This is a genomic window from Kitasatospora sp. GP82 (genome assembly GCF_029892105.1).
Classification (GTDB): domain Bacteria; phylum Actinomycetota; class Actinomycetes; order Streptomycetales; family Streptomycetaceae; genus Kitasatospora.
Window position 1 is genome coordinate 1 of sequence record NZ_JARZAJ010000012.1, and the last position, 54,088, is coordinate 54,088.

A 54,088-nucleotide genomic window follows, 5' to 3' on the forward strand; every position below is an offset into this window, starting at 1 on the left:
ATGACCACTCGCCTGACCGCCAGCCCCGACAAAGTCGGGCAATACCTCCGACCGAGACCCCTCGCGGCAGCCTAAATCGGTATCGAACACCCTCTAAGGGCGCAGGCCCCAGAAGGCATGCGAGTCGGCCGAGAGATGAGTATCCGGCTGGACGAGCGCAACCGCCCGGAGCCCGATCTGCTCGTGGCCACAGTCCCATTCGATCCCGACAGGACCTGGTTCGCCCCGTCCGAGGTGGCCTTGGTGGTCGAGGTGGTCTCCCCGGAGCCTGCGCACCGGGACCGGACGGTCAAGGTGCGGAAGTACGCCGAGGCCGGCATTCCGCATTACTGGCACATCGAAGAGGAGGACGGCCTTCCTGTCATTCATGTCTTCGAGCTTGAAGAGGTCGCTTCGGCGTACGCCCCCGCCGGAATCCTCCGAGGCTCGTTCGCGCGTCCCGTCCCCTTCCCGGTGAAGCTCGACCTCGACGGCATCGTCGGTATGCGCTGACGCACCGATTGAGGGCTCCGGTGTGAGCTCTGCGAGACTGCGAGCATGGTTGAACCTCATGTCGTGGTGATCGGTGGCGGCATCGCCGGGCTGACGGCGGCGTACCTGGCCGGTGCGGATGCGCGGGTCACACTGCTGGAGGCGTCGGGGCGCCTCGGCGGGAAGCTGCTGGCGGGTGAGGTCGGCGGCGTACGGGTGGACCTTGGGGCCGAGTCGATGCTCGCCAGGCGGCCGGAGGCGGTGGAGCTGGCCCGGCAGGTCGGTCTCGCAGGGGCGCTTGAGCCGCCGAGCACGGCCAAGGCGGCGATCTGGACCAGGAGTGCGCTGCGCCCGCTGCCCGGCGGACAGGTGATGGGCGTTCCCGGCGACCTCGATGCGCTGGCCGCCTCCGGGGTGCTCTCCGAGGCGGGGCTCGACCGGGTCCGGCACGAGATGGCCACCGCGCCGGTCGGGACGGACATCTCGATCGGCGAGTACGTCGCCGCCAGGCTCGGCCGCGAGGTGGTGGACCGGCTGGTGGAGCCGCTGCTCGGCGGCGTCTACGCCGGGCACGCCGACGAGATCTCGCTGCGCGCCGCCGTCCCCGCCCTGCTGCCGGTGGCCCAGGGCGGCGGTTCGCTGCTCGAAGGGGTGCACGAGCTGGCCGGGCGGGCCAAGAGCACCGGGCCGGTCTTCCAGGGGATCGAGGGCGGTATCGGCACTCTCCCCGAGGCGGTCGCGGACGCCTGCCGCAAGGCCGGCGCCGATCTGCGCACCGACAGTCCGGTGGAGGAGCTGCGCCGCACCCCCGAGGGCTGGCGGGTCGTCACCGGGGGCGAGACCCTGTACGCCGACGCGGTGGTGCTTGCCGTTCCCACCCCGCAGGCGGCCCGGCTGCTGGACACCGAGGCGCCCGGCGCGGCGGCAGAGCTGCGCGCGGTCGAGTACGCGGGCATGGCCCTGGTCACCCTGGCCTTCCGTCGCGCCGACCTGACCGAGCCGCTGAGTGGCAGCGGCTTTCTGGTCCCGCCGTCCGACGGCCGGGCGATCAAGGCGTCCACCTTCTCGTCCAACAAGTGGGGCTGGCTGGCCCGTTCCGCGCCCGACACCTTCGTGCTGCGGACCTCGCTGGGCCGCTACCGCGAGGAGAAGGTCCTCGACCTGCCCGACGAGGAGCTGGTCGCCCGTTCGCTGGCCGACCTCGGCGAGGCCGTCGGCCTGCGGGCCCGGCCGTACGACACGGCGGTAACCCGCTGGCGCAGCGGGCTGCCGCAGTATCCGGTGGGCCACCTGGAGCGGGTGCAGCGGATCCGCGAGCAGGTGGCGCGGGTCGGCTCGCTCGCGGTCTGCGGCGCCGCGTACGACGGGGTGGGGATTCCGGCCTGTATCGCCAGTGCCCGCCGGGCCGTCAACGAGGTGTTGACCCCGGCGCTCGGCGCACACGTCAGGGAAGGGACAATGGGCGCATGACTGAGTCCACTGAACAGCAGCCCGAGAAGAAGAAGGCCCGCGACCTGAACAAGGTCATCCGGTACACCATGTGGTCGGTGTTCAAGCTCAAGGGCGACCTGCCCGAGGACCGCGCCGCGCTGGCGGCCGAGGTCGAGGAGCTCTTCGAGCAGCTGGCCGCGAAGGACGTCACGGTGCGCGGCACCTATGACGTTTCCGGTCTGCGCGCCGACGCCGATGTGATGATCTGGTGGCACTCCGGGGACTCGGACAACCTGCAGGAGGCGTACAACCGCTTCCGCCGCACCGGCTTCGGCCGCGCCCTGGAGCCGGTCTGGTCCAACATGGCGCTGCACCGCCCGGCGGAGTTCAACAAGTCGCACATCCCGGCGTTCCTCGCCGACGAGCACGCCCGCGAGTACGTCTGCGTCTACCCGTTCGTGCGCTCCTACGAGTGGTACCTGCTGCCCGACGAGGAGCGTCGCGCGATGCTGGCCGAGCACGGCAGGATGGCCCGTGGCTACCCGGACGTGCGGGCCAACACGGTGGCCTCGTTCGCCCTCGGCGACTACGAGTGGCTGCTCGCCTTCGAGGCGGACGAGCTGCACCGGATCGTGGACCTGATGCGTGACCTGCGCCCCTCCCGCGCCCGGCTGCACGTCCGCGAGGAGGTCCCGTTCTACACGGGCCGCCGCAAGCCGGTCGCGGAGCTGCTCAACGGTCTGGTCTGAGCGACCGGTCTCTCCGTCGACGGTGACCATGCACCGTCCGGGGCTGCGGGGGCTCTGCTTGATCAACTGCGTGCGTGCGACCAGCGCTCTTCGGAGGCGCACGGTTGTTCGCGCACCTGGTTGGTCAAGGAGGGCCTCGCGCCCCTCAAGGGCGAATGGCTGACGCAGTACGCGGATGCGCCGCAGGCTAGTTGCGCAGGGCCGCGCGCAGCCGGGCGTCCGGCAGCGCGGCGGGTCCGACCATGGCGACGGCGGTCAGCAGCTCCTGCTCGGTGTCGCCCACCGGAGCGCCGTCCCCCGCCACCTGCACCGCACGCAGCACCTGCTGCCCGGCGGCCGTCGCCCAGCGGGTGTAGGGGTGCACATCCACCCGGGCCATCAGCAGGGTGCCGCTGGTGAGCACCAGCGGCAGCGCGAACCAGGCGATGGCCGCCCCCATGTCGCCGCTGCCCGGCGCGGTCAGGGTCAGGGTCGCAGCCAGCAGGACCACACTGAGCAGCAGCGCCTGCCGCACCTGGCGGACCGCCACCGAGGTGGCCTCCTGGATGATCGACGGGGTGGCAAGACCGGCCAGCGCGAGCCGTTCGCCGATCTCCAGCACGGTCGGGTGGTCGATCAGCTCCTCGCGCAGTTCGACGGTGCGGCACTGGCCCTCCGGGCCGATGCTCTCGATCACCGCCCGCTCCAGGCGGTCGCGGCCCTGCGGGTCCACCACGCTGGTCCAGCCGGTGTGTGCGAGGTGCAGCCGGCCCTGGGCGGCCATCAGCACCAGTGCCAGATCGACCACCCGTGCCGGGCCCCCGGCCAGGTGGGCTGTCTCGTACAGGCCGACGCCGGCGGCGGCGGTCGGCCGGACCGGCCCGGTGTCGGCCAGCGAGTCCGCGGTGGCTGCGACCCTGACCAGCCGGAGACAGGAGAGCGCGGCAGTCAGGCAGGCCGGGATCAGGAAGAGCAACCACATGGGCCTTGTTCTAGACCTGACTGCGCGTTCGGGCCAGTGATTTACCGATTCGTGATACCGAACCGTGACCGGCGAGCGGCTTACGAACCACCGCAGCCGGATCCGCAGCTGCTCCCCGAGGAGCAACTGCTGGACGAACAGCTGTGCCCCGAGCCTCCGCAGCTGTGGCCCGAGGACCCGCAACCGCTCGACGACCCACAGGACGACCCGCCGTGGGAGCCGCCGTGCGAACCACCCGACCCGCCGTCCGGCGAGGAGGACGAGCACCAGGCCACCGCCGCCGCGCCCGCATCGGAGCCGAACCCGGAGCCGTAGCCGTCCGAGGAGCCGCCGACCGCCGACCGGGTCCTGTCCGACAGTGCCTCCCGCAGGTCCTCGTCCTCCAGCGCCTCCACACCCTCCAGTGCCACCTCGCCCAGCACCAGCGCAGTGGCCGCGCCGACCCCGACGTACGGCAGCCACGCCGAGGAGCCCTGCTTCATCAGGCTGAGCTGCCGGACCCCGGCCGGGGTGACCCGGCTCCTGCCGGGTCGGGCCGACCTCGACCAAGCCGCCCCGACCAGCAGCAGTGCGAGGAAGGGGAAGAACGGCGGCGTACTGGTGTCCTGCTCCCACCACGGCCGGGACATCCAGGAGATGGACGCCACCACGCCCAGCGCCAGCGCGGCCAGCAGCGCCAGCTGGAGCAGCCGCCGCGCCCGCACGGCGCTGCGGTACAGCTCGGGCCGCCGCATCAGACCGCGCTCGGCCAGGTGGTCCCCGATCCGCTGGATCTCCGGGCTGCGCATCACCGCCGTGCGGAGCAGGGCCAGTTCGCACTGCCCGCCGGGCCCGGCGGCCTCGATCAGGACGGCCTCGGCCGGATCGCGCGGCTGCGGGTCGGTCACCGTGGCCGTCCCGTCCCGGGAGACGATCAACCGCCCCTCCTGCTGCATCCGTACGATCACCACCTCGGCCGCTCGGGCCGGGCCGCCCGCCAGGAAGGCGGTGTCGGGCAGCGGCAGGCCGTGCCCCGGCAGGCCCTGCAAGGACGGCACCCGGTGCATCCGCTGCCGTGAGACGGAAGTCCACAGGCCCGCGCCCAACACCAGGGCTGTGGCGATGCCTAGCTCGGTGTACCACATGTCAGTTCCCCCATAGGTGAGTTGAACCACCAGGCCGCTCGACGCTCGCACGGGGCGGGAGCGGTGTGCTGCCCGGCCGACTGCGGCGGGCCGTGAGTGGTGTTCCGACCTGGGCGGGTCGGGTGGTGCGCCGCTTGCGGCGCGCGCGCCCTGGACGGAGCCGGCCGCCCGGTCAGCCGTGGAAGCGGCGCCAGCGGCGGCGGGGCGGTTCGGCCGGCCGCAGCCAGCGGTCCAGGGCGATCCGCCAGGGTGCGTCCGGTGCGCCGACGGCGGCCCAGTCCACCGCCCACTCGGCGAAGGCCCGTGCGTCCGCGCGGTAGCCCCCGACGGCCGGGCCCTGCCGCGCGTACCTGCCGAACAGCAGGCCGTAGTCGGCGCCGAGGAGCCGGGGGATCTCGGGGGCCACCCGGGCCACCGTGTCGCGTCGCTTGGCGAGCAGGCCGCGGGCCTGGATCCGGACCTGCTCCTGGTCGAAGCCCTCGGGCACCGGGCCGCCTGCGACCAGCGCCGTCAGCAGCTCGGCCTGACGCCGGGCCAGCCCCGCGCGGGCCACCACCAGCTCCGGATCGCCTGCCCGGACGAGATATTCGAAGTGCTCAGACATGTTCCAGCGACCCTTCCACCACCGCGCGGATCGCATCCAGCTCACCCGCCAGCTCGGCGGGCGGCGGGTAGCGGTCGTCGCGTTCCAGTAGTACTCCGGGCGGTACGGCCCGCTCGCAGAGCTGGGCCAGGACGTCCAGCACGGGCTTGGTCACCGGGTGGGCGTGGGTGTCGTGCCAGACCCCGTCCACCTCGACTCCGCCGGCCACGTGCACATAGGCGATCGCCTCCAGCGGCAGCCGGTCGAGTTCGGCGGCGATGTCCAGGCCCAGGTTGACCCGGTTGGTATGAAGATTGGCGACGTCGACCAGGAGCCGGACACCGGTCCGCTCGACCAGCTCGGCCAGGAACTCTCCCTCCGTCAACTCGTCCTCGGGCCAGGCGAGATGGGCGGCTATGTTCTCCAGCGCCAGCGGTACGGGAAGCTCCTGCTGGGCGATCCGGACGTTCTCCGCGATCACCCGCAGCGAGTCCCGTGAGCGTGGCACCGGCAGCAGGTGACCGGCCTCCGTACCGCCGGCCCGGACGAAGGCCAGATGCTCGGTGACCAGCGGCGCGTCCAGGGCCCGGGCCGCCGTGGCCAGCCGCGACAGGCGCTCGGGATCCGGGAGTTCGGCCCCGCCGAGGCCGAGCGCCACCCCGTGCGGGACCACGGTCACCCCCCGCTCCCGCAGTACCCGCAGGGACTCGGGCAGCTCCCCGGCGCGCAGGTGGTCGGTGCACAGGTTCTCGGCGACCACCTCGACCCAGTCCAGGCCGGGAAGCCGCTCGACCACGGTGTCGATCTCGGACCGCCAGCCGATACCGACTCCCAGCCGGGGCAGGGAACTGGTAGGGGTGCCTGCAACAGACGTCATAGGGATCTGCCCCCTTCGGAGGGCTCGCCGAACAGCGTCGGGGGGAAGGAACGATGGGACTGCGTGCTGCCGGACCGGGGGAGAGGGCGTCGTCGCGCTCTCGCGTCTCGTAGCTGAGGGTCTATCCCGGTCGGCCCGCTGCCAACCCGTACCCGGCAAAGTCAGAGCTGAACTTGAGGTTTCCCAGGCCTGTCGAAGCCCGCCTGAGCCCGCCGGAAACCAGGGGCGCGGAGCCGCCTCGGCCGCTACTGTCGGCCCCATATGACTCTGACGATACGTGACTTCGGCCCCGCCGACGCCGAGGCGGCCTCCGCCGTGTACAGCGCCGGCCGCCCGCACCTGCTGATGACCCCCGAGGTCGTCCGCTGGCTCACCGCCAGGGCCGCGCCCGCCCAGCACTACCGGCTGCTCGTCGCCGAACTGGACGGCAGGGTGGTCGGTACCGCCCGCTGCACGGTCCACGCGGATGCCGGCACCAAGGGGCAGGGCGGCGCCAACCTCAGCGTGCTGCCCGAGTGCCGGGGCCGGGGCGCGGGCAGCGCTCTGCTCGCGGCCGCCGAGGAGCACCTCGCGGCGCACGGGGTGAGCCGGGTCCACTCCTGGGTCGACGACGAGCCCTCCGCCCGCGACTTCGCCGCCAACCGCGGCTACCAGGCGGGGCGCTCCGCGCACTTCGCCCATCTCGACCTCAGCGCCGAGCTGCCGTCCGTCCCCGAGCTGCCGGTGGGCGTCGGACTGCGCACGGCCGCCGACTACGAGGACGACCCGTACCCGATCTACCTGGTGGACATCGCGGGCACCCGCGACGAGCCGGGCGACCTGGACGCGGGTGACCAGGACTACCAGGACTGGCTCACCGAGGTCTGGGGCCGACCGGACCTCGACCGCGAACTCACCGCCGTCGCCGTGCTGGACGGCCGACCGGCCGCCTTCTCGGCGGTCCACTCCGACGGTGCCCACCGCTACTGGTCCGCCTTCACCACCACCAGCGCGGAGTACCGCGGCCGCGGCCTGGCCAAACTCGCCAAGACCCACTCCCTCCACCGCGCCCGCGCGGCGGGTTTCACGGACGCCTACACCAACAACGACGCCACCAACGCCCCGATGCTGGCCATCAACTCCTGGCTCGGCTACGAGCGTTGTGCGAGCGAGTGGAAGTACATCCGGGAGCTGTCGGCCTGACCGTCCTCCGGTTCGCGGCACGGCACGGTGGGGAACTGCCCGGTCGGCTCGGTGCCGACCGGGCGGAACGGCGGGCTGGGTCTCAGTTCGGCAGGATCGCCTCCACCGCGGTCTCCAGCGTCTGGACATTGGTCGCCAGTGTGGTCAGTGAGGCCACGCCGGGCCCCAGGTAGCGCAGCAACTGCCAGATCCGGCGCCACTTCGGTTCGGGGGCGGCGAGTTCGGTCTCGACCCGGTCGGCGGTCTCGACCGCGTCCTGCGGGTCCGCCAGCTGGCCGGCGGCGGCCCGGACCTGCTCGACGAGCTCCGCCAGCGAGGCGCGGAGCGCTGCCACGGTGTCCTCGGGCGCGGGTGCGGACCCGATCGAGGCGGAGGCTCCGTCGCCGAGCGCGACGGCGCTCTGCTTGATGGTCAGGTCGCCGCCACCGGTGTGGATGCTGTTCCCCATCTGCCGTCACCCTCCGTCGGTCTGCTTGAACACCCGGCCGACCGCGTTCCGGCCGATCGCCAGGGCGGAGTCGTTGACACTGACATTGGAGTTGTCCCCGACGAAGATGCCGTTGTTGTAGATGGCAGCCTGCCGGTCGCGCAGATCCGAACTGTCGATGTCGTGCGCCTCCAGGAACTCGATCAGCGAGTCCAGCACCCGGCGCTCGACCACCTTGGTGTACATCTCGCGGTCGATCCGCTGGAAGTACCGGTGGTATTTCGGGTCGGCCGCCGCCTCCCGGATGCTCGGCGGAGCACCGTAGTTGAACGAGCGCTGCCTGATCGCACGCAGCTGGGCGCGCTCCTTGCCGCTGCGCCGAAGCGGTCGACGAGCCGCTGTGAACAGCGCCGGGACGGACTTGACCAGCAGCCCGGGCAGCCTGGCGAGGCCCTGTGCGACGAGCGCGCGGTACTGGTCGGCGGTCGACAGGTCGGGCATGGTGTCCACGGCCCGGTAGCGTGCCAGGACCGGGGTCAGCAGGGTGGTGCTGCCCTCGACGAAGAGCACGTCGTGGCCGGGCATCAGGGCGAACCGCAGGAACAGGGTGGAGACCAGATCCCCGTTCCACCCCGACACCTGCACGGTGAGGTAGGGGCGGGCCCGTTCGGTGGCGTCCTCGCGGAGGTTCCTGATCAGAGCGGCTGAGGCTTCGGCGGTCGGCGGGCGGTCCGTGTGCGGAAGGATGACGGCGCGCGTCCGGTCGGCGAGCCCCAGGCGCAGATCGGTGCCGTTGACGAACAGCCGGTCCGCCACCCGGACGCCGGGCAGGTTCAGGCGCTTCACCGCCTCGCCGACGTGGGTGTAGAGGTCGTGGATGTCGAAGGGCAGGACCTCGTCGGCGCCCTCCTTGGCCTCGTCGGTCCGCAGGGCGAACGACCAGGCGTCCAGGTGACGGCCGTAGCCTGCGAACGGTGCGTAGTCCCGGAAGACCGTGAGGTTCCCGTGGTCCTGCTGCGCCGCGGCCTTCAGCCGATCCCGCTGCCAGGTGCTGTCGGGCCGCGGTGCCTCCTCGGGCCGGAACGATCCCCGCCTGAGCCGGGGCACGATCACCCGGTAGTGCGCGACGTACAGCTCGGCGGTGACCACGCCCCAGGCGAGCAGGATCCACAGCATCACCACGTCGAGCCCGTCGGCGAGGGTGAACAGGATCAGTACCGTCAGCACTGCCAGCACCAGGTCACGGGCCAGGTGCCGACGCTGGGCGTCGAGTGCGTACGCGAGGACGCAGGAGAGGTCGACGCCGGGTGACGAGGCGATCGCCCGCCTGGGCTCCTCGACGATCTCGTCGACGGCTTTCCGGGCCAGTGCGCTGTCCAGCTGCACGGCGCAGCACAGGTACCTGGTCACGTCGTACTCGGTGGCCAGCTGTGTGCCACAGCTGGCGCAGTTCATGTCGTCGGTCTGGTTGATTGCCCCGCAGGCAGGGCAGGCCAGGCGCTCCAATGTCGCTGACATGTAGTCAAGTTAGCAGCGCGCAGTGCGGTCGGCGAGGGGTTTGGCGACCCTGGACTTTACCTCAACTCCACCGTGATAAAAGCAAATTGAGTAACCGTGTCGATATTTCGACATTCGGTTCAGGAGACGTCCACGCCGTGGGCGCGGGCCAGGCCGGCGAGGCCGTCCGACCAGCCCTGGCCGACGGCGCGGAGCTTCCAGACCTCGTCGGACGTGCCCGCACGGTGGCGGTACAGCTCGGCCACCAGCATTGCGGAGACCGCGGGGTCGGCAGGCGGACGGAAGGACCAGGCCGCCCCGGCGGCGCCGCGTACCTCCAGTGCGGCCTTGCGCAGCTCGCCGCAGGTCGCACCCGAGTCGGTGTCCATGTTCACCGAGACGGCGATTCGATGGACCGCTGCCGGAAGGGCGAGCGGTCGGACGACGGCGCTCTCGGTGACACCGTCGTCGCCCGTACGCTGCTTGGGGTGCAGCGTCACGGCGCCGCCCCCGGCGCTGGGCTGGTGGTAGAAGACGAAGTCCTCGTCGCCGCGGACCACCCCGTCGGCGGTGAGCAGCAGCAGGGTGAGGTCGGCCTCGGCCCCGGCCGAGCCGAACCGTACGGACAGCTCGGCCAGTTCGGCGGCCGGAAGGACCGCGTTGGCGCCGGGCGAGAGCTCCACCGGCGTCGGCCGGACCGGCGCCCGCTGGGCGGGAACCGCCGCCGTCGGAGCGGTGGGGGCAGCCGGGGCGGCGGATTCAGTCGGCGCGGTGGGGACGGCGGCGCCCAGTCGCCCGGGGAGGCCCTGCGCCTTCAGCAGCTGCACCAGCATCGGACCGTCGATCAGCGTCAGCGGCTTGCCCTCCACCCACCGCCGGGAGCCGGGCCCGAAGCCCGAGGTGGTGACCAGGATGCCCTTGTTGGCGCCGAAGTGGGCCATGGTCGCGTCGAGGTCGCGGACGGCCGTCGGGCTCACCGTCTTGCGGTAGCGCTTGGCCTGGATCACGAACAGGCCGCCGGTGACCGGGTCCGGGTTCTCGGCGATGACGTCCACGCCGTCGTCCCCGCTGCGCTCGGTGGTGCGGGTCTGGTAGCCGAGCCGCCGGAACAGCTCGGCGATCAGCTTCTCGAAGTCCAGCGGGTCCATCTCGAAGAGGTCGGGGTCGTCGTCTCCGGCGGCGAGAGGGCCGCCGGTGCCGACCTCCTCGGCCAGCCGCTCGGTGCGTACCGGCTCCAGCTTCTCCGGCCGGGCCGAGAGACGTCCGTGCAGCCCGTCCAGCAGGCAGCTGACCGGCTCCACCCGGTCGAGCGCGACGGCGCCGAACACCGCCCGCTCGACCGCCACCGAGACCAGGTAGCGCTGTTCCTCCCGCCCGGTGGCCGGATCAACGGCCTCGACAAAGCCGTTGAACACGACCGAGTCGAGGTACCCCTCGGCGTCGGCGAGGAAGAGCTCGGCGAGTACCCGCAGCGCGCACTGGGCGAGCACCTCGCGGTAGATCGCCTTGCGGTCCGTGGCCGTCCTGGCCACCTCGGACTCCTGGTCGGTGGACTTCACGTAGCGGTAGCGCGAGACCTGCGGGACGATCTCGAAGCCGGGCAGCTGCCACTCCACCACCAACTGCCGTGCACCCTGGTCCCAGACGGTGACCGAGTCCTGCGGGAAGCCCTCCGGCCAGTCCTCGCGCCAGCCCAGCGCGGTGTCGAAGAACTCGGCGACCGCCGTCGCCGAGCCTGCGCGCAGCTCGGCCGCGAGCCTGCCGGCCTGCTCGGCGTGCCCGGCCGCGGCCCGGTGCCGTTCGGCGGCCCAGGCGTCGTACTGGGCCCGGTACTGGGCGAGTTGGTGCAGCCGCTGCCGGTCGGCGGCCTGCGCGGCGTGCCAGTCGTGCTCGAAGCGGGCGCGGGCCTGGGCGGCCTGCTCGTCGTACTGCCGCCGCAGGGCCGGATTCATCGCCTGCATGCCCGTCAGCGGGGGCACCAGGTACCAGGACTGGTCGGGCATCGCGACCGGGACGCCGAGCGGGCCCGGGTCGAACGGCGGCACCGGTGCCGGGCGCTGGAGATCGGCCAGCACGAAGGACGGCCCGCCGAGCCCCCGCGCCAGCACCCCGCGCAGCTCGGCCACCCGCTCCTCCAGCTCGACGGTACGCCGGGCGGCGTCGGCCTCCCGGCCCTGCTGGTACGCCCGCAGGGCCTCCTTCTGCCCCTGCGCGGCCGCCCGTTGAGCCTCGCGCTGCTCCCGCTCGTACTGCCGCTGCGCGGTCACCGCGGCCCGGCGCTGTGCTTCCTGCTGCCGGTGCTGCTCACGCTGCGCCTCGGCCAGCATGGCCAGTACTCCGGAGCTGCGTCGCCGTGCCACCTTGATCCCCTCTAGCCCGTCCTGAGTGATGATCAGTTTGGCACGACGGCACAGCCGGGCGGACACGTTGCACCCCCCCGGGGCCCGAGGGGAACCGCGCGCAATCGGAAGGCGACCACGTTCAGCCGGGCCCGGTGAGTGTGCCGCACACTCACCGGGCCCCTGGAGATGCCCCGCCTACTCCTTGGGCTTGAGCGTCAGCGAGATGCTGTTGATGCAGTAGCGCTGGTCGGTCGGCGTGCCGTAGCCCTCGCCCTCGAAGACGTGCCCGAGGTGACCGCCGCAGCGTGCGCAGCGGACCTCGACCCGGCGCATGCCGAACGAGTCGTCGGCCAGGTACTGCACCCGGTCCTCGGCCAGCGGCGCGTAGTACGAGGGCCAGCCGCAGTGGCTGTCGAACTTGGTCTCGCTGCTGAACAGCTCGGCGCCGCAGGCCCGGCAGCTGTACACGCCCACCGTCCTGGTGTCGGTGTACTCACCGACGAAGGCCGGTTCGGTGCCGCCCTGGCGGAGTACCTGGTACTCCTCGGGGCTGAGCTGCTCGCGCCACTCGGCGTCGGGCTTCTCGATCTCGTAGCTCATCGCGGCCTCCTTGTGGGTGTTCAGGCGACGGTTGCAACGCTCGTGAGGCACGAAAGGATTTCGGGGCCGAGGTTGGTGACGTCGCCCGCACCCATGGTGAGCAGCAGGTCGCCCGGCTGCGCCAGGGAGGCCAGCAGCGCGGGGGCGTCGCCGAAGACGTGCTCGGCGTGGACCTCGGCACCGGCACGGCGGGCCGCGTCGATGATCAGCTCGCTGGTGATGCCGGGGATCGGGTCCTCGCGGGCCGGGTAGATGTCGAGCACCACCGAGGCGTCGGCCAGCGCCAGGGCCTGGCCCATCTCCTCGGCGAGCTGCTGGGTCCGGCTGAACAGGTGCGGCTGGAAGACCACCAGTACCCGCCCGGTGGCGGCCTCGCGGATCGCCTCCAGGTCGGCGGTCATCTCGGTCGGGTGGTGGGCGTAGGAGTCGATCACCTGGACCCCGGACGCCTCGCCCTTGAGCTGGAGACGGCGCCGGACGCCGGTGTAGCTGCCGATGGCCTTGGCCAGGTCGGCGGCGGGGATGCCCAGCGCGCCGCCTGCGGCCAGCGCCGCGACGGCGTTGTGCGCGTAGTGGCGGCCGGGGACGGAGACGGTGAAGGTCAGCTCGGCGCCGTCCAGCTCCACGGTGACCTCGCTGGTCATCCCGCGCGGGGCCACCGAGAGCACCCGGACGTCGGCGTCCTCGGCGGAGCCGACGGTGACGATGTTCAGCCCGTCCCGGCCGCGGACCCGCTCGGTCAGCTCACGGGCGCCGGCGTGGTCGGCGGAGATCACCAGGGTGCCGCCGGGGACGATCCTGCCGACGAAGGTCTCGAAGGACTCGTAGATCTCGTCCATCGAGGCGTAGTTGGCGTGGTGGTCCAGCTCCACGTTGAGGATGATCGCGACCTCGGGCGCGTACTTGTGGAAGCTGCGGTCGCTCTCGTCCGCCTCGGCCACGAAGATGTCGCCGCTGCCGTGGTGGGCGTTGGAGCCGGGCGCGTCCAGGTCGCCGCCGATCGCGTACGAGGGTTCGAGACCCAGTTCGGCGAGGCTGACGGCGAGCATGCTGGTGGTGGTGGTCTTGCCGTGCGTACCGGCGACGGCGAGCGCCCGGCGGCCGCCCATCAGCGCGGCCAGCGCGTCGGAGCGGTGCACGACCGGGATGCCCCGCTCACGGGCGGCGGCGAGCTCCGGGTTGTCGGTGCGGATCGCGCTGGAGATCACCACGCTGCTGGTACCGGCCGGGACGTGCTCGGCGGCGTGGCCGACGTGGACCTGCGCGCCGAGTGCGCGCAGCGCCAGGACGGTCTCGGACTCCTTGGCGTCGCTGCCGGAGACCTGGGCGCCGCGGACCGCGAGGATCTTCGCCAGCCCGGACATCCCGGCGCCGCCGATGCCGATGAAGTGCGGGGCGTGCAGGTCGTGCGCGGCGTCGTTCAAGGCGTGCTCCGTACGGATCTGGGGTCGGCGGGCATAGCGGGAAAACGAATCGTCCTTGCGGTCGTTCCGCAAGGACGATTCTGCACTACCGGGACAGGGTGCTTCAGGAGTCGCTGGCGAACAGCTTGAGCACCGGGACGCCGACCTTGTGTCTGGCCTGGGAGGCCCAGTCGCGGTGGAAGAACTCCTCGACGAAGTGCGGGGAGGTCAGCACCAGCACCTCGTCGGCGCTGATCTGCTCGACCACCTCGCGCAGCCGCTCCAGCGGGTTGTGCTCGACCACCTCGCCGGTCGCCTCGGCTCCGGCGGCCTGCAGGTGGCGCAGGCTGTGCTCCAGGGACTCACCGGCGACGGTGGGGGTCTCCTCGGACTCGTCGTGCTCGTGCACCGCCTTGTCGAGGTGGCCGAGGGCCACGTCGTCGAGGGCGCGCAGCAGCTCGTCCTGCTTGCCGCGGGGCTGCATCAGGACGGTGAAGGAGACCTGCTCGTCGCCGTGGAGTGTGGTGACCAGCTCCACATCGGCGTCGGAGAGCGCCTTTTCGATCATCAGTACGGTCTTGAACACGTGAGTCCCTTCGCAGTTGCAGGGCCCCGGGGCCGGTGTCCCCTCCCATAGTGCCCGGAGGATGCTTTCCTCACGCTGCACACGCGCCACATGGGCCACGTGCCAGGGGTCACCGGGCTCGGCCGGGCAGAGCCTAGCCATGGACGGGCGGGGGCGTCGGGTCGGCCGGGCGCAGATAGCGGGTGAAGAGGAAACCTTTCTGCTCGATCAGTGACACCAACAGCATCCGCTGCACGTCAGGCATTTGCCCACCCTGGACGATCCTTGGCGCGTCGCCGCCGGTGATCAGGGGGGCCAGTGAGAGGCAGAGCTCGTCCAGCAGGCCGGCCACCGTGAGCTCACCGAGCAGCCGGGGGCCGCCCTCGGTCAACTGCCGGGTCCAGCCACGCTCGGCGAGCGCGGCGACCGCCCTGGTCACATCGACCGAGCCCTCGCCCGCGACGATCACGTCCGCGACCCTCGCCACCGCCCGGCGCGCCTCGGCGGGGGAGTCCTCGGTGGTGATCACCACCGTCCGCACCACGGGCTCGGTGAACAGCGGTGCCGCCAGGTCCAGCTTCAGACTCCGGGACACGATCGCGATCGCCGGGGCCGGGGCCTGGCCGGCCGCCCTGCGGGCCGCCGCGAACTCCGCCCGCGCCCGGGCCGGACGGTAGCCCTCGGCCCTGACCGTCTCGGCGCCGACCAGAACGACGTCCGAGAGCGCCCGCAGCACGCCGAAGATCCGCTTGTCGGCGTCCCCGGACAGGCCCTCGGACAGGCCTTCCAGTCGGGCGCCGCCGTCCAGCCCGGCCACCATGTTGGCGCGCAGCCAGGGGCGGCCGTGCCTCACTTGCTCGGGGTACGCGTACACGGCGGCCAGCGCCTCCAGTGAGTGGACGTCCTCCTGGAGCCGGCCGAGCGGGCTGATCAGTTGATGCATGTGACCGAGTCTTCCACGGGGGCGCGTACCCTTTACTGACGTGCCCGCTGCCTCGCATCCCGACACCGCAACCGCCCCGGCGACCGCCGACGCGATAGCCGCCCCCGGCCCGGTCGCCCTCACCGATCGCCGGCCGGTCGTGCCCGCCGAGCGGCTGGTCGCCGAGATGGTGCCGCCGCCGCGCTTCGCCGACGTCAGTTTCGGCAGCTATCTGCCGGACAGCTCCCAGCCCAGCCAGTACGAGGCCGTCCAGGTGCTGGAGCAGTTCGCCACTTCGCTCAACAGCGGCACCGCCGCGCCCAGGCGCGGCTGGTTCCGGCGCTCCGCCCCCCCGCCCAGCGGCCCTGCCGGGATCTACCTCGACGGCGGCTACGGCGTCGGCAAGACCCACCTGCTCGCCTCGCTCTGGCACGCCACTCCGGGCCCCAAGGCCTTCGGCACCTTCGTCGAGCTGACCAACCTGGTCGGCGCGCTCACCTTCAAGGGCGCCGTCGAGACCCTCTCCAGCCACCGGCTGCTGTGCATCGACGAGTTCGAGCTGGACGACCCGGGCGACACCGTGCTGGTCTCCACCCTGCTCAGCCGCCTGGTCGAGAACGGGGTCAAGCTCGCCGCGACCTCCAACACCCTGCCCGACAAGCTCGGCGAGGGCCGCTTCGCCGCCGCCGACTTCCTGCGCGAGATCCAGGGGCTGTCGGCGCACTTCCGCCCGCTGCGCATCGACGGCCAGGACTACCGCCACCGCGGCCTGCCCGAGGCCCCGCCGCCGTACAGCGACGCGCTGGTCACCGAGCGGGCCGAGCGCACCCGGGGCGCCTCGCTGGACGACTTCGACGCCCTGCTGGAGCACCTCAAGGCCGTCCACCCCAGCCGATACGGCGCCCTGCTGGACGACGTCCAGGCCGTCTTCCTGCGCGGCGTCCACCAGGTCGACGACCAGTCCACCGCGCTTCGCCTGGTCGTCCTCGCCGACCGCATGTACGACCGCGAACTCCCCATCACCGCCTCCGGCCTCCCCTTCGACCAGGTCTTCACCGGGGAGATGCTGCGCGGCGGCTACCGCAAGAAGTACCTGCGCGCCATCTCCCGCCTGGTCGCCCTGGCCCGCGACAGCGGCAAGGTGCCCGGCGCCCGGTGAGCAATCGTTTCAGCGCGGGCGCCCGGGAGCCGTATCTCTCCGACGGCGGCACCGAGGTGTTCGCCGAGGTGCTGATGCTCGCGGTGTCCGCGCCGGCCGAACGGGACCGGGAGTACGGCTTCGCCGCCGGCTCGGGGCGCCCGGAGGTGGGCCGACCCCGTTGAGCGGGTGGGGTCGGTCTTGATTGTCAGTGGCGGGTCGTACGGTGGACTCGTGCGACCCATCACGAGTATCGAGCGGACAGTGGCGCCCTTCGAGGTCGTCAGCCCCTACCAGCCAAGCGGCGACCAGCCGGCGGCCATCGCCGAGCTGGAGCGCCGCATCCGCGCGGGTGAGAAGGACGTCGTCCTGCTCGGTGCCACCGGCACGGGCAAGTCGGCGACCACCGCCTGGATGATCGAGAAGCTCCAGCGGCCCACCCTGGTGATGGCGCCGAACAAGACTCTGGCCGCCCAGCTGGCCAACGAGTTCCGTGAGCTGCTCCCCAACAACGCGGTCGAGTACTTCGTCTCGTACTACGACTACTACCAGCCCGAGGCGTACGTCCCGCAGACGGACACCTACATCGAGAAGGACTCCTCGATCAACGAGGAGGTCGAGCGGCTGCGCCACTCGGCCACCAACTCGCTGCTGACACGGCGCGATGTGATCGTGGTCGCCTCCGTCTCCTGCATCTACGGCCTCGGTACCCCGCAGGAGTACGTGGACCGGATGGTCCCCCTCAAGGTCGGCGAGGAGATCGACCGGGACGCGCTGCTGCGCCGCTTCGTGGACATCCAGTACACGCGCAACGACGTCGCCTTCACCCGGGGCACCTTCCGGGTCAGGGGAGACACCGTCGAGATCTTCCCGGTCTACGAGGAACTCGCCGTCCGGATCGAGATGTTCGGCGACGAGATCGAGGCGCTCTACACCCTGCACCCGCTCACCGGCGAGATCATCAGCCAGGACGACTCCGTCTACGTCTTCCCCGCCTCGCACTACGTGGCGGGCCCGGAGCGGATGGAGCGCGCGATCACCGGTATCGAGCAGGAGCTCGAGGAGCGCCTGGCCACCCTGGAGAAGCAGGGCAAGCTGCTGGAGGCCCAGCGCCTGCGCATGCGCACCACCTACGACATCGAGATGCTCCGCCAGATCGGCACCTGCTCGGGTGTGGAGAACTACTCGATGCACTTCGACGGCCGCGCGCCGGGCACCGCCCCCAACACGCTGCTCGACTACTTCCCGGAGGACTTCCTCCTGGTGATCGACGAGTCACATGTGACGGTCCCTCAGATCGGCGCGATGTACGAGGGCGATGCCTCCCGCAAGCGCACCCTGGTCGAGCACGGCTTCCGGCTGCCCTCGGCGATGGACAACCGCCCGCTGAAGTGGGAGGAGTTCCTGGGCCGCATCGGGCAGACGGTCTACCTCTCCGCCACCCCCGGCAAGTACGAACTCTCGCGCGGCGACGGTCAGGTGCAGCAGATCATCCGTCCGACCGGCCTGATCGACCCCGAGGTGATCGTCAAGCCGACGGAGGGGCAGATCGACGACCTGGTGCACGAGGTGCGCACCCGGGTCGAGAAGGACGAGCGCGTCCTGGTCACCACCCTCACCAAGAAGATGGCCGAGGACTTGACCGACTACATGCTCGGCCTCGACATCAGGGTCAGGTACCTGCACAGCGACGTCGACACCCTGCGCCGGGTGGAGTTGCTGCGCGAGCTGAGGGCGGGCAGGTACGACGTGCTGGTCGGCATCAACCTGCTCCGCGAGGGCCTCGACCTGCCCGAGGTCTCGCTGGTGGCGATCCTGGATGCGGACAAGGAGGGCTTCCTGCGCTCCGGCACATCGCTCATCCAGACCATCGGCCGCGCCGCCCGTAACGTCTCCGGCCAGGTGCACATGTACGCCGACCGGATCACCCCCTCGATGGAACTGGCGATCGAGGAGACCAACCGTCGCCGGGCCGTCCAGCAGGCGTACAACACCGCCAACGGCATTGATCCGCAGCCGCTGCGCAAGAAGATCGGCGACATCCTGGACACCCTGGCCCGGGAGGACCTGGACACCGAGGAGCTGCTCGCCACCGGTTACCGCGGCAGCGGCAAGGGCAAGGGTGCGCCCGTTCCGGCGCTCGGCGCCGACCGCAAGCCGGCCAAGAGCCTCCCGGCCGCCGAACTGGCCGATCTGATCCAGCAGTTGACGGATCGGATGCACGCGGCCGCCGCCGAGCTGCAGTTCGAGGTCGCGGCCCGCCTGCGGGACGAGATCGGTGAGCTGAAGAAGGAGCTGCGTCAGATGCGCGAGGCAGGTATGGCCTGAGTCCGCCGGGGCGTCGGGGTCTCGCCGGCGCCGTGAGCGGGTAGGCCATCGACAGCTGTGTGCCCGCAGGCCCTAGGCTGGTCTGCGGGTACTCCCTCGCAGGTGCGGGGCCTGCACAGGCGTCGGCATCGGCGGGGGGGAGACGCACACCTTGGGGGCCTCAGCCGGGGGACGGCAACGGGGTGATCCGCCGTGCAGCCGCTGCGGGCTACCTGTCCGCCGGGCTGAGGAGAGAGAGGACAGTTGCCGTGTCGGTGAATCTGGCAAAGGGCCAACGGGTCAGCCTGCAGAAGGGCTCGGGCGAGTCGCTGAGCGTGGTCCGGATGGGCCTGGGTTGGGCGGCGGCGCCCAGGCGCGGGCTGTTCGGCCTGCGCAAGCGTGAGATCGACCTGGATGCCTCGGCCCTGCTCTACGCCGAGAAGACCCCGGCGGACGTGGTCTTCTTCCAGCACCTGACCAGCAACGACGGCTCGGTCCGCCACACCGGGGACAACCTGGTCGGCGGCGAGGGCGCGGGCGGCGACGACGAGTCGATCCTGGTGGATCTGACGCATGTCCCGGCGCACATCACCCAGATCGTCTTCACCGTCAGCTCGTACACCGGGCAGACCTTCGCCGAGGTGCAGAACGCCCACTGCCGCTTGGTGGACGAGACCACCGGTCTGGAGCTGGCCCGCTACGAGCTCACCGGGGGCGGTCCGCACACCGGCCAGATCATGGCCAAGGTCTTCCGTGAGCCCGGCGGCTGGGGCATGCAGGCCATCGGCGCCCCGGCCAAATCGCGGACCTTCCAGGATCTGCTGCCCGCGATCGAGCCGTATCTGTAGAGCGCCGTATCCGTAGCGCACCGTATCCGTAGAGCTGCGATCCAGTAGCGATCAAGTCGCAGCCGAACCCTGATCGAGGAGTTCTTTACCTTCTTTACTCTCTCTTGGAAGTTCTGTTAGTGTTGATGGGAGCGGAGGGGAGTATTCCCCCGCAGTTGTCCCGTCATCACGGGCGTGCCTGTTTCCAGCGGCGCGCCCCGGGGCGCTGGTTCGTGTGTTCTCGTGTGGGGGCACACGGGCGGAAGAGACCTCCGGCAGTGACGTGTCTGACTCGCCTACCTGCCGGAGGAGCAGCTAGTGGACGTATCCGTGGGTCTTTGGATCGGCACCATCGGTGTGCTGATCGCCCTGATCGTGGCCGATTTCTTCATCGGCGGCCGCAAGCCGCACGAGGTGTCGGTCAAGGAGGCCGGAGCCTGGACCGTGGTCTGGGTCGTGCTGGCCGTTCTGTTCGGCGGTTTCCTGTGGTGGCACTCCGGTTCGCAACCGGCCGGCGAGTTCTTCGCCGGATACATCACCGAGAAGTCGCTCAGCGTGGACAACCTGTTCGTGTTCATTCTGATCATGGGCAAGTTCGCGGTTCCGAGGATCTACCAGCAGCGCGTGCTGATGGTCGGCGTGATCATCGCGCTCGTCCTGCGGGCGGTCTTCATCGCCGGGGGCGCCGCCCTGGTGACGACCTTCTCCTGGGTCTTCTTCATCTTCGGCGCCTTCCTGATCTGGACGGCCTGGAAGCTGGTCAAGGAGGCCAGGGCCGGCGAGGAGGAGGAGTTCGAGGAGAACCGCCTGCTCAAGTCGATCGAGCAGCGCTTCCCGTCCACCGACAAGTACCACGGCACCAGGCTGTTCGTCCGCGAGAACGGCAAGCGGCTGATGACGCCGATGCTGATCGTGATGCTGGCCATCGGCACCACCGATGTGCTGTTCGCGCTCGACTCGATCCCGGCGATCTTCGGTCTCACCCAGGACCCGTACATCGTCTTCACCGCCAATGCCTTCGCCCTGATGGGCCTGCGCCAGCTGTACTTCCTGATCGGCGGTCTGCTGAAGAAGCTGGTCCACCTCTCGTACGGCCTGTCGGTGATCCTCGGCTTCATCGGCGTGAAGCTGGTGCTGCACGCGCTGCACGAGGCCGGCGTCCACGTCCCGGAGATCGGCATCCCGTTCTCACTGGGCTTCATCGTCGTGGTGCTGGCCATCACCACGACCACCAGCCTGATCGCCTCCCGCAGGGCGGTGCAGGAAAGCCCCTCGGAGGCGAAGGTCTAGCCGGCCCCGGCCCCGGCCCATGTCGGCCTGACCCCTCCCCCTGAAGGGCTGTCTCGGCCCCCAGCCGTTCGGCGGCCGCCAGGCCGGGTACGGCCGGGGGCTCGGCCGTCACCAGCCGCGTTCGCGCCACTCGTCGAGCTGGGGGCGTTCGGTGCCGAGGGTGGTGTCGTTGCCGTGGCCGGGGTAGACCCAGGCCTCGTCCGGGAGAGCGTCGAAGATCTTCTCCTTGACGTCGCGGAAGAGGCTGGCGAAACGTGCCGGGTCCTTCTGGGTGTTGCCGATGCCGCCTGGGAACAGTAAAGGGCTTGCAGAGGTAACATGTCAACCATGACGATCCCTCAGTTCCCGCTCCCGGAAAGCAAGGTCCTCGCCCTCGCCTACTCCCGCATCTCCGAAGACCCACTCGACCAGCGACGCGGCGTCAAGCGCCAGAGGGAAGACCTGCGCGCACACTGCGACGCCGAAGACTGGCACCTCTACGCCGAGTTCTCCGACAACGACCTGAGTGCCCTCTCGGGCGACGAACGGCCGGACTACGACCGCCTCATGGCGACCGCAATCGAACTTGGCCCTCACGCTGCCAAAGCGGGCAAGAAGGTCGTTGTACTCGCCTACCACTCAAGCCGACTGTGGCGTAATCGCGTCGAGCGCGCACAGGCCATCGAAGACCTGCGACGCGTCGGCGCGTTCGTCGCGTTCGAGGCCGGTGGCTTCTACGACCTGACCAAGGCGTCGCAGCGTTCAGCGCTTGCCCAAGCTGGCGAAAACGACACCACTGAGTCTGAGGTCAAGGGCGAACGCGTCGAGCGCGCGGCCCTGGAACGGGCCCAAGAAGGCCGGGCGAACGGCAACGTCCTTTACGGCTGGCGCCGCGAATACGACTACGACAAACGTGGCCGGATCATCGGTTTCAACGATGTGGAGGACCTGGAGCAGGCTGCGATCGTCCGCGAGATCGTCCGCCGGATCCTTGCAGGCGAGAGTCTGATCGCCATCACCCTCGATCTCAACGAGCGCAACGTTTCTGCTCCTGGCGCCGGCCAGGAACGCAAACTCCGTGCCCACAACCAGGACGAGGAGGGCAGCCGTTGGGGCCGTACCTCCGTCAAGAAGATCGCACTGCGGAAGGCCAACATCGGCATTCGTGTCCACCGCGGCGCCGAGTACCCAGCGGCATGGCCGGCACTCGTTACTTCCGAAGAACACGCCAGGGTAGAGACATTGCTCGCGGACCGGGCCTCGGCTGGCGTCAGCCCAGGGCAGCGGAAGCACATGCTGTCCTGGACCGAAGTCGCCACATGTGGTGAGTGTGGCAGCTGGCTCAGGGTGGCCAAGCGCGGTAATCGCAAGCGTGGAAGGATCGCTGAGACCTACGTGTGCCAGGCCGCGAAGAGCTGCGTTGGCCGGAACAAGGAAGCCCTCGACAAGCACGTCGAGAACGTCGTCGTAGCCTTCCTGTCCAACCCCGGCGCGGCCGATATCTTCAAGCCGGACGAAACGGCAGCGATGGCCGCCCTGGAGCTGGTCGCTGGCCTGAAGGCCAGGCAAGCGGTTGCCGCAGACGACTATGCGGACGGCCTGATCACGCGCGAGCAGCTGTTGAGGATCAATCAGTCGCTCGGGCAACAGATCTCCGAGGCGCAGGCTGAGGTGCGGCGGCTGACGCCGGCCTTCGACCCGACCGTGTTCGACGGCCTCGTCGGGTCGGGGGCGCGCGAGCGATGGGACGCGCTGGAGGTCGGCCAGAAGACGCAGGTTCTCGAAGCTCTGCAGTTTCGGGTGACCGTGCTCAAGGTGAGTCGACGCGGACCCGGCTTTGACCCCGCGTCGGTAGAGGTCGAGCGCTTGCGCAGCGACGTCTGGTAGTCCAATAGGGGTCCAGCCAAGATGCCTGCGAAACCCACATTGAGATGATCATGGACTAGGCCGGCCGCCGTGCGGCCGGGGTGGCGAGCCTGTTCTGGTTGTCTGTTTTGAGGCGTCTGCGAACCGGTCGGCGCGGGGCATGCGCGTATCCCTGCCGGAAGCGGTTGCGGCGCGCCGGAGAAGATCAGCGTGGGGTTTCCGTCGACCGCCTGTGGGGTCTGTCACGCTAGCCCTGTTCACGTCACGCGACAGTTCATGCACGGAGTGTGAAAAATGGTTCAGGGGTTTCCCGACAGCTTCTTCCGCATCATCAATGCGGACACCGGGCTGTGTCTGGCCGCTCGATCCGGGGGTGTCTCCTACGGTTCGCAGACGGAGCACGACACGTGGACAGGTGAGGGCAAGGAGGTCGCCTTCTCCCATACGAAGGACCAGGTCCTGGGAGTGGTGAAGCCCATGGGGGACAGGGGCGAGATCTGGTTCATCGACAACAGGAAGAACTCCAGGGGCGAGGAGTTCTGGCACCTGACCAACCTCAACAAGGACATCCGCAGTTGGTTCAACCTCCACGCCTCGAGCCGGGACTTCGGGGAGCCGACACTTCCGTTGAGCCTGCACGGGGCCGGGAGGACGGACCAGAACCAGTGGGAGGCGCGGAAGCGCGAAGGCACCCAGTTCTACGACTTCCTCCCCGTTCCGCAAGGGGACGGGAAGAGGCTGGTCGGCCTCGAGCCGACCGGTAACGGCGACTACCGGGCCGTCCTGGATGACGAGGGTGCCCCCCACCAGCTGTGGCGCTTCGAAGAAGTAACGGTGCCGGGCGAAACCGTCCCCCGGTGAGCCCCTGGCAGGTATGAAACGAGGCGACCCCAGCGCCGGACGAACCGCCGGGACATTCCCGCAGGCCCGTCCGGCGCTGTCCTAATCCCAGGTCTGGGCCGCCACCCGGACCGACGTGGTGCTCCCGGCCCACCAAGAGCGGCGGTGGGACGTCAGGAAAGCACGATGATATGCGGAGCCAGATGACCGAGGCTGCTGCCGTTGCGGTGCCGAGGTAGACGTAGCGGCGTTTGTCGTAGCGGGTGGGTGCGCCACGAGGCGTCATGGAGTCGAGTGAGGTGAGAGACCTTCACCGCCGGGTTGTCGCATGGTAGGACTTGAGCAGCAGCAGAAGCGACAGCTGATGGTCCTCGCTGTCCGCCCGCTCCTGGGACCACAGCACCTCCTCGCGGCTCGGCGAGAAGAACAGATGCAGCTCACGCGCGGTGATCAGCCGCTTGAACCGCGGATACGCCGTCCGCTCGATCGACGTCATGTCCCGTCGCCCCACCCAGTCCCGATGCCAACATGACCACGGGCGACCCATCGCCCGCGCGGGCATCGTGACCGGAGATCATCAGGCGGGGAGTCAGAACCCCCCGCCGGGACAGGACCGGCGCTTGGATGATATTGATCCGGTCGGCCCACCCGACACCGCAGCGCAGCAGGCGAACGCCAGCGGCTCACGCCTCCATGATCATCTCAATGTGGGTTTCGCAGGCATCTTGGCTGGACCCCCAATAGGGTCCGGCTCCGGGCAGTCCCGGGCCGGTCCTTCTGGCGGTCCCTACTGATCGTCGCCTGGACCCTCGCCGGGACGGCCAGGTGTGGCAGCTCCGAGATAGCCCTGTGTGCGCGCCATTCCGACCCAGCGGGCGGCAGTCGAGTGCGATGCTCCGAAGAGCTCGGCGACGGCCTTGGTGGGAGCGAGTCCCCCCGCCACCGCGTCGCGGTATGCAGCAGCCACGCGCGCCAGATGCTCCTTTGTCACGCTGTTGCGCCTAGGTGTACCCCGAAGTGGGGTCTTCCCGGGGAGCGTTAGCCCAGAGCTGTCGTACTGAGTTCGAACGCCATCTAGGGCTGCGGTCCAGTGGGGGTCTGACTTCAGAGCCTGGGCATCGGCCTCTGATGCGTCGATCAGCGCTCCGCGCAGCGCCTTGGAGAGTACGGAGATTGTGCTCGCCGCCTCTTCGTCTGACACGTTGAGGATCTTCTTAACTGTGGCTACGTCGCCGATCTGGCGGGCCTGTTCGAGTAGCAGCTGTACGGTCAGGTAGCCGACGGCCAGATCGATCCATTTGTTCAGCGGCAGGGCCTTACGGATCAGATCTGCGGCGCGAGGAGCGTCCATTCCTTCGGCCCCCAGGACTGGGATGGTCACGACGCCGTCCACGACCTCACACATGACCATGACCACCACCTTCCCGGTCTCGGGCGGCTGGATGCGCAGGACGAACTTGGATGGCAGGAGCTGCTGTCCGACCTGGACCAGCCTGGCTCCGCTGCCCTCAGGGTCACCGGATGGCCATCCGGGTGTCACTCCCCACTTCCAGTCGCTCGGCGGAAGGGTTAGCGCCATCCGCCCCGCCTCATCGTCCCGCTGTCGCTTTGCCATGCCGACATGGTCGCAGATGGCAAAGCCCATGGCCACGACCTTGCCACTTCGAGCTACTCATATTGGCAAAAAGATGGAGTGATTGTGGCTAGCCATAATGGCAAGGTGTTGGTTAGGATCGGAGCATGCAGAATCCCGATGAACTGCGGGAACTCGCGTGGGTCCGGCATGCCGTGGCAAGTGGCAATGCCCGCGCGATCCGCGAAAAGTCGCACTTGACCACGGGTGACGTCGCCTCGGCCGTCCAGGTCACACCCGTCACCGTCTGGCGCTGGGAGAAGAACCTCCGCTCACCTCGGGGTCAGACTGCGCTGAGATACGGCCGACTGCTTCGTTCGCTCGCCCAGGGCGCCGCATGAGTGCCGCGCGTAACCCGCCCGCGTACGCCGACTTGATGCTCCAGGCGGCAGAGCTGGCGGGCGACGCCCGCGCTGCTGACTACTGGCGTCAGATCAAGGTGCTGGTCGATGGATTCCCTCCGCTCACCGATGGCGAGAAGGTCACGCTCCGCGCGATCTTCAGCACCACTCGCGTGACGGCGTCCAAGGCCGCCTGAACGCAGAATCCCCCGCCTATGCGCTGGTGTTAGCCGCACCAGCGACCGGCGAGGGCCTGCGCAACCAGTCCCTGAACAGACGAAAGCCCCGGTCGGCTGGCCAGCTGATGATCCGGGGCGGTCCGTCTCCGTCTCAAGGAGATCGCAGTGACCATCTTGCCAGACCGAACCGACATCGGGGTAGCGACCGCCATAGCCGGCGACCCCCTCCTCGTCTCCGCGCTCTCCGGCGGCGACGCCACCACCGTGATCGGCCCCATCGCCAGGGCCGCCACCCTCCTCGCCGACCTCCAGGCGGACACCCGCCGCTACCAGGACGTCGAAGCGGCAGCCTGGCCCCTCGCCCACGCGGAGAACATCACCGACGCGATCGAGGACCTCCTCACCAACCCGGCCACCACCCGGGCTGTCCGCCAGCTCATTGGGCAGATCGTCCTTACTGCCGACCAGTACGCCGCGAGGTGGTCGAAGTGACCGCCACCACCGACAAGTTGCCGCAGGTCGGCATCATTGCCGTCAACCTCGCCTCCGCCGGCCCCGCCCTCCGGCACGTGTGGATCGACCAGGACACCCTCCTCGTCGCCCACGACCCCCAGGTCCTCCCGCACGACCTCGTCGCCCGCCTCGTCCAGGAGCAGATCGGCGACCACCACAACATCGACGACGACTTCAGCGCCGGTGGCCGGTGACCAACACGTACAGCCGCCCGGGGGAGCTGCCGCAGCACGCGCTGCGGCAGGCCCTCGGGCTTTCCCGTTTCACTGCCGGGCTGGAAGCCCTCGACCAGCCCGGCGCCCCCCAACCTTCGCACCCGAGCGGAGCACGCCAGTGAACACCGACACGACCGCCGAGCCGAGGGCCGCGGTCACCGAACACCGGCCCGGGCAGTGGCCGGCGGGATGCCACCGGCCCGGCCGTGACGAGGCGTGGGTGCGGCTCCAGGCCGAGCGGGCCCGCCGTGAACTCGTTCTCGCGTCCATCGCCGCCGACCTCGGCGAGCAGCCCAGCCCCCGCGCCGTAAGGGTCGCGGGCCGCCGCTGGTGCCTGTACGTCACCCAGCTCGCCGACGACATCGCCACCGACAAGCAGCAGGGCGGTGACCAATGAACCTCGGCCCCCTCCCGCGAGAACGTCGCCACCGCGCCATCCACGCGTTCATCGACCGTGGCTGCCCCGTCTCGGCGCTCGCCCCCGGCTCCAAGAAGCCCATGAAGTCCTGCCCGCAGTGCGACATCAAGTCCCCCGACTACGTGCGCCACCACGGTGTACAGGACTGCCCCCACCCTGCCGACCTGTGCCACGGCTTCCATGCCGCCACCCTCGACCACGGCAAAGCCCAGTCCTGGATCGACCGGCACCCTGACCTCAACTTCGCCGTCTCCGCAGGCCCTGCCGGGATCGTCGTCATCGACCTCGACAAGAACAAGGCCAACGCCGAGGTGCCCGCTCCGTACCAGCTGTCCGGCGTCCGCGACGGTTTCGATGTCTTCGCCCTGGCCCTGGAGCGCTACAAAGCGCCCTACCCCACGGACGCCATGCACGTCGCCACCATCAGCGGCGGCCTGCACCTGTGGTTCCGGTTGCCCCCCGGCCGGGTCGTCCTCAAGTCTGAAGGCGCCTTCGGCTGGCTGGTCGACGTCCGCTCTACCAACTCGTACATCATCGGCCCGACCTCAGTCGTCGGCGGAGTGGAGTACCGGCGCATCGGGCACTCGACCGCGCCGATGCTCGCCCCGGCCTGGCTCCTCCACCACCTGGAGGGCACCGGCCACGCGCCCAAGCCTCCCGCCCCGCCCAGGCCCGCACGGCAGCGCCCGACCGGCCGTCAGGATGCCGCCGGACACCGCGGCAAGACCCTCCAGCAGCTGGCCGACGAACTCGCGTCCGCGCCGGAGAGCACCCGCCACGCTGAACTGTGCCGGGTTACCACTGCCGCCGCGCACCTGGTCCTCGCCGGACACATCGACGAGCACGAGATGCGCGCCGAGATGGAAGCCGCCGGACGGGCCGCAGACCGCAGTGACTACGAGATCCACAAGGCCATCGAGACCGCATTCACCTACGCCAGCAGGGGTGCCGCATGACCCAGATCGACGACCGGGTGACCGGGGATCCCTGGGCCGGCAAGGTGCCGCCGATGCGGCGGGAACCCGAGCGGGACGATGCCTACGTCTCCCCCGAGGAAGCATCGGAGGAGCACTTCGAGAAGCGGCTGAAGGCCCTCGAAGCCGAACTCCTCGGCACCGAAGACCTGGACAACATCCCGGCGTTGGAGCCGATCATCGCCGACGTCCTCTTCCGCGACACCCTTGCCCGGATCTTCGGCGCGTCCGGCACGTTCAAGTCCTTCACCACCCTGGACTTCGCTGGCTGCGTCGGAACCGGAAAGCTCTGGCACGGACGGCTCGTTCGGCAGGGACTCGTGATTTACCTCGTTGCTGAGGGCATCAAGGGCATCCGCAAGCGCGTCCGTGCCTGGGAGCAGCACTACGGCATCAAGATGACCGGCGTTAGGTTCCTGCCCCGCCCGGTGCAGGCCATGGACCCGGAGTGGCTCGTTCTCATCGAACTGTGCCAGCGCCTTCAGCCCGCACTCGTCATCGTCGACACCCAGGCCCGGGTCACCGTCGGCATCGAGGAGAACTCCAACACCGAGATGGGCCGGGTTGTCGACCGCATGGAGCAGCTGCGAACCGCATCCGGGGCGTGCGTGCTGCTGGTCCACCACACCGGCAACGAGGGCGAGCGAGGCCGAGGCGCGACGGCGGTCAAGGGTGCCCTGCAGACGGAAATCAGCATTACCCGCAAGGGCAAGAGTCTCCATGACATCACTGTGACCCTTGGCACCGGCAAGCAGAAGGACGACGAGGAACTCGGCGACGTCGTCTTCGGCCTGCACCAGATCCAGCTCAAGGGCGAAGCGAAGGAGGACGGCACCCCGGTCACCTCCGTCGTGCTGGTCGCCCTGGATGCCGCACCACAGCGTGTCAGCAGCGGACCGGAGCCCGGCAGCCCGGAATGGATCGCCGACCAGCTCGACAAGGCTGGCGTGCCGCTGTGGGGCCGCGACCGGATCACGCGCAAGTGTGCAGAACTCGGCATCAAGGCTCGGAAAGACAAGATCGAAGAGGCCATCAGGATCCGTGCGAACCGCCCCGCAGAACCTGCCCCCGAACCTGCCCCCGACCTGCCCCCGCTCTTTTCAGAAAAAGCTGCCCCCGAAGGCGGGGCAGGTTCAGAAGAAATCCCAGGTCAGACCTGCCCCGGGCAGATTGGGGGCAGGTCTGGGGCAGGCGCTCTGACCGAACCTGCCCCCAGCCCCCGTCCTTTAGGGCGGGGGCAGGTCGGGGCACCCAGGCCGAATGCGCCGTCTGCGGCGAGCCCCTTGCCCCCTTCCTGGCCAGCCAGGGCATCGACGTCCACATCGGCTGTTGACCTCTCGGCGGTCGCCCCAGTGCCGCTAGGTCGTGACGACCACCCCACCCAGCCCAAGGTCATGACAGTGCCCCGACCGGCCGCACCAGAAGCTCGCCGGGGTCGGGCCCACCCGACGTAGGCCCGCCCCCGGCACCACCCAGGATCCGGCAACCGCCGGCACCCACCAACCAGCAGGAGAGATCACCTTGAGCGTCTACACCTCGCAGTCGTCCCCCGTCCCGACCGTCCGTTCACTCAGCCTCGCCACCTCCGGCAACCTCCAGGCCGTCGTCCGCTGCCCGAACTGCCAGCAGCTGCACCGGCACCTGGGCCTGGGCGTCCGAAAGGGACCGTGCGGCCAGCTCTACGTCCTGGTGGAGCCGCGCAAGGCCAGCAGAGCGGCCTGACCATGCGGCCCGGTGCCCACGGGCGCCCTCCGCCGGGCCGCACCCCTCGCATCCCCTTCAGCCCCGACTCAGGGAGCAGCACGTGAAGCTCAGCAGTACCCAGCAGTTGAAGCACTGCCCGGCGTGCCGGCGCTTGAGGCCGGCCAGGTCGCTCGGCCAGGCGACGGTCCGCGGCGAGCAGTTGGAGATCCTGGAGTGTTCGGAGCCGTCCTGCGCGCTCCGCTGGTGCATCGACCGGCGGCCGCCGCTCGGAATCGCCGCATGACCGGGGACGAGACGGTACGGCGCCGCTGGCAGAAGCTCGACGACGAGCAACGCGCCCTGGCCGAGGAGTTGATGCGGCGAGCCGAGGCACTGCGGGAGGTGTCCGAGGACGGCCTGTCGATAGCCGAGGCGATCGAGCTCGCGGCGGACGCGGTGCAGCGGCGCGGCCTGGCGGCGCCCAGGCCCGAGGCGGTGCCCGATGGCCGATGAACGGATCCGGGTGCGGCGTACTCCGCCGGCCGGGCTCGGCCCGATGCTCGGTGAGGCACGGCTGCGGGCCGGTTACGGGCTGCGGGAGTTCGCCCGGCTGGTCGGCTTGTCGCACTCGTACGTGATCCAGCTGGAGACCGGGAAGCGCTGCCCGTCGGTCACGGTCGCCCGCCGAATCGCCGCCGTCCTGGCGCTGACCGAGGACGAGATGGTCCCGCTCCGCGACGCAGCGGTCGATGACGCCGGCCGGGACCATCCGGCGAGGCGTAGCGCGTCCGCAGGGGCCGGTTCCCTTGGCGACCGGACTGACCACTGACGAGTAGTGGATAACCGAAATTATCCAATACAGAGAGGGAAGTTGAGTGACCATACTGCCAGCCCCCCGACCCGCCGCCGGGACGCTCTCCACCGATCGGCACGACCCGCGCGACGACTGGCCCGACGAAGCCCGCGCCCTGCGCGCCCTCCTCGCCGCCATCTACAGCCAGGACGATCCGCTCCCGGACATCGCCGGCGGATGGGTCGCCCGGCAGCGCTCCGCCAACACCCGCAAGGCGTACGCCCGCCGCTTCCGCGCCTGGGAGTCCTACGCCCGCTCCTGCGGCGTCCACCCGCTCCAGGCCGGGCTGCCCCTCGCCGACGCCTACGCCCGGCACATCGAGACCGCACCCACCCAAGTCCGCGTCAAGGGCGGCAGCCGCGGCCAGACGGCATCCACCGGTCAGCCGCTCTCCCCGTCCGGACGCGCCCAGGCGCTCTCGGCCGCCGGATCGTTCTACACGTACGCCTCCCGCCTCGGCGCCGTGACCGCAGACCCGTTCGCGGCCGTCGCCCGACCGGACATCGACCCTGACCACTCGTCCACCGAGGGCCTCACCCCGGATGAGACCGCCCAGCTGCTGGCCACAGCCCGGGACTGGGGGAAGCGCTCATACGCCCTGGTCGCGTCGCTGTACCTGCTCGGCCCGCGCGTCGACGAGGTCCTCGCCCTGGACGTCGGCCAGCTCGGCTACGACCGCGGGCACCGGACACTGCCCCTGCGGCGCAAGGGCGGCCGGATCCAGGCTGTTCCGGTGCCGCCGATGGCGCTGGACGCTCTGCTGGCTCACCTCGACGGCCGTACGAGCGGCCCGCTGTTCACCACCGGCAGCGGTCGGCGCTGGTCCGAGCCGGAGGTCTGGAAACACCTGCGGATGCTCGCCCGCCGGGCCGGCCTGCCGCAGGCCGACAACATCAAGCCGCACGCTCTGCGGCACGGGTTCATCACCGACGCGCTCGACCAGGGCGTGCCGCTGCACGAGGTCCAGGACGCGGCCGGCCACCGCGACCCGCGCACGACTCAGAGGTACAACAGGCGCCGCGGCCGACTCGATGGGCACCCGGCGTACAAGGTGGCGGCGGCGATGGCCGAACGCCTGGAGCGCGGCAGCCAGCAGGGGTTGCATACCTAGTCCTTGTCCAAGTCCACCAGGAAGTCGACTACAGGCACGAGCTGGTCGCCGTACCCGAACTTCCGCCCCATAGCCGTGTATCGCTCGTATGTGGAGCGGTCGATCGGTGCCCAGTACTGGGACAGGCAGCGCAGGAGCAGCCGGAATCCCAGGTCGGGGCCGACCTCGCGGATGGCGAGGTCGAGGGCGGGCACCACGCCGGAGGACAGGCTCACCAGCCTGGGGCGGCGCGAGCTACAGCTGGCCGCGACGGACGGTGGCGTCGCCGAGCGGGCGCCGGCCTTTCCGTCCGAATGGGACGTCTGCGATTGCCGTGACGTGGCCGCCCTGGCTGGGGATGCGCGGCCCCGATGCCGGGCGGGGCGGCCACAGAGTGCACCGTCAGGTGTAGGAGCCGTGGGCGGGCACAGAAGGCGAAGACCTCCTGCGCGGAGTCACCGCGCAGGAGGTCTTCGTCGTATCGGTCACGCCACTCGCGTCACCGTGCGGTTGTCAGTCCACGAGGTGTTCGTAGCCCTGGACCAGGAACTCTCCGTACTCGAATTTCTCGCCGAGGGCCACGTACCGTTCGTACTGGCCTTGGGAGATCCCAGGGCCGAAGGCGGTGAGCGCCCGCAGGAGGAAACGGAATGCTAGGTCGGGACAGGCGTAGGCCGCGACTTGCTCGAGCGCGGGTACCACGCCGGGAACGTACCTCCTCTGGGGACTCAGTGATCCATTGAGCATCCCGTTTGACACCAGCAGGATCTCGTCCAGGACCGCTCCGGTCAGGTGGACGTACGCGTTCGGCGGAGCGCTGGTCAGGCTTCCTGGGGGGGCCTCCGCGAGGAGGTGCTCCCGGTACAGCCGGATGACCAGCCGGAGCCAGTCACGTCCTTCCCTGCCTTCGTCGCGAAGGACGTGCAACTGCTCGGTGCCAAGCGACCACAACGCCTCGATCGCCCAGGTCGGCACGTCGGAGTCGGCCAGCCGAAGTGCGTCGATGAGGGCGGCTTCGACCTTGTACGCCGGCATGTCGACGGTGTAGGCCATCAGCACGTCGACGTCGCTGCCCTCCTCCTCTCGCCAGTACCGATGGAACGCTCTGGCCAGGTGGGGGAGTCCGAACTCCATTCCGCCGTATCGCTCGGTCACGGACGGCTCCTCAGCTCTTCTACTGGACAGGGAAGATCGACGTGACGTACCACTTCCGCCTCCCCTCGTGACCGGCGTCCTTCGCCACGCGAACCCTGACCTTGGTGCCGACATCGAACTCCTTCACCGTACCGTTGGCCTGCTTCACGTAGGTCTTGCCCAGCGAGGTGACCTGCTGCCCGTCGACGATCACGTTGTCGAGTTTTACCGTGAACTCGTCCGAACGGTCGGAGCGGTTCATGAACTTGGCCATCCATGAGTTCTGCTTCGCTATCGCCAGTTCCAGCGCCTTCTGCGCGGTCGCAAGGTCGGTGAACACTCCGTTGGTGCCCTTGGTCATGGCCATTGCCGCCGCGCCGGCGGGCGTGATGCCCATGAGGGCCCCGTTGGCACCGTAAGGGCCTTGGGCGACGTGGTCACTGATGGTGTGTGCGTCAGATTTCGGGCTGAGCTCGTCCTTGAGCAGGTTCAGGCAGTTGTGGACGAGGATGTCGGAACCTGCGGCCTGCGGTCCGTGCACGTAGAAGGTGTGCGGGCCGTCGACGGTGAGGTCGTAGACCGCCTCGGGTGCGACGCCGGTCCGCTCGTGCAGGCCCGTCACCGGGTGCCGGGCGCCGTCCCGGCCGAGCAGCACGTCACCAACGCGAAGCTGGGACACCTCGCGCCAGCCGATCCCGTCGACGTACAGGCGATGCCCGGCCGTGCTGGTGACTCGGCCGACCTGGTCGATGTCGAGGTCGACCAAGCGGATGGTGTCGTGTCCGAAGGTGTCGGTCACCGGCTGGGCGCTGGTGGCGCCTGAGGCCGGATCGACGGCCAGCAGCCGGTCGCCGACCCGTACGTTCTCGATCGCGCGGCGGGTGCCATCGGCTATGACCACGGTCGTGCCGGCCGGGAAGCTGTTGGTGGTGCAGGCCTCGAACACGTCCTCGGCGATGTGCATCTCAGTGTCGATGGCGGCGAGGGCGTTCGCGTCCAGGTCGAGGGCCTTGAGGGCCTTGTACGCGTCCTCGATACCGACGCCGGTGTGCAGCGCGGCGTCGAGCACACGCATCAGATCGACGGCCTTGGCGATTTTCGCCGGCGGCACGAACCAGGTCGCGGCCCAGGCGCAGTCGCTGAGGCTGCCCTTGGCGCAGTCCGTGAAGTCCTGGGTGAGGCCTTGCCACAGCGCCTTGAACAGGGCCTCATCGAACGCCTTCGTGATGTCCCAGTTGCTGAAGTGGTGGGTGACCTGTCGGGTCACGTCGGGGAAGGTCTGGCTGCCGAGGAAGACGGTGCTGTCGGCGGGGCAGGTAGCGGCACTGACATCGGCGGGAGCCGACGCGCTGGTGCACACGAAGAAGTCGACCGTCACGCTGAAGTGCAGCTCGAACTTCACGTCACAGCCGCTGTTGCCCATACCGAGCACGCACGTGTTGAGGGGCTTCGGCTCACCCAGCGGCGTGACCCGCTGCTCCGTGAACATGTGCGCCACACCGGTGGCGCCGCCGCTGTCGATGGTCGCGGCGGCCTGCTTCTGCTCGGCCAGGGTCGCCGCTTGTTGGGCGGCCGCGGCCTGCTGGGCGGCGTCCTTGGCGGCGGCCTCGGCCTCGGCGGCGTCCTTGTCTGCCTGGGCCGCCACCTCGCGGGCGGTGGCCGCGGCCTGCTGGGCCTGGTCGGCCGCCTGGTGGGCGGCCGTGGCGTCGGCCTCGGCGGCGTTCGCCGAGGCCCGGGCGGCGGATGCGTCACCGGCCGCCGCCTGCGCCGCGGACTGCGCCGCCGCCGCGTCGGCGGCCGCCTGCTCGTCGTACTGGATGGTGACAGCCACCGTGGCCTGGGCCTCGGCCGCGGTCTTCTGCGCCTCGGCGGCGGAGGCGAGCGCCTGCTGGACCGACACCTGTGCCGCGGCGGCCTGGGCTGCAGCGTCGGCGGCCTGCGCCTGGGCGCCCTTCGCGTCGCCGGTGGCGGCGTCCGCGAGCGCCTTGGCGTCCTTCGCGGCCTGTGTGGCCTGGTCGGCCTTGGCCTTCGCGGCAGCCTGCTGTTGCTCGGCTACGGTCTTGGAGGCCTGTGCGGTCAGTACCGCGAGCCCGGCCGAGGAGTCGCTGTCCACGTACGGTGCGCCGAGGGCGATCGCCTGGTTGGCCGGAGCCGCGACCTGCTGGGCCGCGCTGGCGGCCCCGGTGGCGGCCCCGGTGGCGGTGTACGAGAAGCCGGCCGCGGTCGCGGCGCTGGACTGGGCCTGCTGCGCCGCCGCCCCGGCTTTGATGGCGTTGTCCTGTGCGCTCTTGGCCTGGGCCTGTGCGGTGGCCGCGTCCTGCTGGGCGGTGGCCGCGTCCTGGGAGGCTTGCTGAGCGTCGGAGATCGCCTTGGCCGCTGCCGACTCGTCGGTCCTCAGCGCGGCATCCGCGGTGGCCTTGGCGGACTGGGCATCGTTGGCGTCGGCCTTCGCCCTGCTGGCTGCGGCCTCGGCGCGGGTGGCTTCGGCGTCCGCGTCCTGAGCGGCCTTGGTGGCGGCGTCAGCGGCCGAGGAGGCCTGGTTGGCCGCCGTGGTGGCGTTCGCCGCGTCCTGGTCGGCCGCGTTCGCCGCGTCCCGGGATGCCTTCGCCTCCGAGTCGGAGTCGTGCGCATCCGCGTAGGCGTCGGCCGCCTGTGTCCTGGCCTGAACCGCGTTGGCGTTCTGCGCCGCATCCCAGGCCTGCTGCCGGGCCTGCTGGGCGCCCTGGTCGGCCTGCTGCGCGGCCTGCCGTTTGTCCGCCGCAGTCTTCCCGGCCTGCTGGGCGGCGGACAGCGCGTCGTTGGCCTTCTGCTCGTACTGCTGCGCGGCGGAGAGATCCTGGGCCGCCTTCGCCTGGTCCTGCGCCGCCTGGTTCTTGGCCGCCGCCGCTGTGGCCTGCTCGGCCTCGGCGGCCTGCCGCTTGGCGTGCGCGGTGTCGGCGGCCTGCTTGGCCGTGGCCTCCGCCTGCTGAGCGGTCGCCAGCTGCTGCTTGGCATCGCTCGCTGCCTGGGCAGCCTTCTTCGCCTGGAGCGCCGCACCGTCGGCGGCGGCCTTGGCCTGCACATCCGCCTCCTGCGCGGCCGCCAGGCGGAACGCCGCCTGCGAGGCCTGCGCCTGAGTGCGCGCCAGCTGCTGGAGCGTCGCGCCGTCGGCGGCCGAGGCGGTGGTCGCCTGGTAGGCGGTCTGCGCGGCCTTAGCGATCGCATCCAGCGCGGCCGCGGACGCCTTGGTGACCTGGGCCTCCTGCTGCGTGGCGAGCAGGCCGCGCCCGCGCGGCTGACCCGCGGCGTCCGCGACCGCGTACGCCTGCTGCTCAGCAGCGTCAGCATCCTTCGCCGCCTGCTGCGCAATCGCGGCCTGCTGCGCCGCGATCTGCCACTGAGCCTTCGCCGCCTGCTGGGAGATCGGGAGCTCCTTGGCGACCTGGGCAAACTGCGACTTCGCCGGGTAACTCGGGCTGTCGCTACCGGTGGCGGTTCCGGAGTTGTCCTGCTCGGCGACGAACTGCTGCGCCGTGGTGCCGTTGCAGTCCCACACCTGGGCAGCCTGGCCCTGGTCATTGGTGTGCATGTCCAGGCACAGGCCGGTGCCTACGTTGAACAGCCGGGTGGTGCCCTCGGTGGTGGCGTACTGCCAGTGCTGCGCGCCGGAGCCGTTGCAGTGCCACAGCTGGACCCGGGTGCCGGCGTGCGGCGCGCCGTGCATGCCGTCGACGTCCAGGCACTCCTTGCCGATGTAGTCGGCGCCAGTGCTCAGGGCACCGTCGAGCGTGCCGTTGCCCGAGGGGTACCACTTCTGCGAGGCGGTGCCGTTGCATCGCCACGCCTGGATGGCGTTGCCGTTGGCGGTGTTGCCACCCTGGTCGTCCAGGCACATGCCGGTTACGCCGCGCAGGTGCAGGACCGTGGGGCCGGAGCCAGTCCAGCCCTTGCCGCCGGGCCCCCACCACGCCTGCCAGTGCGCCAGGTGGTCAGCGATCCAGGCCTGCCCAAGAGTCTCGCCGAGCGCCTGCGCGCCGCGCTGAAGGGCGTCAGTGGCCTTGGCGTTCGCTGCCATGATCGCGTTGCGCTGCGAGGTCTGGCCGCCGATCTCCGTCTGCCACTCCTCGGACGCCGTCTGAACCTCCTGGTCGAGGACATGATTCGGGTCCTGCGGATTGCGCCAGGCGCAGCTCGCGAACCGGGATTTCAGGTCCTCCACGGCGATCCGGAACGGCAGCGTACCGGTGGTGGGGGCGCTGCGGGGGAAGCCGCCGTTTTCCAACAGCAGCCGGGTGTCGTCGGCCTGGAGTGAGTGCATGAACGTCAGGTCACGCCAGGCCTGCCACTCGGCGAGGTCCCGCTGGAAGTTCGGGTCGTTGCCGTTGGTGGGCTCGGTGAAGAGCGCGGTGCCGAGCTTGGTGGCGGCGTCAGCCGGCTCCTTCCCGGCCAGCAGGGTCGGATCGCCGTAGAAGCTGTTCTCGCTGGTCCAGAACCGCTGGCCGAGCCAGGGGCCCAGGCCGACCTGACCGAAGAAGTCCTGGTGCTGGTCGGAGACCCCCGGCGGCCACTGGAAGGCGGCGTCGGTCATGTCGCCGGGGACGTTCAGCCCTTGCAGCGGCTTCTTCCACGCCGCGACCTGCTTGCCCAACGCCTCCCCGGTGGCGTCGTAGGCCGTGTGGTCCTGGCCGTACGCCACATGTAGCGGCGTCTCGGGCTTGCCGTCGTCTTTCGGGTTGTCGAAGTAGTTCGGGTTGGCCGCGTTCTTGAGCTGGTCGGCGGTGCCGTCCAGGCCCGGTTCGGCGACCTGTTTCATGGCAGGGCCGCCCTGACGCAGCACGGTGGAGAGTAGGCACTGCTCGTTGCGGACCTGCTCGGCGGTAGCCGGGTCAAACGCGGCGGGAGCGGCCGCACCGCCGCGAGGGGCAGGGGTAGCGGCGAGGACGGGAGTGTCTGAGATGCCGAGTGTCACGGCGGTGAGGAGAGCAGTGGTAGCGGTCAGCCGCTGCCAGGCTCCTCGTTTCCGGCGCCCGGCTGGGCGATGTGTCGGATTCACCAGTGTGGTTTCTATTCGAGGGCGCCGGTGAATCCGAGCACTATCCGCACGCGCCCCCCACCCACCCGCGCCGATTGGTCAAGCACGGGAACACCATTGCGGCCCCCCGGCAAACTCACATGCTTCACTCAGGAAACCCTCATATCAAGCGAGTACCAATCGGATAAATCAGACAAAATCCGACTAAACTCAGCCAGCACGACAGAGCGGTTCACGCGCTATGTCCGGATCCCCTGATTTAGATGTGAAGAAGACCACACCGGGCCAGTCCGCTGGCGCCGATGTCCGCTCTGCTATCTCCCCCTCGACCTTCCAGTGAAGACTGACCTTGAAGCGGGGGTCTATGCCGCTGCTGCTCCCCAGGCGCGGATGACTGCACGGACATCTTCGGGACCGGGTTGACCTGCGGCGTTGCGAATGGGCTACCTGCCGAGAAACCCTGGGCGTGGCAGTGCGGCCGACCGAGGAGAGAGCAAGTGCTGCTGGCTGGCCCGTGTCGCTGACACCACCACCGGCCTGGTGTTCCGTCCTAGGCGGTAGGAGTCGGGACTGGTGAGCTCGCATGTTGAAGTGTCGTCTATTCGCGACTGGCGCCAGCACGTCATGACACTGCGTGAGCAGTCGGAGTGGTCGACCTGCCGGCCGGTGGCGTCACCGATCTGATGGCGCTCCTGGAAGCCCCCGAGGAACGCGCCGAGGCCGACCACCCTAAGGTGACGGCGAGCCGCCCCAAAAGAGCGCTGAAGAAGTCCCGCCCAGCCAAGCGCACCCGCAAGAGGTAGCCGTCTGGACCGTCAGATCGGCTACAGAAAGCTACTTGTCACTTCGCCGTAGCTATGCGAGCGCAGGGCACTGCCGCGTTCCTCGTTGATTCCTGCCGCCACGTAGCTTCACGTGTCTGCTGCGGGGCAGTTGTGTTCTTTGACGACATGGGGACTGCGCCAGTCCTTGGGACTGCGGGATGGGGACAGGATCTTGAGCGCGGTAATCACACTGGTGGTGGCTGTTTTCGGTGTCATGGGCACCTTGTTGGCGCCGTTGCTCGCGCAACGCGCTCAGGCCCAAGTATCGAAGGACGATTTCGAACGCCAGCAGCTGGCTGCTCAAACGCAGTGGGATCGCGAGCAGAGGCAGGCAAACCTGGCCCAACGCCGTGCGTGCTACGTAGCCACGAACGCGGCCTATCGGCGGTACCGGGTCGAGATAATGAAGTTCCTCTGGTGCTCGCACCAAGGCGGTGTGACCGAGCAGGACAGAGATGTCCTTGAGCAGGCCCGCCAAGCGCACCATGCGGCTTTCGCGGAAGCGCAGATGGTCGCCTCACGTGCAGTCTTGGAGCAACTGGATGTGGTCACGCAAGCGTTGTCCGAGGCATACCGCAAGACGCAGTGCCTGCACGAGGGGAACCCGGATCCGAACGGGTCCTTCGACGAGATCCGGGACTATCTGAAGTGGCTCTGGGAGAGGTGGGAGGAAATGCGCAGCGTCATGCGCGTTGACTTGGGCATCGAGAGCTCCGTGGACGACTGAGGCTCCGTTCATCACGGGCCGGGACCGGCACGAACCGGAGCCCACCGTGGACACCACGACCACCAATACCGCTGACCTTCCGGGACCGAGGAAGGGCCTTACCCTGCGCCTGGCGGCCGTGCTGTGGGTCGCGATCTAGGCTGGCCGCCGGAAGCAGGGGAGCGGCGGTCCGGTGGCTCTGAGCTCGCTGAAACCTAAGGGGTCAGCCCCGGCCGTCAGCCGCCGGCGCTCGGGCGGGGATCGGGGGCCGACTCTCCGCTTGGGCCCTCGGGACTGGTGGACTCGCATGCTGAGGTGTCGCGTATTCCTCTGCGAGGTTGGGTCTGGTGTCATCGTGTGTGGTCGCCGGGGGCGTATCGGCTCCAGGTGCCGCCAGCTGTGACGAGGTTGCTGGTGGTCTTGTCGTGGTACTGCGACGGATCTTGCCATCGCACAGTGCTGGCGAGTTTCGAAAGCATGAGGCCCCCGGCATCTGCCGGGGGCCTTCGTGCCGCTGGTCACGCTTCGTAGTGGTACCAGCCGTAGCCGCCAGCCTCCTCGACCCGGCGCCACTGCTGCGGGGTGCCGATGGTCAGGTCGGCCCAGGCGATGGCCTGGCGGTCGTCGGCGGCCTGGTCGTGCTCGTCGAACAGGCCGGTGCAGTCGCGGACGTCGCCTTCGAGTTCCCAGCCGAGGATGTCGACGTCGATCCAGGTCGGGGTGAGCTTGTAGGACACGGGATTCTCCTGTCTGCCGGTCAGGCGGAAGACGCGGCTTCGAAGCGGGCCACAGCGTCAGCTACGAGCGCTGCCGCGTGGCCGTCGTCCTCGCAGACGACTCGGCCGTCGGCGAGCCGGTGCCACCCCTGGGCGAGCGCGAGTTCCAGAGCGGCGGCTTCGGTGGTGTAGTGCTGGGGGCCGTCGTCGGCCTCGCCGAGGACGTAACCGCAGAGGTCGCAGGCGATCGTGATACAGGCTTCGGTTCTGAAAGCCATCGGGGTCTCCTCGTGGCGCTGTGGGCGGTCAGGTGAGCAGCCGTCAGCGGGGCGTGCGGGTGGTGACCGTGGTGGACACGTCGGTGCCACACCTGCGGCAGATGCCGGAGAGGTCCGCGCGGACGATCCCGGCGATCCGGTCGCGGATCTGTCCGGTCGGCCTGTACGTGACCGGGTGCTGGTCGACGCCGTAGAAGCCGCAAATGCAGCGCAGGACGTGGTCGATGGATTCGACGTGCACGGTGTCCTCCTTGTCAGGCACTGGTGGCCGCGCGCTGGAGTAGCTGGTGGACGTCGGCCTGGCGGCGACCGGGCTGGTCGTTCCACTGGTCCACCGGGATCGGATGGCCCTGGTAGCCGAGCTGGCTGCCGATGCGCTGCCGGGCCCGGGTCGCGGTCGCCGCAGTGCCGTATCCGGCGGCGAGGACCCTCAGCTGGGCGCCGAGGACGCAGACCCGGCCCTCGCGGTCCCACAGAGCGCCCTGGGTCCAGCCGTGGTGCGTGATGTAGCGGGAGACCAGCTGGAGGTGCTGCTGCACCGTCACCGCAGCGATGGGCTGGCGGCGGAACAGCCGGTCCGTCAGCGTCGCGGTCGGTGCCGGGTATTCGGCGTGCCAGGACTGCACGGTGCTGCCGTGCCGGGGCGCGGGGGCCGTGGCCAGCAGGCGGTCGAGGTCGAGCGGGCCCGGCCCGGCTGCCGGGGCCTGCGTAGTGGCGGTGGTGCGGAGGTAGTCCTCAACCTCGGCGACCAGGAGAAGGCTGGCGGCGTCCAGGTCGATCCGGGGTGCGGTGAGCGTGGCGAGCATGTCGGCCTCCTTCCTGGTCAGCACGGGTGCGAGTTGTACGACGAGTGCGAGAGGTACTACGGATCGGGCCTCTCACACTGGTGCCGGGCCGGTCAGCCTCCGTCGGTGTCGTGGATCCACCGGTGCCCGGCGGGGCAGGTGTAGGTGTGGCGGCTGATCAGCTGGAAGGGGCCGCGGTCGTCCCACTGGAGGGTGCCGCTGGTGGCGGTCCGGCCGCAGTCGGGGTGGGGGCAGGTCTCGCCGCCGAGCGCGTGGTCGGAGAGCGGGGCGGGATCGGTGAACGGCATCGCGGGCTCCTCAGGCGTGGAGTGCGGCGGTGGCGGGGTAGCGGGCGGCGAGCTGGGCCTGGACCTGGGCGAGGACGGCCTGGGCCGCGCGGTCCATCTCCCGCATGTGGCCGGCCGCGTGTGCGGCCTGCCAGCTCGCGGCGGTCTGCTGGGGCACGAGGGTGAGCGGCCCGTGCTGGAACCACAGCCGCCAGGACGTGGTCGAGCGGGTGGCGACGCCGAGCTGGTTCGGGAGACCGAACCCTGCGGGGCCGGTGAACAGGTACTCGCCGCCGAAGATGTCGTAGGTCCACGGCATGTCGTTGCGCGCCGGGTAGATCGGGTTGACCGTCCAGTACGGGGTGTTCAGCTGGGCGGTGCGCATCCACTCGTCGTGCTCGCGGCGGACCTGCCGGACGGCGGCGTTGCCCTGGGCGTCGGCGGCGAGGAATCCGGCGACGTCGCTCACGCCTCGGAGGAGGGACTGGATGAGCGGCATGATGGTGGTCTCCTGTCTGTCCTGGTGGGTGGTCAGGGGGCCCGGGGCGGCCGGTGACTCCGGCCAGAGATGACGGCCGCCCCGGGGCGTGGTCAGCTGGCGGTGCAGGCCAGGGCGTGGGCGCGTGCCTCGTTCTTGGCCTCGTCCTCGTAGGGGGTTCGGCAGACCGTCCGGGTCTGGCAGCCGAGGCAGTGCCACTCGTGGTGGACCTCGGGGACGAGTCCGGTCTGGACCTGTACGACGGGGACCCGGTGGTCGGTCTGGGTGAGGTAGCGGGCGACCTCGATGCGGGCCATCGGTCAGCCCTCCAGTCCGGCGAACAGCGCGCCGTACAGGTCCATCCGGCCCTGTGCGTGCTTGGCGGTGGCGTACGCCTGGACCTGGCCGGCCATCCGCGTGCTGAGGGTCTGGTCGTGGTGGACCTGCATGAAGCCGATGGCGAAGATCCGGTCGAGGTCGGGGTCCTGGCGGCGGAGGCGGGCGAGGTTGCCGTCCAGGAGCTCGGCGGCGGCCCGCTCCTGGGCCTCCTCCTGGGCGAGCTCGGTGCGGGCGGCGGACCGGCCGGTGAGCCGGTCGAGCAGGGCGGTGATCATGTCGTTCTCCTGTCTGGTCGGTTTGTGATGGTTTGCAAGGGGGTCCGGCGGGGTGTTCCCACCCAGAACACCCCCGTCTTTGTCCTGGTTCGCGGTATTTCGTCACCCCGTCCGGCAGGGCACCGACCCTGTCCTCGGGACGGGGTTCCGTCGAGGGTGGACGGGGTGACATACCAGGTCAAAAAGGGCGCAGACAGGGGCAGTTGGCCCCGGATCCGTACTCCGGACGGGTGGACGAACCGGTCAGGCGGCCTTGGTGTCGAGCAGCGCGGCGAGCTGCTCGCGGGTGTAACCGCTGGCCTTGGTGAGGCCGTCGACCGCGCCGATCCGCTGGGTGGTGCCGGCGCCCGCGTCGCGCAGCCGGGTACCGAGGGTGGTCTCGGTGAGGTCGTGCCACCGCTCGGGGGAGTGCTCGGCCATCCACCCCGCCAGCACGACCAGGCGGGCCCGGTCCACCTTCTGGTAGTCCATCGCGGCAACCGCGTCGGCGACGACCTGGCGGCGCTGGACCTCCTCGCGCTCCTTCTCCCAGCGCACGGCGGCGTGCCCAGTCAGGGTGCCCGCCTTCAGCCGCAGGTCCCGGCCGCGCTCGCAGATGATCCGGAACTGGTCGAGGTTGATGACCTCGGCCTTGAGGGTGTCGTGGCCTTCCTCGGCGCCCTCGTCCAGGACGGTGACGCCCTTGTGCGCGTCCATCAGCAGGTGCGGGGCGGCGCCAGCGGCGACGGCGTCGTCACCGAGCACCATCCGGGAGGAGTTCTGCCCCTTGACCCGGTAGCAGGCCCGCTTCGAGGCGACCTCGCGCAGCTCAGTCGGCACGCTGGTGGAGTCCGGCCGCTGGGTGACGATGACCGCCATCCCACCAACGAACCGGGCCACCCGCATGAACCGGGCGAACAGACTCACCATCACGGTCTTGCCGTTCTGCCCGGCCGGGCCCTTCTTCCCGTCCTCGGCGATCTCGGCACTCTCGTCGGTGGGGATGAGCTTCATACCGGCCGCCGCATCGAGGATCTCCTGCAGCTCGTCGACCAGGAGCAGGGTCATCTCCAGGCCGGGCTCCTTGGCCAGATCAGGGGTGATCTTCCCCTCCGGGCAGGACTTCGGGTCGGTCTCGAAGAGCTGCTCCAGGCGCTGCCCGTGCTCGGCCATCTCCGCGATGGTGTCCTCCATCACCGAGTGCATCTCGCGGATGACCGAGGTCGTGTTACCGGACACGTAGGCGTGCGCCACCAGCTTCAGCGCGGCCCAGTCCGCACCGGACTTCCCGCACAGCAGCACGATCTTCAGGTACGGGTCGAGAACGGCAGCCGCGGCGATCAACCGGGCAAGGTAGGACTTCCCATAGCCCATCAGCCCACCGATCAGCAGCGAGCTCCAGAGCATGTTCAGGATCTTCCGCACGCCGCGGGCGTTGGTACCCAGCGGGACGCCCTGCTGCCAGAAGTCCCAGGATTCAGCGGCGATCAGCTCGCTGGCGATCTTGGGCCCGGCGTACGGGTTGTCCTGGGAGGCTACCCACAACACGAGTCGCCCCTCGTGGCCCTCCTCGGTGACGTCCTTACTCAGCTGGATCCGGGCGGTCTTCACCCGCAGCGCGGAGGCCAGCTCTCCGGCCTTCCCGATCGCGGACTCCGCTGTCTTGCCGGCCGGGAGCTCTACCGTGGCGGTCCAGCCCGGCCCGTCGGGTCGGATCACCCCGACCAGCCGGGTCTCCTCCTCCTCAGCCTTCGTGATGATCCCCGCCTTCACCAGCGCGGTGATCAGGTCAGCGGCGCCCTGGACCTGGGCGGCCTGCTCAGCAGCCGCCGCGACCTGCTGGGCGGCTGCCGACCCCGGGGTTCCGGCCGTCTCGGCGGCCTGCCGGGCGGCGGTGACCGCGGCGGCGAATCCGGGACCCTCGACCGGCACCTCGGCCAGTTCGTCACGGCACACCGTCCGGGACTGCTGCAGGACCTGACCGGCGGTCGGCTCCCCATCAGCGGCCTCACCCGAGTCCTGCACCGCCAGCCCGGACCGCCACAGGGCGACCGCGGCCGCAGGCAGCGACAGCAGCAGCAACCGGATGTCCTGCATCGGCAGCACTACCCCGCCACCGATCACCCCGGCTACCAACATCGCGGCGCGGCTGGCCTTCTTCGCCCAGCGGGCCCTGTCGACCTGGCCCTCGGTGACCTCGGCCGCCAGCTCGGGGATCAGGGCCTGGTGCTCCTTCAGCAGGGTCTGGAGCAGCTCGCGCCGGTCCTTCAGCGCGATCACCTGCGGCCCGTCCCGGTGCGGGTCGTTGTGCTCGTGGTCGGCGGTCTCGGTGCGCTTCGCTGCGATGATCTGCCCGCCGATCCGGGAGATCTCCTGCTTGAGCTGGGTCTCCCGGCCCTGGTGGCTGCGCTGCCGGTCGGCGATGACCAGCTGGGCGACCTGACCGTCGGACAAGTCCCGGGTCTGGATCCAGTTCCAGGTATTCTCCCGGGCGCGGTCCATGTGCTGGCGGACCGGCCCGTCGGCGGCGAACGCTGCGGTGATCCTGTCCTTCAGACTGCTGCCCACCCCCCGGCTGTCCTCGTCGGGGGCCTGGTCGCCGTCGCCGGCCTCGGGCTCCTGGTCGTGCTCCTTGGTGAGGGACACCGGGGCGGTGGGCTCGTCGTCGGGGCCGGTGGCCGGCGGGGTGTCGGTGGCGGTGCTCATCGGGTCCTCCGGTGGTGTCACTGGTACGGGGAGTGCGAGGGGTGCGAGATGTCGGATGTCTCGCACCCCTTGGAGCTACCGGCCTGTCAGTGCTCGGGGCAGCGCAGAACGTGGGTGACGGTGTCGTTGGTGGTGTAGATCTCGCAGTCGCAGATCCAGCACGCCCACAGCTCGCCGCCGGGGCGGTCCCACTCCTCCATCTCCTGGTGGCAGCAGTACGGCGGCTGGTCGACGGTGTCGCCGGCCTTGATGTCCTCGACCGTCTCGGCGCTCATGATCTGGGTCTCCTGTCTGGCTGGTGGGTGGTCAGGGGCCCGGGGCGGCCGGCGGATCCGGCCAGAGATGGCGGCCGCCCCGGGGCTCTCGCGTCAGACGAGGGCGAGGTCGTTGACGTTGTTGAGGCGCTTGTCGGCGCGGCTGATGAGCTGGGCCTGGTCCGGGTCGGTGTCGGGCAGGAGGAACGCCTCGGTGAGGAAGTCGAAGGCCATGGTGAGGTCGTGGGCGGCGGCCTGGAAGTCGTCAGTGGCGCCGTAGCCGAGCGCGTCGCCGAGGTCAGCGATCACGTCGATGAAGTCACCGATGCTGACGTCACCGAGGCTGTCCCGGTTGTCGAGGCGGGCGATCATGTCGGCGTGCCGGGCGATGATCTGCTCGAAGGTGGTGGCGGGCATGGCCATGGTGAACTCCTCGATCGGCTCGGCCGGGCTGTCCGGCTCACCGTCCGTCCCGGGCCTGGGAGGTGTGTGTGGGCCCGGGGCGGCGCGGAAAGCGGGCAGAGCGGGTGGGTCAGCGGGTGGTGGCGGCGCCGACGCTGCCGATCACGGCGCCCGTGCTGTCGCCGGTGGTCTTGACCGTGTTGGTGACGGTGCCGAAGAGCCCCCAGCTGCCGACCAGGACGGTGGCCACGGCGCCGAGGATGAAGGCCCGCTTGACCTCCTTCGCGTGGCTCTTCCACTTCGCCGCCGTCCAGACGACGATCCCCAGACCCAGCAGGGTGGCGCCGGACAGGCCGATCGCTCCGCCGGCCGAGACGCTGGCCGGGGCCATCGCCGGGGTGACCTGGGTGGTGTCAGCGAGCTGTACGACGGTCGCGGTGTGGGTGTCAGCGGCGTACGCGGCGTGCAGCTGCGTGGGCATCTCGGCGGTCGCGGTCCAGCCGCCGACGGTGGTCCAGGTGACGGGGACGGTGGTCTGGGCAGCGGCGGTGATGGCGTACGTCATGGCGGGGATCTCCTGATCTGAGGTCAGCGGGCGGCGGTGGCGGTGCGGTGCTCGGCGGGGCGGCAGGTGGGGCAGGGCACGGTGCCCTTGCCGTCGGGGGCGACGACGGTCCGCCAGTCCTGGCAGGTGCCGCAGTCGTAGCGGGGGCGGGGGGCGAAGGTGGAGGTGTTCGACATCAGGGGGCCTCCTGGCAGTGCGGGACGTACGGGGAGTGCGAGGTGTGCGAGAGGTCGTACGGCTCGCACCCGGTGCGAATGCTGGGTTAGCGGACTCCGGCCAGGCCGCCGTCGTCGCCGCGCTCGGCCTCGATCGCCCGGCGGAGGCGGACCGCGTACTCGTTGCGGCAGCCGATCAGCTCGCGGATCTTGGGGGCCGACAGGGTCTGACCGGCGGGCAGGAGATCGGCGAGGGCGCGGACCTTGGCCAGGTGCTCCGGGTCCAGCGGCCTTTCCCCAACCGCCTTGACGGGGGTCTGCGGGGGCTTCGGGGCGGCCTTCTGCGGGGCCTTCCCCGGGCCGTGGAGCCCAATTCCCGCAAGGGTTTCCGGGTCCCCGGAACGGAACCGGGAAGCGGCCTCCAGAGCCTCCGGGAACGCCATCCGGTAGACGCTCTCCTCGTCGTCCAGGAACGGGTCCGGCGGCATCCCCGGCTCCAGCTCGACCACCGGCCGGGGAACGGCAACCTCATCGACCCGGGCCCTCGCCTGGAGCTGCCGGGCGATCAGTTCGGAGGTCACTCCGGTCACCTCGACGCCCTCGACGAAGCCCCAGGCGATCCGCCACGCGTCGTCCGGGTGGAGCGCGCCGTACGGGTTCGCGGACAGCAGTTCCTGGGCGACGCCCAGAACCTCCGGGTGGTGCGCGGCGCGGGCCTTGGCGTGCGCGGCCTTCTCCTTCTTGGCCTGCTTCTCGGCCTTCGTCGGGCCCCGGCCGCCGTGCGTCTGGAGATCGGTCAGCCAGACCGCCACGACGCTGGAGAGGGCGAGCACCCAGGCCACCCACGAGTGAGCGGCGTACCGCTCGGCCCCGTGCGAGTAGTTGATCCACCCGGCGATACCGCCGGCCACCCACGCGCCGATCCGGTAGGTGCGGGTCGATCGCTGCCCCTCGGCCTGGCTACCCATCGCGACCAGGGCCCAGGCGGCGCCTTCGAGCATGGTGGCCAGCAGGGCGGCCATGAGGACGGCGACGTCGGCGTCGGTGAGTGCGCCGACCTGCGAGACCACGGCGGGGACGATCGAGCAGACCTGGACCAGGCGCACGAACGCCCGCGCCGGGTTGGTGCGGACCCAGCCGGTCAGCTTGCCGACCTTCGCCGCCCGCGCCTTCCGCGCCTCGGCCTTGCGGGCGTCAGCCTCCTTGCGGTCGGCGGCCTTCCGGCGGCGCTCGGCGTCGGCGTCCTTCCGGGCCTCGGCCCGGTCAGCGAGCCGGTCCTGCCGGTCCGCTTCCCGCTCGGCGGCCTTGTCCTTGCGCCGCTCGGTGTAGAAGGAGGTGCTCACTTTGTCCACCGGCCCTTCGGACCGCGCTGTCGGGGGACCGTCCCGGCCGGAGCGGAGCGCGGCTTCGTGGTCACCGAGTCAGACTCGCTGGACCCGGAGGACCTCTTGGGCCCGGTGGCCGGCCTCGGGGTCGAGGGCTTCGCACCGGACGGCTTGTTGCTGGCCTTCGCCGTCGGGACGGCACGGACCACCAGGAGGGTGCCGGCCGCGAGGAGGACCAGGCGGGTCACCCCGTCGGCGGGGGTGTAGAGCGCGAGGGCCAGGAGGAGGAGCGGCCAGCCGATGAGCAGCCGGGTCTTCGCGTTATCGAGGGCGGCAGCGGCCATCGCGTTCACGCGGCCACCCCCGCCAGCTGGGCGGCCTTGCGGCCACGGATGATGGCCTTGCGCTGGGCGGCGGTGGCACCACCGACGACACCGAACTGCTTGTCCACCGCGTAACTCAGTTCGCCCTCCAGGCAGTTGCGGCGAGCGACCAGCGGGCAGGTCGCGCACACGTCCAGGGCGGCCTGTTCGTCGGCGTTGGGCCACTCGATGTGGCGGCTGTCGGCGGCGGGGAAGAAGAAGCCGGTCTCGTACCGGGTGCACGGGGCGGGCTTCGTTTCCTCCCGCCGCGTGTTTTCGGGCATGCTGGTCACAGCGGAATCCCTTCCAGCGTTGTGGTTTCTGCGTTGCCCCCGACCGGCCCGTCGGGGGCTTTTTCGCGCGCGGGCTCTGGCTCCGGGCGCGCCGAAATAGGGCTTTTCTGAGGCCGTCCGCCTCGCCTAGCAACAACACTGACGGTAGTAGCAGGAAAACTACGAGTCAAGAGTTTCTGTCACTAGCAGTGTTGCGGCTACCGTGAGAGCGTCAGTGCGACCAAGGAGGACACATGACGCCCGGTTTCGCCCTAGTTGTTCGCTTTACGCTCCGCGATGAGGAAGCCGCCACGGCTTTCGACCGGCTCACCGAACAGACAATCCAGCAGATCAGCGCCAACGAGCCCGGCACCCTCACCTACGTCAGCCACATCCCGGACGGCGAGCCGCTGGTGCGGGTCTTCTACGAGCTGTACGCCGGCCGCGCCGCCTTCGACGCCCACGAAGCTCAGTCCCATACCCGGTACTTCCTTCAGCATCGCGAGCAGTACCTCACGAACGTCGACGTCACCTTCATGACCGAGACGTCCGGCAAGCGCCCCACCGGAGAGGCACGATGACCCCCGAACAGCAGCGGACCGTCGGCGCCCGCGTCGCCCAACTCCGCAAGCAGCGCGGACTCACACAGCGCGAACTCGCCAACGCGGTAAGCCGCACGACATCCTGGCTCTCCCAGGTCGAACGCGGAGTCCAGCCCGTCGCACGCCTGGACGTCCTGCAACTCCTCGCCGACGCCCTGGGCGTCTCCGTCCAAACCCTGCAACCGGACGCCCCGACACCTCAGGCAGCCCCGCAGGCCCGCATCAGCGAATCCAACGACCTGGACGGCGCCCGACTCCTCCTGTCGGGCCACCCCGCCCTCGACGTCCTCCTCGCTGACACCAGCCCCGAACCGGGCAACCTGCCGGAACTCCGCGACCAGGTCGAGGAACTGTGGAACCTCACCCACAGCGCCCGCTTTGCTGACATCAGCAACAAGGCGACGACCCTCGTCCCAGAACTCGAACGGACCGTCAGGACCTGCGCCGACGCCGACCAGGCCGAGGCCCACGGGCTCCTCGCAAGGACGTACCAGGCCCTCGCTGCAGCCTTCGTCCGGCAAGACGAATCCGACGCCGCATGGACCGCCGCGGACCGGTCCATCCGAGCCGCCGAGCAATCCGGCGACCCCCTCAGCGTGTTCGCCGGCATCTACCGGCTCACCCAGGCGTTCGTACGCCTGCGCCGCCTCGACCAGGCCGAACACGCAGCCGAGACCGCAGTGCGGGCCCTGGAGCGGCGCACCGCCAAGGCAGCCCCAGCCGAGTTGTCAGTCCTTGGAGCACTCCACCTCGTCCTCGCCCACGTCCACGCCCGATCCGGACGCCGGGCCGAAGCCCGCACCGAACTCGACCGGGCCCGGCAGGTTGCCCGGCAGCTGGGCGAGGACCGGAACGACCACGACCTGGAGTTCGGCCCCACCAACGTGGAGATCCAGGCCGTGTCTACCGCCGTCGACCTCGGCGACGCCGGTGAAGCGCTCGACCTGGGACTGTCCATCGACGCCACTCCGCTGTCACCGGAGCGGCAAGCCCGGCTCCTCATGGATCTCGGCCGCGCTCACGCACAGCGCCGACACCCTGGTGAGGCCCTGGATTGCCTACTCAGGGCCGAGGAGTTGGCTCCCGAGACCATCCGCACGCACGTTGCTGCGCGGTCGACGATCCGTGAGCTGGTCCTCGTGTCCGGCCGTTCAGCGTCTCAGGAACTGCTCGACCTGGCTGAGCGGGCTGACGCTTTGGAGTAGAAGGTGCCTGTGGTTGGCCCTGGTCGCTGTATGGCGGCCAGGGCCTTCGTGTGCCGGCCGAAGCCCCGTCAGTCCTCCGGCCCGCAGACACAGTTCTCGGGCTGGGCACCCTGCCCGATCTCACAAGCGCAGTAGATCGGGCCGAACGGGCTCGGGGTGGGCTCACCGCCGAAGCAGTGATCGCATTCGCCCTCCTGCCACTCCTCCGCGTCCTCGAACTCGTCGTCCAGGTCGTCCTCGTCGTAGACGTCCATCAGGTAATCCTTTTCCGGTCAGGTAGTGAAAGTGGCTACTTGGCGCCCATGTGGAACAGCGGGCTCGCCGCGGCGTGCAGCGAGTTGGACAGCCTCCCGAGGTAGAGCACTGAGTCCTCCAACGACTTGGCGACCTCGGCGACGGCGGCCTCGGAGTCCTCGCCGGTGTCCATCTGGATCGCCCTCTCCTTCTGCCGGGTCTTCAGCTGTCGGGCGAGCTGGTCGAGCGTCTGCGGCAGGCCGTCGACCAGGCGGCAGAGGGCCTGCGTGGTGGTGCTGATGACCGGCGCGGAGATCCGCTGGTCGAGGGTGATGTGGTTGAGCTCCCGGATCGCCTCGGCGGCGGTCTGAGCTCGCTTGGCCGGATCGGGCTTGGGCATGCGGCGCTCCTCTGGTCGGTGGCTGGACTGTCCAGCTCCCCACGCCGCCCGGGCGACCCCGGGCGGCGCAGGCAGTTGTCAGGCCGCGCCTACCGGCCGCCGCCCGAGAAGCCGTCCAGCTCCTCGGCCATGCCGCGCAGCACCTCGGCGTGCGCCACCAGGCCGGCCGCCAACTCCCGCACCTCGGCCGAGCCCAGCTCGTACCACGCCCCGTCCAGGAGCACCGTCGCCACCGGCGACCGCCGCAAGACGTCCGTGCGGAACGGGTACTGGGCGAGCGCGGCGGCCAGGATCTCGACCGGGCCCCGCAAGGTCGCCACGATCAGACCGGTCTCCGGCCCCTCGTGGAACAGGTTCTCCAGCGCCTGGCCCTGCTGGTGCACCCCCTCGCACCAGGAGGGCTCGGGGACGACCACGTCCATGCCGCCAGCGAGTCGTATGGTCACGGTGCGCACGCCTCGCCCACCTTCCCGCCGGCCATCGCCCGCGCCAGCAGGTTCCGGATCAGCCGGGCTCCGTGCCAGTCGTGCCGGCGCACCGCCAGGGCGAGCATCGCCTGCAGCCGGTTCAGGCCCGCGACCGCCTTCGGCTTCATCAGGGCCAGGCCGATCGCCGTGTCCTCCGTCGGCCGGTGGATGTTCGACTTCTTCGCCATCTCAAGCCCCCTGGAGATCTTGGTAGTTGCCGACCCGGGCGGTCAGGTGCACGCTGCACCGTCCGGCCGGGAGGTGCGCGAAGTGCTCGGCGCCGATCAGGTCGACGCCCTCGGCGTTCCACGGCTCGGTGCGGCGCTCCAGTCGCGCGGCGAGCCGGTACACGGCGACCAGCAGCACGTGGTGCGGGTTGTCGGCGTCCAAGCGCATGAGCAGCATCAGGATGTGGAGCGGAGCGGTGGCCACGTAGTCGGGCAGGCGGTGCCGGGTGGCGGTCACTGCCCGCCACCTGCCCCGACGACCGTCTTGCGCGGGGTTGCCACCAGCCCGTGCAGGTCTCCGGCGTTGGCGTTCCACGCCGCGCGGGCCAGGGCGACCGCCCGGCCGGCAGCAGCGAACTCGTTCAGGGCGGCCGCGCGGGCCTCACCGGTTGCCGCTTTGCGGGCCTCGGCGCGGGCGATGCTGTCCGGGCGGATGGCGTTCGCCGCGGCGGCGCAGGCCACGGAGTGCTGATTGGTGACGGCCCTGTACGTCTCGGCGGCCAGCGACAGGGCGTCCTTCGCGGCCTCCAACTCCGCGAAGAGCCCGGCCAGGTGCGGAGTGACGGCGGCGCCGCTGGCGACCTCGGTGACGTTGGTGCTCGCGAAGTCGGTGGCGGTCTCTCGGGAGCTGGCCCGCCGGAAGTGGTCGGCGACGGTGCGGTCGGCGATCAGCAGGAGCAAGGCGCGGGGGTGCTCGACGAGGACGCCGGCGTTGAGCTTGCGCCAGAGACTGAGGAACGTCTCGGCGGTGAGGTCTTCGGCGAGCTGCGGGTCGGCCCGGTAGAGGCGACTGGCGACGTGGACGGTGATCTGCCGCGAGTAGTCGCGGTAGATGGCCTCGAACTGCTGGTCGTGGCTGGTGGTCACAGTGCCACCGCCGCGAGGGTCTCGAACTCGACCGGGGCGGCCAGAGTGGGGGCCTGCTTGACCTTCAGCGACGGCGCCGCCGACTTCATCGGCACGGGCCCGAGCCCGTGCTGCTTGAAGATCCGGGCGATCTCCTGCAGGTCGGCGGTCTGCCGGTTGGAGGCGATCCGCTCGACCAGCCAGCCGCCGTACTGGCCGGCGGGGAGCCGGTCCAGGATCTTCTTCGCGGCGCGCTTGCCGCGGTCGGCGCGGCGGCCCTGGTCGGCGGCCCGGTTGTACTCGGCGGCGGCGGCCTCGATGTCCGCGAGCTCCGGCATGTCGTCGAGGCCGTACACGTCGGCGGGGTCTTCGGCCGGCTCGACCGGCTGGGCCGGGAGCTCGGGGGCCTTGAAGAGCGAGGCGGGGTTGGTGACGCTGCGGACGGCGCGGGTGATGGTACCGGCGATGTCGCGGAGCGAAGTCACGCGGGACTTGCGGGGCATGGCAAACTTGCTCACAGCTGGGCTCCCTGGTCACACAGGCGAGTTCGGTGAGGCCCTGCTGCGGTGCTCTAACACCAAAGCGGGGCCGCCTTGCTTAGGCGGCCCCGTCAGCTGCTACCAGCCGCGAGCCCACCACTCCTGAAGCTGCGGACGCTCCGCGCCGAGAGTGGTGTCGTTCCCGTGGCCGGGGTAGATCCAAGCCTCATCTGGCAGAGCGAAGACCTTGGCCTCCAGCCCTTCCATGAGTGACTTGAAGTCTTCCGGCTGTGTTGTCCGTCCGGGACCGCCTGGGAAGAGGCAGTCGCCGGTGAAGACGTGCGGGTGCCCCTGGGGGTCGTCGTAGATCAGCACGATCGCCCCCGGCGTGTGGCCCACCAGATGGCGGACGGTGAGCTCGACCTGGCCGACCCGCACCACATCGCCGTCGTCCAGCAGTAGATCGGTGGGCACCGGGATGCCGGGGGCGTCGATCCGCCCGGCCGCCGTGCGGGCGCCGGTGGCGGCGACCACCTCGGCGAGCGCGGCCCAGTGGTCGTGGTGCTGGTGGGTGGTGACCACGGTGGCCAGCCGCTCGCCGACCGTCTCCAGCAGGATCGGCGCCTCGGCGGCGGCGTCGATCAGCAACTGCTCGTCGGTGGCCCGGCAGCGCAGCAGGTACGCGTTGTTCTCGTAGGGGCCGACCGCGACCTTGGTGATGATCAGGTGCGCGAGCTCCCGCACGTCCGGCGAGCCGCCGACCTTCACCGCTCCGTGGTACGTCATCGCGTCGCTGCTCCTCGTCAGTCCTGAGTACTCGTTCCGAGTGCTCGTCATGCCGGTCACCTGAATCATGGCCCGCTCAGCCCAGCGGCGGAAGCTCCGGCAGGGTGTTCCTGGAGCCGGTGAGCAGCTCGCCACCCCGGTGGACCTGTAGACCGTCGCCGTCCGCGCGTCCGGAGATCCAGGCGGTCAGCACCCGGACGGGGCCCTCGACGGTGAGCTCGGGCTCGGCGCCGACCGGGCCGAGCCGGGCCAGGGTGCCGGTGTCCCGGGCGGTCAGCAGGACGGCGGGCAGCCCGTCCACGGCGAACTGCCGTGCCAGCCGGACCAGCTCGGCGACGGCGAAATCCTCCGGCCAGTGCGCGGGGGTGTACCCGGCGCCGAGGTCGACGTGGTGGTACTCCAGTTCCTGCCGGCGCTTGACCGGGAGCTGCCAGGCCGGGAAGACCGCGCCGCTGCGGTGTCGGACCGAGGCGCTCCAGGCGTCGTCGGACAGCTTGGCGGCGGCCGCCGTGAACCGTGCGTCGCTGGCCCGGAGGTCGGCGAGCTGCTCGGTGAGCGGGCGGCCGGCGCCGGACCTGATGTCGTCGTCGCGGGCCGTCTCGCTGGCGTACTGGGGGATGTGCCGGCCGGTGCGGGCGCCGTCCAGCAGGTTGACCAGGGAGTCGGCGTTGCGTGCGAGGTGGGTCAGCACATGCCCCCGGCTCCAGCC

65 protein-coding genes and 3 pseudogenes (1 of these 68 cut by a window edge) are annotated in these 54,088 nt (G+C 70.2%); 27 read left to right on the top strand and 41 right to left on the bottom strand.

Going from position 1 to position 54,088, the window contains the following annotated elements:
• Window positions 1-102: 102 nt before the first annotated feature.
• The 3 genes and pseudogenes from P3T39_RS14140 to hemQ all read left to right on the top strand — a co-directional run.
• Window positions 103-492: pseudogene (locus P3T39_RS14140) on the top strand (Uma2 family endonuclease); the annotation flags it as partial.
• Between the two features lie 45 nt (window positions 493-537).
• Window positions 538-1,941, top strand: coding sequence for a protoporphyrinogen oxidase (hemG, locus tag P3T39_RS14145; protein ID WP_280697897.1), 1,404 nt, complete (start codon window positions 538-540; stop codon window positions 1,939-1,941).
• A complete protein-coding gene (hemQ, locus tag P3T39_RS14150; protein WP_280697898.1) occupies window positions 1,938-2,651 on the top strand; it encodes a hydrogen peroxide-dependent heme synthase in 714 nt (237 codons plus the stop codon). The genes hemG and hemQ overlap by 4 nt, the downstream gene beginning before the upstream one ends.
• Window positions 2,652-2,838: 187 nt before the next feature.
• Here hemQ and P3T39_RS14155 read toward each other — a convergent pair whose 3' ends face one another.
• The 3 genes and pseudogenes from P3T39_RS14155 to P3T39_RS14165 all read right to left on the bottom strand — a co-directional run.
• Window positions 2,839-3,612: a TIGR04222 domain-containing membrane protein gene (locus P3T39_RS14155; RefSeq protein WP_280697899.1), complete on the bottom strand. Its 774-nt coding sequence runs from the start codon at window positions 3,610-3,612 to the stop codon at window positions 2,839-2,841.
• An 80-nt stretch (window positions 3,613-3,692) separates the two neighbouring features.
• Window positions 3,693-4,736: a TIGR04222 domain-containing membrane protein gene (locus tag P3T39_RS14160; protein WP_280697900.1), complete on the bottom strand. Its 1,044-nt coding sequence runs from the start codon at window positions 4,734-4,736 to the stop codon at window positions 3,693-3,695.
• 376 nt (window positions 4,737-5,112) lie between these two features.
• A pseudogene (locus P3T39_RS14165) lies at window positions 5,113-6,196 on the bottom strand (DUF692 domain-containing protein); the annotation flags it as partial.
• A gap of 261 nt (window positions 6,197-6,457) precedes the next feature.
• On the opposite strand from P3T39_RS14165, the gene P3T39_RS14170 reads away from it, so the two are divergent.
• Window positions 6,458-7,378, top strand: coding sequence for a GNAT family N-acetyltransferase (locus P3T39_RS14170; protein ID WP_280697901.1), 921 nt, complete (start codon window positions 6,458-6,460; stop codon window positions 7,376-7,378).
• A gap of 82 nt (window positions 7,379-7,460) precedes the next feature.
• On the opposite strand, the gene P3T39_RS14175 is transcribed toward P3T39_RS14170, so the two are convergent.
• From P3T39_RS14175 to P3T39_RS14205, 7 genes are all read right to left on the bottom strand, one after another.
• A complete protein-coding gene (locus P3T39_RS14175) occupies window positions 7,461-7,826 on the bottom strand; it encodes a hypothetical protein (RefSeq protein ID WP_280697902.1) in 366 nt (121 codons plus the stop codon).
• 6 nt (window positions 7,827-7,832) lie between these two features.
• The gene (locus P3T39_RS14180) at window positions 7,833-9,323 is read right to left on the bottom strand and encodes a zinc ribbon domain-containing protein (RefSeq protein ID WP_280697903.1); all 1,491 of its coding nucleotides are present in this window, start codon (window positions 9,321-9,323) and stop codon (window positions 7,833-7,835) included.
• A 119-nt stretch (window positions 9,324-9,442) separates the two neighbouring features.
• Entirely contained in the window at window positions 9,443-11,662 is a 2,220-nt protein-coding gene (locus tag P3T39_RS14185; RefSeq protein WP_280697904.1) for a restriction endonuclease, read from the bottom strand.
• A 177-nt stretch (window positions 11,663-11,839) separates the two neighbouring features.
• Window positions 11,840-12,244 carry a peptide-methionine (R)-S-oxide reductase MsrB gene (msrB, locus tag P3T39_RS14190; protein ID WP_280697905.1) on the bottom strand — a complete coding sequence of 135 codons (405 nt, stop codon included), beginning with the start codon at window positions 12,242-12,244 and terminating at the stop codon, window positions 11,840-11,842.
• Window positions 12,245-12,264: 20 nt separating this feature from the next.
• Complete coding sequence (gene murC, locus P3T39_RS14195) at window positions 12,265-13,668, bottom strand: UDP-N-acetylmuramate--L-alanine ligase (protein WP_280697906.1); 1,404 nt, start codon at window positions 13,666-13,668, stop codon at window positions 12,265-12,267.
• A gap of 103 nt (window positions 13,669-13,771) precedes the next feature.
• The gene (locus tag P3T39_RS14200; RefSeq protein ID WP_280697908.1) at window positions 13,772-14,233 is read right to left on the bottom strand and encodes an indole-3-glycerol phosphate synthase; all 462 of its coding nucleotides are present in this window, start codon (window positions 14,231-14,233) and stop codon (window positions 13,772-13,774) included.
• Window positions 14,234-14,366: 133 nt separating this feature from the next.
• The gene (locus P3T39_RS14205) at window positions 14,367-15,155 is read right to left on the bottom strand and encodes a pyrimidine reductase family protein (protein ID WP_280697909.1); all 789 of its coding nucleotides are present in this window, start codon (window positions 15,153-15,155) and stop codon (window positions 14,367-14,369) included.
• Window positions 15,156-15,249: 94 nt separating this feature from the next.
• On the opposite strand from P3T39_RS14205, the gene zapE reads away from it, so the two are divergent.
• The 5 genes from zapE (at window position 15,250) to P3T39_RS14230 (ending at window position 20,696) form a co-directional block, all read left to right on the top strand.
• Window positions 15,250-16,293, top strand: coding sequence for a cell division protein ZapE (gene zapE, locus P3T39_RS14210; protein ID WP_280698104.1), 1,044 nt, complete (start codon window positions 15,250-15,252; stop codon window positions 16,291-16,293).
• Window positions 16,290-16,457: a hypothetical protein gene (locus tag P3T39_RS14215; protein ID WP_280697911.1), complete on the top strand. Its 168-nt coding sequence runs from the start codon at window positions 16,290-16,292 to the stop codon at window positions 16,455-16,457. The genes zapE and P3T39_RS14215 overlap by 4 nt, the downstream gene beginning before the upstream one ends.
• Window positions 16,458-16,506: 49 nt before the next feature.
• Entirely contained in the window at window positions 16,507-18,600 is a 2,094-nt protein-coding gene (gene uvrB, locus P3T39_RS14220) for an excinuclease ABC subunit UvrB (RefSeq protein ID WP_280697912.1), read from the top strand.
• A gap of 248 nt (window positions 18,601-18,848) precedes the next feature.
• Window positions 18,849-19,427, top strand: coding sequence for a TerD family protein (locus tag P3T39_RS14225; RefSeq protein ID WP_280697913.1), 579 nt, complete (start codon window positions 18,849-18,851; stop codon window positions 19,425-19,427).
• Window positions 19,428-19,724: 297 nt separating this feature from the next.
• Window positions 19,725-20,696: a TerC family protein gene (locus P3T39_RS14230; RefSeq protein ID WP_280697914.1), complete on the top strand. Its 972-nt coding sequence runs from the start codon at window positions 19,725-19,727 to the stop codon at window positions 20,694-20,696.
• 108 nt (window positions 20,697-20,804) lie between these two features.
• On the opposite strand, the pseudogene P3T39_RS14235 reads toward P3T39_RS14230, so the two are convergent.
• Window positions 20,805-20,993, bottom strand: a pseudogene (locus tag P3T39_RS14235) (MBL fold metallo-hydrolase); the annotation flags it as partial.
• A 30-nt stretch (window positions 20,994-21,023) separates the two neighbouring features.
• On the opposite strand from P3T39_RS14235, the gene P3T39_RS14240 reads away from it, so the two are divergent.
• Both P3T39_RS14240 and P3T39_RS14245 read left to right on the top strand, forming a co-directional pair.
• Entirely contained in the window at window positions 21,024-22,562 is a 1,539-nt protein-coding gene (locus P3T39_RS14240; protein WP_280697915.1) for a recombinase family protein, read from the top strand.
• 273 nt (window positions 22,563-22,835) lie between these two features.
• Window positions 22,836-23,402, top strand: a complete 567-nt coding sequence (locus P3T39_RS14245) for a hypothetical protein (RefSeq protein WP_280697916.1) — start codon at window positions 22,836-22,838, stop codon at window positions 23,400-23,402.
• Between the two features lie 289 nt (window positions 23,403-23,691).
• Here the strand turns inward: P3T39_RS14245 and P3T39_RS14250 are convergent, their stop codons facing one another.
• Both P3T39_RS14250 and P3T39_RS14255 read right to left on the bottom strand, forming a co-directional pair.
• The gene (locus P3T39_RS14250; protein WP_280697917.1) at window positions 23,692-23,877 is read right to left on the bottom strand and encodes a DUF4158 domain-containing protein; all 186 of its coding nucleotides are present in this window, start codon (window positions 23,875-23,877) and stop codon (window positions 23,692-23,694) included.
• 291 nt (window positions 23,878-24,168) lie between these two features.
• On the bottom strand, window positions 24,169-25,026 hold the full coding sequence (locus P3T39_RS14255; protein WP_280697918.1) for a hypothetical protein: 858 nt from the start codon (window positions 25,024-25,026) through the stop codon (window positions 24,169-24,171).
• A gap of 95 nt (window positions 25,027-25,121) precedes the next feature.
• Here P3T39_RS14255 and P3T39_RS14260 point away from each other — a divergent pair, with 95 nt between their 5' ends.
• From P3T39_RS14260 to P3T39_RS14315, 12 genes are all read left to right on the top strand, one after another.
• Window positions 25,122-25,355, top strand: coding sequence for a helix-turn-helix transcriptional regulator (locus P3T39_RS14260; RefSeq protein WP_280697919.1), 234 nt, complete (start codon window positions 25,122-25,124; stop codon window positions 25,353-25,355).
• Complete coding sequence (locus tag P3T39_RS14265) at window positions 25,352-25,552, top strand: hypothetical protein (protein WP_280697920.1); 201 nt, start codon at window positions 25,352-25,354, stop codon at window positions 25,550-25,552. Before P3T39_RS14260 ends, P3T39_RS14265 begins: the two co-directional genes overlap by 4 nt.
• Window positions 25,553-25,699: 147 nt before the next feature.
• A complete protein-coding gene (locus P3T39_RS14270) occupies window positions 25,700-26,026 on the top strand; it encodes a hypothetical protein (RefSeq protein WP_280697922.1) in 327 nt (108 codons plus the stop codon).
• The gene (locus P3T39_RS14275) at window positions 26,023-26,241 is read left to right on the top strand and encodes a hypothetical protein (protein ID WP_280697923.1); all 219 of its coding nucleotides are present in this window, start codon (window positions 26,023-26,025) and stop codon (window positions 26,239-26,241) included. Before P3T39_RS14270 ends, P3T39_RS14275 begins: the two co-directional genes overlap by 4 nt.
• Before the next feature lie 139 nt (window positions 26,242-26,380).
• Window positions 26,381-26,659 (top strand): hypothetical protein, encoded by a 279-nt coding sequence (locus P3T39_RS14280; RefSeq protein ID WP_280697924.1) that lies wholly within the window; start codon window positions 26,381-26,383, stop codon window positions 26,657-26,659.
• Window positions 26,656-27,636, top strand: coding sequence for a bifunctional DNA primase/polymerase (locus tag P3T39_RS14285; RefSeq protein WP_280697925.1), 981 nt, complete (start codon window positions 26,656-26,658; stop codon window positions 27,634-27,636). The genes P3T39_RS14280 and P3T39_RS14285 overlap by 4 nt, the downstream gene beginning before the upstream one ends.
• Window positions 27,633-29,108, top strand: a complete 1,476-nt coding sequence (locus P3T39_RS14290) for an AAA family ATPase (protein WP_280697926.1) — start codon at window positions 27,633-27,635, stop codon at window positions 29,106-29,108. Before P3T39_RS14285 ends, P3T39_RS14290 begins: the two co-directional genes overlap by 4 nt.
• A 67-nt stretch (window positions 29,109-29,175) precedes the next feature.
• Window positions 29,176-29,376, top strand: a complete 201-nt coding sequence (locus P3T39_RS14295) for a hypothetical protein (protein ID WP_280697927.1) — start codon at window positions 29,176-29,178, stop codon at window positions 29,374-29,376.
• A gap of 82 nt (window positions 29,377-29,458) precedes the next feature.
• Window positions 29,459-29,641, top strand: coding sequence for a hypothetical protein (locus P3T39_RS14300; RefSeq protein ID WP_280697928.1), 183 nt, complete (start codon window positions 29,459-29,461; stop codon window positions 29,639-29,641).
• On the top strand, window positions 29,638-29,850 hold the full coding sequence (locus tag P3T39_RS14305) for a hypothetical protein (protein WP_280697929.1): 213 nt from the start codon (window positions 29,638-29,640) through the stop codon (window positions 29,848-29,850). Before P3T39_RS14300 ends, P3T39_RS14305 begins: the two co-directional genes overlap by 4 nt.
• Window positions 29,840-30,166 (top strand): helix-turn-helix transcriptional regulator, encoded by a 327-nt coding sequence (locus P3T39_RS14310; protein WP_280697930.1) that lies wholly within the window; start codon window positions 29,840-29,842, stop codon window positions 30,164-30,166. The genes P3T39_RS14305 and P3T39_RS14310 overlap by 11 nt, the downstream gene beginning before the upstream one ends.
• A gap of 46 nt (window positions 30,167-30,212) precedes the next feature.
• Entirely contained in the window at window positions 30,213-31,301 is a 1,089-nt protein-coding gene (locus tag P3T39_RS14315; RefSeq protein ID WP_280697931.1) for a tyrosine-type recombinase/integrase, read from the top strand.
• On the opposite strand, the gene P3T39_RS14320 is transcribed toward P3T39_RS14315, so the two are convergent.
• The 3 genes from P3T39_RS14320 to P3T39_RS14330 all read right to left on the bottom strand — a co-directional run bounded on the left by P3T39_RS14320 (window position 31,298) and on the right by P3T39_RS14330 (window position 37,362).
• Entirely contained in the window at window positions 31,298-31,516 is a 219-nt protein-coding gene (locus P3T39_RS14320) for a hypothetical protein (RefSeq protein WP_280697933.1), read from the bottom strand. The two genes, P3T39_RS14315 and P3T39_RS14320, sit on opposite strands and share 4 nt — an antisense overlap.
• Window positions 31,517-31,793: 277 nt before the next feature.
• Window positions 31,794-32,435 (bottom strand): hypothetical protein, encoded by a 642-nt coding sequence (locus P3T39_RS14325; protein WP_280697934.1) that lies wholly within the window; start codon window positions 32,433-32,435, stop codon window positions 31,794-31,796.
• Window positions 32,436-32,454: 19 nt separating this feature from the next.
• Complete coding sequence (locus P3T39_RS14330; RefSeq protein WP_280697935.1) at window positions 32,455-37,362, bottom strand: ricin-type beta-trefoil lectin domain protein; 4,908 nt, start codon at window positions 37,360-37,362, stop codon at window positions 32,455-32,457.
• 710 nt (window positions 37,363-38,072) lie between these two features.
• Here P3T39_RS14330 and P3T39_RS14335 point away from each other — a divergent pair.
• Window positions 38,073-38,228: a hypothetical protein gene (locus P3T39_RS14335; protein WP_280697936.1), complete on the top strand. Its 156-nt coding sequence runs from the start codon at window positions 38,073-38,075 to the stop codon at window positions 38,226-38,228.
• 193 nt (window positions 38,229-38,421) lie between these two features.
• A complete protein-coding gene (locus tag P3T39_RS14340) occupies window positions 38,422-38,976 on the top strand; it encodes a hypothetical protein (protein ID WP_280697937.1) in 555 nt (184 codons plus the stop codon).
• Window positions 38,977-39,473: 497 nt separating this feature from the next.
• Here P3T39_RS14340 and P3T39_RS14345 read toward each other — a convergent pair whose 3' ends face one another.
• The 16 genes from P3T39_RS14345 to P3T39_RS14420 form a co-directional block, all read right to left on the bottom strand.
• Entirely contained in the window at window positions 39,474-39,692 is a 219-nt protein-coding gene (locus P3T39_RS14345) for a hypothetical protein (RefSeq protein WP_280697938.1), read from the bottom strand.
• A gap of 20 nt (window positions 39,693-39,712) precedes the next feature.
• Entirely contained in the window at window positions 39,713-39,949 is a 237-nt protein-coding gene (locus tag P3T39_RS14350) for a hypothetical protein (protein ID WP_280697939.1), read from the bottom strand.
• Window positions 39,950-39,992: 43 nt separating this feature from the next.
• Window positions 39,993-40,190, bottom strand: coding sequence for a hypothetical protein (locus tag P3T39_RS14355; protein WP_280697940.1), 198 nt, complete (start codon window positions 40,188-40,190; stop codon window positions 39,993-39,995).
• A gap of 13 nt (window positions 40,191-40,203) precedes the next feature.
• The gene (locus tag P3T39_RS14360; RefSeq protein WP_280697941.1) at window positions 40,204-40,755 is read right to left on the bottom strand and encodes a hypothetical protein; all 552 of its coding nucleotides are present in this window, start codon (window positions 40,753-40,755) and stop codon (window positions 40,204-40,206) included.
• Window positions 40,756-40,847: 92 nt separating this feature from the next.
• Complete coding sequence (locus tag P3T39_RS14365) at window positions 40,848-41,042, bottom strand: hypothetical protein (RefSeq protein WP_280697942.1); 195 nt, start codon at window positions 41,040-41,042, stop codon at window positions 40,848-40,850.
• A gap of 10 nt (window positions 41,043-41,052) precedes the next feature.
• On the bottom strand, window positions 41,053-41,520 hold the full coding sequence (locus P3T39_RS14370; protein WP_280697943.1) for a hypothetical protein: 468 nt from the start codon (window positions 41,518-41,520) through the stop codon (window positions 41,053-41,055).
• 92 nt (window positions 41,521-41,612) lie between these two features.
• A complete protein-coding gene (locus tag P3T39_RS14375) occupies window positions 41,613-41,816 on the bottom strand; it encodes a hypothetical protein (RefSeq protein ID WP_280697944.1) in 204 nt (67 codons plus the stop codon).
• A gap of 3 nt (window positions 41,817-41,819) precedes the next feature.
• On the bottom strand, window positions 41,820-42,113 hold the full coding sequence (locus P3T39_RS14380) for a hypothetical protein (protein WP_280697945.1): 294 nt from the start codon (window positions 42,111-42,113) through the stop codon (window positions 41,820-41,822).
• A 243-nt stretch (window positions 42,114-42,356) separates the two neighbouring features.
• A complete protein-coding gene (locus tag P3T39_RS14385) occupies window positions 42,357-44,798 on the bottom strand; it encodes a hypothetical protein (protein WP_280697946.1) in 2,442 nt (813 codons plus the stop codon).
• Window positions 44,799-44,884: 86 nt separating this feature from the next.
• The gene (locus tag P3T39_RS14390; protein WP_280697947.1) at window positions 44,885-45,073 is read right to left on the bottom strand and encodes a hypothetical protein; all 189 of its coding nucleotides are present in this window, start codon (window positions 45,071-45,073) and stop codon (window positions 44,885-44,887) included.
• A 93-nt stretch (window positions 45,074-45,166) separates the two neighbouring features.
• On the bottom strand, window positions 45,167-45,475 hold the full coding sequence (locus P3T39_RS14395) for a hypothetical protein (RefSeq protein ID WP_280697948.1): 309 nt from the start codon (window positions 45,473-45,475) through the stop codon (window positions 45,167-45,169).
• Between the two features lie 109 nt (window positions 45,476-45,584).
• Window positions 45,585-46,019 carry a hypothetical protein gene (locus P3T39_RS14400; RefSeq protein WP_280697949.1) on the bottom strand — a complete coding sequence of 145 codons (435 nt, stop codon included), beginning with the start codon at window positions 46,017-46,019 and terminating at the stop codon, window positions 45,585-45,587.
• Window positions 46,020-46,042: 23 nt separating this feature from the next.
• Window positions 46,043-46,195, bottom strand: coding sequence for a hypothetical protein (locus P3T39_RS14405; protein ID WP_280697950.1), 153 nt, complete (start codon window positions 46,193-46,195; stop codon window positions 46,043-46,045).
• Between the two features lie 86 nt (window positions 46,196-46,281).
• Window positions 46,282-47,517, bottom strand: a complete 1,236-nt coding sequence (locus tag P3T39_RS14410; protein WP_280697951.1) for a hypothetical protein — start codon at window positions 47,515-47,517, stop codon at window positions 46,282-46,284.
• Window positions 47,514-47,852: a hypothetical protein gene (locus P3T39_RS14415; protein ID WP_280697952.1), complete on the bottom strand. Its 339-nt coding sequence runs from the start codon at window positions 47,850-47,852 to the stop codon at window positions 47,514-47,516. Before P3T39_RS14415 ends, P3T39_RS14410 begins: the two co-directional genes overlap by 4 nt.
• The gene (locus P3T39_RS14420; protein WP_280698105.1) at window positions 47,849-48,145 is read right to left on the bottom strand and encodes a WhiB family transcriptional regulator; all 297 of its coding nucleotides are present in this window, start codon (window positions 48,143-48,145) and stop codon (window positions 47,849-47,851) included. The genes P3T39_RS14415 and P3T39_RS14420 overlap by 4 nt, the downstream gene beginning before the upstream one ends.
• 242 nt (window positions 48,146-48,387) lie before the next feature.
• On the opposite strand from P3T39_RS14420, the gene P3T39_RS14425 reads away from it, so the two are divergent.
• A complete protein-coding gene (locus P3T39_RS14425) occupies window positions 48,388-48,714 on the top strand; it encodes an antibiotic biosynthesis monooxygenase (protein WP_280697953.1) in 327 nt (108 codons plus the stop codon).
• Entirely contained in the window at window positions 48,711-49,940 is a 1,230-nt protein-coding gene (locus P3T39_RS14430) for a helix-turn-helix transcriptional regulator (RefSeq protein ID WP_280697954.1), read from the top strand. The genes P3T39_RS14425 and P3T39_RS14430 overlap by 4 nt, the downstream gene beginning before the upstream one ends.
• Before the next feature lie 68 nt (window positions 49,941-50,008).
• On the opposite strand, the gene P3T39_RS14435 is transcribed toward P3T39_RS14430, so the two are convergent.
• From P3T39_RS14435 to P3T39_RS14475, 9 genes are all read right to left on the bottom strand, one after another.
• Window positions 50,009-50,194, bottom strand: a complete 186-nt coding sequence (locus tag P3T39_RS14435; RefSeq protein WP_280697955.1) for a hypothetical protein — start codon at window positions 50,192-50,194, stop codon at window positions 50,009-50,011.
• Window positions 50,195-50,229: 35 nt separating this feature from the next.
• Window positions 50,230-50,574, bottom strand: coding sequence for a hypothetical protein (locus P3T39_RS14440; protein ID WP_280697956.1), 345 nt, complete (start codon window positions 50,572-50,574; stop codon window positions 50,230-50,232).
• A gap of 89 nt (window positions 50,575-50,663) precedes the next feature.
• Window positions 50,664-51,029, bottom strand: coding sequence for a hypothetical protein (locus P3T39_RS14445; RefSeq protein ID WP_280697957.1), 366 nt, complete (start codon window positions 51,027-51,029; stop codon window positions 50,664-50,666).
• The gene (locus P3T39_RS14450) at window positions 51,017-51,229 is read right to left on the bottom strand and encodes a hypothetical protein (protein ID WP_280697958.1); all 213 of its coding nucleotides are present in this window, start codon (window positions 51,227-51,229) and stop codon (window positions 51,017-51,019) included. The genes P3T39_RS14445 and P3T39_RS14450 overlap by 13 nt, the downstream gene beginning before the upstream one ends.
• 1 nt (window position 51,230) lies before the next feature.
• Window positions 51,231-51,506: a hypothetical protein gene (locus P3T39_RS14455; RefSeq protein WP_280697959.1), complete on the bottom strand. Its 276-nt coding sequence runs from the start codon at window positions 51,504-51,506 to the stop codon at window positions 51,231-51,233.
• Entirely contained in the window at window positions 51,503-52,135 is a 633-nt protein-coding gene (locus P3T39_RS14460) for a sigma factor (protein WP_280697960.1), read from the bottom strand. The genes P3T39_RS14455 and P3T39_RS14460 overlap by 4 nt, the downstream gene beginning before the upstream one ends.
• A complete protein-coding gene (locus P3T39_RS14465) occupies window positions 52,132-52,632 on the bottom strand; it encodes a hypothetical protein (RefSeq protein WP_280697961.1) in 501 nt (166 codons plus the stop codon). The genes P3T39_RS14460 and P3T39_RS14465 overlap by 4 nt, the downstream gene beginning before the upstream one ends.
• A gap of 99 nt (window positions 52,633-52,731) precedes the next feature.
• On the bottom strand, window positions 52,732-53,379 hold the full coding sequence (locus P3T39_RS14470) for an MBL fold metallo-hydrolase (RefSeq protein WP_280698106.1): 648 nt from the start codon (window positions 53,377-53,379) through the stop codon (window positions 52,732-52,734).
• A 76-nt stretch (window positions 53,380-53,455) separates the two neighbouring features.
• Window positions 53,456-54,088: the 3' portion of a maleylpyruvate isomerase family mycothiol-dependent enzyme gene (locus P3T39_RS14475; protein ID WP_280697962.1), read on the bottom strand. Its footprint extends 120 nt past the window's final position; 633 of the gene's 753 nt are visible here — the last part of the coding sequence; its start codon lies beyond the right edge, outside the window; its stop codon occupies window positions 53,456-53,458.

What these genes read in the sequence shown, in the direction of transcription:
- hemG (WP_280697897.1), top strand. Translation starts at nt 538, where the DNA reads ATGGTTGAACCTCATGTCGTGGTGATCGGTGGCGGCATCGCCGGGCTG.
- hemQ (WP_280697898.1), top strand. Translation starts at nt 1,938, where the DNA reads ATGACTGAGTCCACTGAACAGCAGCCCGAGAAGAAGAAGGCCCGCGAC.
- P3T39_RS14155 (WP_280697899.1), bottom strand. Translation starts at nt 3,612, where the DNA reads ATGTGGTTGCTCTTCCTGATCCCGGCCTGCCTGACTGCCGCGCTCTCC.
- P3T39_RS14160 (WP_280697900.1), bottom strand. Translation starts at nt 4,736, where the DNA reads ATGTGGTACACCGAGCTAGGCATCGCCACAGCCCTGGTGTTGGGCGCG.
- P3T39_RS14170 (WP_280697901.1), top strand. Translation starts at nt 6,458, where the DNA reads ATGACTCTGACGATACGTGACTTCGGCCCCGCCGACGCCGAGGCGGCC.
- P3T39_RS14175 (WP_280697902.1), bottom strand. Translation starts at nt 7,826, where the DNA reads ATGGGGAACAGCATCCACACCGGTGGCGGCGACCTGACCATCAAGCAG.
- P3T39_RS14180 (WP_280697903.1), bottom strand. Translation starts at nt 9,323, where the DNA reads ATGTCAGCGACATTGGAGCGCCTGGCCTGCCCTGCCTGCGGGGCAATC.
- msrB (WP_280697905.1), bottom strand. Translation starts at nt 12,244, where the DNA reads ATGAGCTACGAGATCGAGAAGCCCGACGCCGAGTGGCGCGAGCAGCTC.
- P3T39_RS14205 (WP_280697909.1), bottom strand. Translation starts at nt 15,155, where the DNA reads ATGCATCAACTGATCAGCCCGCTCGGCCGGCTCCAGGAGGACGTCCAC.
- P3T39_RS14240 (WP_280697915.1), top strand. Translation starts at nt 21,024, where the DNA reads ATGACGATCCCTCAGTTCCCGCTCCCGGAAAGCAAGGTCCTCGCCCTC.
- P3T39_RS14245 (WP_280697916.1), top strand. Translation starts at nt 22,836, where the DNA reads ATGGTTCAGGGGTTTCCCGACAGCTTCTTCCGCATCATCAATGCGGAC.
- P3T39_RS14250 (WP_280697917.1), bottom strand. Translation starts at nt 23,877, where the DNA reads ATGACGTCGATCGAGCGGACGGCGTATCCGCGGTTCAAGCGGCTGATC.
- P3T39_RS14255 (WP_280697918.1), bottom strand. Translation starts at nt 25,026, where the DNA reads ATGGGCTTTGCCATCTGCGACCATGTCGGCATGGCAAAGCGACAGCGG.
- P3T39_RS14260 (WP_280697919.1), top strand. Translation starts at nt 25,122, where the DNA reads ATGCAGAATCCCGATGAACTGCGGGAACTCGCGTGGGTCCGGCATGCC.
- P3T39_RS14265 (WP_280697920.1), top strand. Translation starts at nt 25,352, where the DNA reads ATGAGTGCCGCGCGTAACCCGCCCGCGTACGCCGACTTGATGCTCCAG.
- P3T39_RS14285 (WP_280697925.1), top strand. Translation starts at nt 26,656, where the DNA reads ATGAACCTCGGCCCCCTCCCGCGAGAACGTCGCCACCGCGCCATCCAC.
- P3T39_RS14290 (WP_280697926.1), top strand. Translation starts at nt 27,633, where the DNA reads ATGACCCAGATCGACGACCGGGTGACCGGGGATCCCTGGGCCGGCAAG.
- P3T39_RS14305 (WP_280697929.1), top strand. Translation starts at nt 29,638, where the DNA reads ATGACCGGGGACGAGACGGTACGGCGCCGCTGGCAGAAGCTCGACGAC.
- P3T39_RS14310 (WP_280697930.1), top strand. Translation starts at nt 29,840, where the DNA reads ATGGCCGATGAACGGATCCGGGTGCGGCGTACTCCGCCGGCCGGGCTC.
- P3T39_RS14350 (WP_280697939.1), bottom strand. Translation starts at nt 39,949, where the DNA reads ATGGCTTTCAGAACCGAAGCCTGTATCACGATCGCCTGCGACCTCTGC.
- P3T39_RS14360 (WP_280697941.1), bottom strand. Translation starts at nt 40,755, where the DNA reads ATGCTCGCCACGCTCACCGCACCCCGGATCGACCTGGACGCCGCCAGC.
- P3T39_RS14365 (WP_280697942.1), bottom strand. Translation starts at nt 41,042, where the DNA reads ATGCCGTTCACCGATCCCGCCCCGCTCTCCGACCACGCGCTCGGCGGC.
- P3T39_RS14370 (WP_280697943.1), bottom strand. Translation starts at nt 41,520, where the DNA reads ATGCCGCTCATCCAGTCCCTCCTCCGAGGCGTGAGCGACGTCGCCGGA.
- P3T39_RS14375 (WP_280697944.1), bottom strand. Translation starts at nt 41,816, where the DNA reads ATGGCCCGCATCGAGGTCGCCCGCTACCTCACCCAGACCGACCACCGG.
- P3T39_RS14380 (WP_280697945.1), bottom strand. Translation starts at nt 42,113, where the DNA reads ATGATCACCGCCCTGCTCGACCGGCTCACCGGCCGGTCCGCCGCCCGC.
- P3T39_RS14385 (WP_280697946.1), bottom strand. Translation starts at nt 44,798, where the DNA reads ATGAGCACCGCCACCGACACCCCGCCGGCCACCGGCCCCGACGACGAG.
- P3T39_RS14390 (WP_280697947.1), bottom strand. Translation starts at nt 45,073, where the DNA reads ATGAGCGCCGAGACGGTCGAGGACATCAAGGCCGGCGACACCGTCGAC.
- P3T39_RS14395 (WP_280697948.1), bottom strand. Translation starts at nt 45,475, where the DNA reads ATGGCCATGCCCGCCACCACCTTCGAGCAGATCATCGCCCGGCACGCC.
- P3T39_RS14400 (WP_280697949.1), bottom strand. Translation starts at nt 46,019, where the DNA reads ATGACGTACGCCATCACCGCCGCTGCCCAGACCACCGTCCCCGTCACC.
- P3T39_RS14405 (WP_280697950.1), bottom strand. Translation starts at nt 46,195, where the DNA reads ATGTCGAACACCTCCACCTTCGCCCCCCGCCCCCGCTACGACTGCGGC.
- P3T39_RS14420 (WP_280698105.1), bottom strand. Translation starts at nt 48,145, where the DNA reads ATGCCCGAAAACACGCGGCGGGAGGAAACGAAGCCCGCCCCGTGCACC.
- P3T39_RS14425 (WP_280697953.1), top strand. Translation starts at nt 48,388, where the DNA reads ATGACGCCCGGTTTCGCCCTAGTTGTTCGCTTTACGCTCCGCGATGAG.
- P3T39_RS14430 (WP_280697954.1), top strand. Translation starts at nt 48,711, where the DNA reads ATGACCCCCGAACAGCAGCGGACCGTCGGCGCCCGCGTCGCCCAACTC.
- P3T39_RS14435 (WP_280697955.1), bottom strand. Translation starts at nt 50,194, where the DNA reads ATGGACGTCTACGACGAGGACGACCTGGACGACGAGTTCGAGGACGCG.
- P3T39_RS14440 (WP_280697956.1), bottom strand. Translation starts at nt 50,574, where the DNA reads ATGCCCAAGCCCGATCCGGCCAAGCGAGCTCAGACCGCCGCCGAGGCG.
- P3T39_RS14450 (WP_280697958.1), bottom strand. Translation starts at nt 51,229, where the DNA reads ATGGCGAAGAAGTCGAACATCCACCGGCCGACGGAGGACACGGCGATC.
- P3T39_RS14470 (WP_280698106.1), bottom strand. Translation starts at nt 53,379, where the DNA reads ATGACGTACCACGGAGCGGTGAAGGTCGGCGGCTCGCCGGACGTGCGG.